This window comes from Streptomyces silvisoli (genome assembly GCF_029269905.1).
Classification (GTDB): domain Bacteria; phylum Actinomycetota; class Actinomycetes; order Streptomycetales; family Streptomycetaceae; genus Streptantibioticus_A; species Streptantibioticus_A silvisoli_A.
Map to the genome: position 1 here is coordinate 169,811 of NZ_JARJBC010000001.1, position 56,012 is coordinate 225,822.

At 70.3% G+C, this 56,012-nt stretch carries 53 protein-coding genes, 4 pseudogenes and 1 riboswitch (2 of these 58 running past the window's edge); of the genes and pseudogenes, 25 read left to right on the forward strand and 32 right to left on the reverse strand.

Annotated features, from left to right (window positions below):
• From P3G67_RS00765 to P3G67_RS00785, 5 genes are all read right to left on the reverse strand, one after another.
• Positions 1–106, reverse strand: partial view of a glycosyltransferase family 9 protein gene (locus P3G67_RS00765; RefSeq protein WP_276091676.1) — the beginning only. The gene continues 941 nt to the left of window position 1, outside the view; 106 of the gene's 1,047 nt are visible here — the first part of the coding sequence; the start codon lies at positions 104–106; its stop codon lies off the left edge, out of view.
• Complete coding sequence (locus P3G67_RS00770) at positions 103–633, reverse strand: D-glycero-alpha-D-manno-heptose-1,7-bisphosphate 7-phosphatase (RefSeq protein WP_391858154.1); 531 nt, start codon at positions 631–633, stop codon at positions 103–105. Before P3G67_RS00770 ends, P3G67_RS00765 begins: the two co-directional genes overlap by 4 nt.
• A 149-nt stretch (positions 634–782) precedes the next feature.
• Positions 783–1,868, reverse strand: a complete 1,086-nt coding sequence (locus P3G67_RS00775; protein WP_276091677.1) for a glycosyltransferase family 2 protein — start codon at positions 1,866–1,868, stop codon at positions 783–785.
• Positions 1,865–3,538 (reverse strand): carbamoyltransferase family protein, encoded by a 1,674-nt coding sequence (locus P3G67_RS00780; RefSeq protein ID WP_276091678.1) that lies wholly within the window; start codon positions 3,536–3,538, stop codon positions 1,865–1,867. Before P3G67_RS00780 ends, P3G67_RS00775 begins: the two co-directional genes overlap by 4 nt.
• 62 nt (positions 3,539–3,600) lie before the next feature.
• Positions 3,601–4,560: an NAD-dependent epimerase/dehydratase family protein gene (locus tag P3G67_RS00785; protein ID WP_276091679.1), complete on the reverse strand. Its 960-nt coding sequence runs from the start codon at positions 4,558–4,560 to the stop codon at positions 3,601–3,603.
• A gap of 337 nt (positions 4,561–4,897) precedes the next feature.
• On the opposite strand from P3G67_RS00785, the gene P3G67_RS00790 reads away from it, so the two are divergent.
• The 5 genes from P3G67_RS00790 (at position 4,898) to P3G67_RS00810 (ending at position 8,447) form a co-directional block, all read left to right on the forward strand.
• The gene (locus P3G67_RS00790; RefSeq protein WP_269856911.1) at positions 4,898–5,053 is read left to right on the forward strand and encodes a DUF6131 family protein; all 156 of its coding nucleotides are present in this window, start codon (positions 4,898–4,900) and stop codon (positions 5,051–5,053) included.
• 207 nt (positions 5,054–5,260) lie between these two features.
• Entirely contained in the window at positions 5,261–5,605 is a 345-nt protein-coding gene (locus tag P3G67_RS00795; protein ID WP_276091680.1) for a DUF3147 family protein, read from the forward strand.
• An 80-nt stretch (positions 5,606–5,685) separates the two neighbouring features.
• The gene (locus P3G67_RS00800; RefSeq protein WP_276091681.1) at positions 5,686–6,060 is read left to right on the forward strand and encodes a DUF3147 family protein; all 375 of its coding nucleotides are present in this window, start codon (positions 5,686–5,688) and stop codon (positions 6,058–6,060) included.
• A gap of 206 nt (positions 6,061–6,266) precedes the next feature.
• On the forward strand, positions 6,267–7,589 hold the full coding sequence (locus P3G67_RS00805; RefSeq protein WP_276091682.1) for a UDP-glucose dehydrogenase family protein: 1,323 nt from the start codon (positions 6,267–6,269) through the stop codon (positions 7,587–7,589).
• Positions 7,590–8,102: 513 nt separating this feature from the next.
• Complete coding sequence (locus P3G67_RS00810) at positions 8,103–8,447, forward strand: STAS domain-containing protein (protein WP_276092044.1); 345 nt, start codon at positions 8,103–8,105, stop codon at positions 8,445–8,447.
• A 344-nt stretch (positions 8,448–8,791) separates the two neighbouring features.
• On the opposite strand, the gene P3G67_RS00815 is transcribed toward P3G67_RS00810, so the two are convergent.
• Positions 8,792–9,679, reverse strand: coding sequence for an alpha/beta fold hydrolase (locus P3G67_RS00815; RefSeq protein WP_276091683.1), 888 nt, complete (start codon positions 9,677–9,679; stop codon positions 8,792–8,794).
• A 287-nt stretch (positions 9,680–9,966) separates the two neighbouring features.
• A pseudogene (locus P3G67_RS00820) lies at positions 9,967–10,233 on the reverse strand (hypothetical protein); the annotation flags it as partial.
• 4 nt (positions 10,234–10,237) lie between these two features.
• Between P3G67_RS00820 and P3G67_RS00825 the strand changes: the two are divergent.
• Positions 10,238–10,432 (forward strand): annotated as a pseudogene (locus P3G67_RS00825) (NrfD/PsrC family molybdoenzyme membrane anchor subunit); the annotation flags it as partial.
• A 190-nt stretch (positions 10,433–10,622) separates the two neighbouring features.
• On the opposite strand, the gene P3G67_RS00830 reads toward P3G67_RS00825, so the two are convergent.
• Entirely contained in the window at positions 10,623–12,080 is a 1,458-nt protein-coding gene (locus P3G67_RS00830; protein WP_276091684.1) for a multicopper oxidase family protein, read from the reverse strand.
• A gap of 480 nt (positions 12,081–12,560) precedes the next feature.
• Here P3G67_RS00830 and P3G67_RS00835 point away from each other — a divergent pair.
• Positions 12,561–12,839 (forward strand): annotated as a pseudogene (locus P3G67_RS00835) (FAD-dependent monooxygenase); the annotation flags it as partial.
• Positions 12,840–12,906: 67 nt separating this feature from the next.
• On the opposite strand, the gene P3G67_RS00840 reads toward P3G67_RS00835, so the two are convergent.
• The 6 genes from P3G67_RS00840 to P3G67_RS00865 form a co-directional block, all read right to left on the reverse strand.
• Positions 12,907–13,920, reverse strand: a complete 1,014-nt coding sequence (locus tag P3G67_RS00840; protein ID WP_276091685.1) for an SDR family oxidoreductase — start codon at positions 13,918–13,920, stop codon at positions 12,907–12,909.
• A gap of 46 nt (positions 13,921–13,966) precedes the next feature.
• A complete protein-coding gene (locus tag P3G67_RS00845) occupies positions 13,967–15,745 on the reverse strand; it encodes a glycoside hydrolase family 15 protein (protein ID WP_276091686.1) in 1,779 nt (592 codons plus the stop codon).
• A gap of 12 nt (positions 15,746–15,757) precedes the next feature.
• Positions 15,758–16,882: an enolase C-terminal domain-like protein gene (locus P3G67_RS00850; RefSeq protein ID WP_276091687.1), complete on the reverse strand. Its 1,125-nt coding sequence runs from the start codon at positions 16,880–16,882 to the stop codon at positions 15,758–15,760.
• Positions 16,879–18,696, reverse strand: coding sequence for a thiamine pyrophosphate-requiring protein (locus P3G67_RS00855; protein WP_276092045.1), 1,818 nt, complete (start codon positions 18,694–18,696; stop codon positions 16,879–16,881). The genes P3G67_RS00850 and P3G67_RS00855 overlap by 4 nt, the downstream gene beginning before the upstream one ends.
• Before the next feature lie 125 nt (positions 18,697–18,821).
• Positions 18,822–21,896: an FAD-binding and (Fe-S)-binding domain-containing protein gene (locus P3G67_RS00860; protein WP_276092046.1), complete on the reverse strand. Its 3,075-nt coding sequence runs from the start codon at positions 21,894–21,896 to the stop codon at positions 18,822–18,824.
• 528 nt (positions 21,897–22,424) lie between these two features.
• The gene (locus tag P3G67_RS00865) at positions 22,425–22,751 is read right to left on the reverse strand and encodes a plasmid stabilization protein (protein ID WP_276091688.1); all 327 of its coding nucleotides are present in this window, start codon (positions 22,749–22,751) and stop codon (positions 22,425–22,427) included.
• Positions 22,752–23,130: 379 nt separating this feature from the next.
• On the opposite strand from P3G67_RS00865, the gene P3G67_RS00870 reads away from it, so the two are divergent.
• From P3G67_RS00870 to P3G67_RS00880, 3 genes are all read left to right on the forward strand, one after another.
• The gene (locus P3G67_RS00870; RefSeq protein WP_276091689.1) at positions 23,131–23,691 is read left to right on the forward strand and encodes a cupin domain-containing protein; all 561 of its coding nucleotides are present in this window, start codon (positions 23,131–23,133) and stop codon (positions 23,689–23,691) included.
• A complete protein-coding gene (locus tag P3G67_RS00875) occupies positions 23,684–24,457 on the forward strand; it encodes an SDR family NAD(P)-dependent oxidoreductase (protein WP_276091690.1) in 774 nt (257 codons plus the stop codon). The genes P3G67_RS00870 and P3G67_RS00875 overlap by 8 nt, the downstream gene beginning before the upstream one ends.
• Before the next feature lie 171 nt (positions 24,458–24,628).
• A complete protein-coding gene (locus tag P3G67_RS00880; protein ID WP_276091691.1) occupies positions 24,629–25,000 on the forward strand; it encodes an SH3 domain-containing protein in 372 nt (123 codons plus the stop codon).
• A gap of 293 nt (positions 25,001–25,293) precedes the next feature.
• Here P3G67_RS00880 and P3G67_RS00885 read toward each other — a convergent pair whose 3' ends face one another.
• Complete coding sequence (locus tag P3G67_RS00885; RefSeq protein ID WP_276091692.1) at positions 25,294–26,397, reverse strand: sugar ABC transporter substrate-binding protein; 1,104 nt, start codon at positions 26,395–26,397, stop codon at positions 25,294–25,296.
• A 121-nt stretch (positions 26,398–26,518) separates the two neighbouring features.
• Positions 26,519–26,686: a hypothetical protein gene (locus P3G67_RS00890; protein ID WP_276091693.1), complete on the reverse strand. Its 168-nt coding sequence runs from the start codon at positions 26,684–26,686 to the stop codon at positions 26,519–26,521.
• A 208-nt stretch (positions 26,687–26,894) separates the two neighbouring features.
• On the opposite strand from P3G67_RS00890, the gene P3G67_RS00895 reads away from it, so the two are divergent.
• Positions 26,895–27,290: a hypothetical protein gene (locus P3G67_RS00895; RefSeq protein WP_276091694.1), complete on the forward strand. Its 396-nt coding sequence runs from the start codon at positions 26,895–26,897 to the stop codon at positions 27,288–27,290.
• Between the two features lie 34 nt (positions 27,291–27,324).
• Here P3G67_RS00895 and amaB read toward each other — a convergent pair whose 3' ends face one another.
• The 4 genes and pseudogenes from amaB to P3G67_RS00915 form a co-directional block, all read right to left on the reverse strand.
• Positions 27,325–28,869 carry an L-piperidine-6-carboxylate dehydrogenase gene (gene amaB / locus P3G67_RS00900; RefSeq protein WP_276091695.1) on the reverse strand — a complete coding sequence of 515 codons (1,545 nt, stop codon included), beginning with the start codon at positions 28,867–28,869 and terminating at the stop codon, positions 27,325–27,327.
• Between the two features lie 169 nt (positions 28,870–29,038).
• Positions 29,039–29,344: pseudogene (locus P3G67_RS35935) on the reverse strand (NAD(P)/FAD-dependent oxidoreductase); the annotation flags it as partial.
• A 69-nt stretch (positions 29,345–29,413) separates the two neighbouring features.
• The gene (locus P3G67_RS00910) at positions 29,414–31,297 is read right to left on the reverse strand and encodes a transketolase (protein ID WP_276091697.1); all 1,884 of its coding nucleotides are present in this window, start codon (positions 31,295–31,297) and stop codon (positions 29,414–29,416) included.
• Positions 31,298–31,355: 58 nt separating this feature from the next.
• Entirely contained in the window at positions 31,356–31,814 is a 459-nt protein-coding gene (locus tag P3G67_RS00915) for an aldehyde dehydrogenase family protein (protein WP_276091698.1), read from the reverse strand.
• Between the two features lie 53 nt (positions 31,815–31,867).
• Between P3G67_RS00915 and P3G67_RS00920 the strand changes: the two genes are divergently transcribed.
• Entirely contained in the window at positions 31,868–32,113 is a 246-nt protein-coding gene (locus P3G67_RS00920; protein ID WP_276091699.1) for a hypothetical protein, read from the forward strand.
• 275 nt (positions 32,114–32,388) lie between these two features.
• A complete protein-coding gene (locus P3G67_RS00925; protein ID WP_276091700.1) occupies positions 32,389–32,727 on the forward strand; it encodes a histone-like nucleoid-structuring protein Lsr2 in 339 nt (112 codons plus the stop codon).
• Positions 32,728–33,471: 744 nt separating this feature from the next.
• Here P3G67_RS00925 and P3G67_RS00930 read toward each other — a convergent pair.
• Positions 33,472–34,524: an alpha/beta hydrolase gene (locus P3G67_RS00930; RefSeq protein WP_276091701.1), complete on the reverse strand. Its 1,053-nt coding sequence runs from the start codon at positions 34,522–34,524 to the stop codon at positions 33,472–33,474.
• Positions 34,525–34,683: 159 nt separating this feature from the next.
• Between P3G67_RS00930 and P3G67_RS00935 the strand changes: the two genes are divergently transcribed.
• Entirely contained in the window at positions 34,684–35,049 is a 366-nt protein-coding gene (locus tag P3G67_RS00935) for an alpha-hydroxy-acid oxidizing protein (RefSeq protein WP_276091702.1), read from the forward strand.
• A 1-nt stretch (position 35,050) separates the two neighbouring features.
• Here the strand turns inward: P3G67_RS00935 and P3G67_RS00940 are convergent, their stop codons facing one another.
• Positions 35,051–35,416, reverse strand: a complete 366-nt coding sequence (locus P3G67_RS00940; protein WP_276091703.1) for an arsenate reductase family protein — start codon at positions 35,414–35,416, stop codon at positions 35,051–35,053.
• 86 nt (positions 35,417–35,502) lie between these two features.
• On the opposite strand from P3G67_RS00940, the gene P3G67_RS00945 reads away from it, so the two are divergent.
• A complete protein-coding gene (locus P3G67_RS00945; protein WP_269856881.1) occupies positions 35,503–35,814 on the forward strand; it encodes an ArsR/SmtB family transcription factor in 312 nt (103 codons plus the stop codon).
• On the forward strand, positions 35,811–36,227 hold the full coding sequence (locus P3G67_RS00950; RefSeq protein WP_276091704.1) for an SRPBCC family protein: 417 nt from the start codon (positions 35,811–35,813) through the stop codon (positions 36,225–36,227). Before P3G67_RS00945 ends, P3G67_RS00950 begins: the two co-directional genes overlap by 4 nt.
• On the opposite strand, the gene P3G67_RS00955 is transcribed toward P3G67_RS00950, so the two are convergent.
• The 3 genes from P3G67_RS00955 to P3G67_RS00965 form a co-directional block, all read right to left on the reverse strand.
• Positions 36,224–36,889, reverse strand: a complete 666-nt coding sequence (locus tag P3G67_RS00955) for a DNA polymerase beta superfamily protein (protein ID WP_276091705.1) — start codon at positions 36,887–36,889, stop codon at positions 36,224–36,226. The genes P3G67_RS00950 and P3G67_RS00955 overlap by 4 nt on opposite strands.
• 103 nt (positions 36,890–36,992) lie before the next feature.
• Positions 36,993–37,520, reverse strand: coding sequence for a cupin domain-containing protein (locus P3G67_RS00960; RefSeq protein ID WP_391858173.1), 528 nt, complete (start codon positions 37,518–37,520; stop codon positions 36,993–36,995).
• A 56-nt stretch (positions 37,521–37,576) separates the two neighbouring features.
• Entirely contained in the window at positions 37,577–38,788 is a 1,212-nt protein-coding gene (locus P3G67_RS00965; RefSeq protein WP_276091707.1) for a cytochrome P450, read from the reverse strand.
• 469 nt (positions 38,789–39,257) lie between these two features.
• Between P3G67_RS00965 and accD the strand changes: the two genes are divergently transcribed.
• The 3 genes from accD to P3G67_RS00980 all read left to right on the forward strand — a co-directional run bounded on the left by accD (position 39,258) and on the right by P3G67_RS00980 (position 43,005).
• A complete protein-coding gene (gene accD / locus P3G67_RS00970) occupies positions 39,258–40,958 on the forward strand; it encodes an acetyl-CoA carboxylase, carboxyltransferase subunit beta (RefSeq protein ID WP_276091708.1) in 1,701 nt (566 codons plus the stop codon).
• 19 nt (positions 40,959–40,977) lie between these two features.
• Entirely contained in the window at positions 40,978–41,544 is a 567-nt protein-coding gene (accB, locus tag P3G67_RS00975; RefSeq protein ID WP_276091709.1) for an acetyl-CoA carboxylase biotin carboxyl carrier protein, read from the forward strand.
• Positions 41,545–41,625: 81 nt separating this feature from the next.
• Positions 41,626–43,005: an acetyl-CoA carboxylase biotin carboxylase subunit gene (locus P3G67_RS00980; protein WP_269856874.1), complete on the forward strand. Its 1,380-nt coding sequence runs from the start codon at positions 41,626–41,628 to the stop codon at positions 43,003–43,005.
• 74 nt (positions 43,006–43,079) lie between these two features.
• Here the strand turns inward: P3G67_RS00980 and P3G67_RS00985 are convergent, their stop codons facing one another.
• Positions 43,080–43,505 carry a hypothetical protein gene (locus P3G67_RS00985; protein ID WP_276091710.1) on the reverse strand — a complete coding sequence of 142 codons (426 nt, stop codon included), beginning with the start codon at positions 43,503–43,505 and terminating at the stop codon, positions 43,080–43,082.
• 171 nt (positions 43,506–43,676) lie between these two features.
• Between P3G67_RS00985 and lpdA the strand changes: the two genes are divergently transcribed.
• Positions 43,677–45,077 (forward strand): dihydrolipoyl dehydrogenase, encoded by a 1,401-nt coding sequence (gene lpdA / locus P3G67_RS00990; protein WP_276091711.1) that lies wholly within the window; start codon positions 43,677–43,679, stop codon positions 45,075–45,077.
• 19 nt (positions 45,078–45,096) lie between these two features.
• Here the strand turns inward: lpdA and P3G67_RS00995 are convergent, their stop codons facing one another.
• Entirely contained in the window at positions 45,097–45,390 is a 294-nt protein-coding gene (locus P3G67_RS00995) for a dsRBD fold-containing protein (RefSeq protein WP_269856871.1), read from the reverse strand.
• A 189-nt stretch (positions 45,391–45,579) separates the two neighbouring features.
• Here P3G67_RS00995 and P3G67_RS01000 point away from each other — a divergent pair, with 189 nt between their 5' ends.
• Together P3G67_RS01000 and P3G67_RS01005 are read left to right on the forward strand one after the other, a co-directional pair.
• Positions 45,580–46,461: a hypothetical protein gene (locus P3G67_RS01000; protein WP_276091712.1), complete on the forward strand. Its 882-nt coding sequence runs from the start codon at positions 45,580–45,582 to the stop codon at positions 46,459–46,461.
• 38 nt (positions 46,462–46,499) lie between these two features.
• Complete coding sequence (locus P3G67_RS01005) at positions 46,500–47,042, forward strand: RNA 2'-phosphotransferase (RefSeq protein WP_276091713.1); 543 nt, start codon at positions 46,500–46,502, stop codon at positions 47,040–47,042.
• A gap of 36 nt (positions 47,043–47,078) precedes the next feature.
• Here P3G67_RS01005 and P3G67_RS01010 read toward each other — a convergent pair whose 3' ends face one another.
• From P3G67_RS01010 to cobN, 5 genes are all read right to left on the reverse strand, one after another.
• Entirely contained in the window at positions 47,079–48,032 is a 954-nt protein-coding gene (locus P3G67_RS01010) for an IS481 family transposase (RefSeq protein WP_276091714.1), read from the reverse strand.
• Positions 48,033–48,149: 117 nt separating this feature from the next.
• Complete coding sequence (locus P3G67_RS01015) at positions 48,150–48,758, reverse strand: sigma-70 family RNA polymerase sigma factor (RefSeq protein ID WP_276091715.1); 609 nt, start codon at positions 48,756–48,758, stop codon at positions 48,150–48,152.
• A 167-nt stretch (positions 48,759–48,925) separates the two neighbouring features.
• Positions 48,926–49,231, reverse strand: coding sequence for a hypothetical protein (locus P3G67_RS01020; protein WP_276091716.1), 306 nt, complete (start codon positions 49,229–49,231; stop codon positions 48,926–48,928).
• Between the two features lie 55 nt (positions 49,232–49,286).
• Complete coding sequence (locus P3G67_RS01025) at positions 49,287–50,096, reverse strand: ABC transporter substrate-binding protein (protein ID WP_276091717.1); 810 nt, start codon at positions 50,094–50,096, stop codon at positions 49,287–49,289.
• A gap of 120 nt (positions 50,097–50,216) precedes the next feature.
• Positions 50,217–53,831 carry a cobaltochelatase subunit CobN gene (cobN, locus tag P3G67_RS01030; protein ID WP_276091718.1) on the reverse strand — a complete coding sequence of 1,205 codons (3,615 nt, stop codon included), beginning with the start codon at positions 53,829–53,831 and terminating at the stop codon, positions 50,217–50,219.
• 32 nt (positions 53,832–53,863) lie between these two features.
• Positions 53,864–54,018: riboswitch (cobalamin riboswitch) on the reverse strand.
• 84 nt (positions 54,019–54,102) lie between these two features.
• Here cobN and cobG point away from each other — a divergent pair.
• The 3 genes in view from cobG to P3G67_RS01045 are tightly spaced (each overlapping or abutting the next) and all read left to right on the forward strand, a layout consistent with a single transcriptional unit that may run on beyond the window.
• Positions 54,103–55,377, forward strand: coding sequence for a precorrin-3B synthase (gene cobG, locus P3G67_RS01035; RefSeq protein ID WP_276091719.1), 1,275 nt, complete (start codon positions 54,103–54,105; stop codon positions 55,375–55,377).
• The gene (locus P3G67_RS01040; RefSeq protein WP_276091720.1) at positions 55,374–56,000 is read left to right on the forward strand and encodes a precorrin-8X methylmutase; all 627 of its coding nucleotides are present in this window, start codon (positions 55,374–55,376) and stop codon (positions 55,998–56,000) included. Before cobG ends, P3G67_RS01040 begins: the two co-directional genes overlap by 4 nt.
• On the forward strand, positions 55,997–56,012 hold the beginning of the coding sequence (locus tag P3G67_RS01045; RefSeq protein WP_276091721.1) for a precorrin-2 C(20)-methyltransferase. The gene runs 1,502 nt beyond the window's last position; the window shows 16 of its 1,518 coding nt (coding positions 1–16); its start codon is at positions 55,997–55,999; the stop codon falls past the right edge of the window. The genes P3G67_RS01040 and P3G67_RS01045 overlap by 4 nt, the downstream gene beginning before the upstream one ends.

Consider the following 56,012-nt stretch of genomic DNA (forward strand, 5'->3'; position numbering starts at 1 on the left):
CGCACAGCATCGTGACGCCGCTGGATCCGGCGGCCACCGCGCGCACGGCGGGACCGGCGAGGAGTACGTCGCCGAGGTTGTCCAGACGGAGCACCAGGGTCCTCATCGGCCGGCCTCCCGGCCAGACGGCGGACCGATCCCGAGCAGAGCGCGCACCGCCGCCAGCACCGTCGGCGCCGTCTGCGCCGCGGCACTCACCTCGCGCGGGTCGGTCTTCTCGTTCGGCACCAGGATGCCCCGCACCCCGGCGGCGCGAGCGGCGTCGACGTCGGCCCCGATGTCCCCGATCACGGCGGTCCGATCGAGCTCGACGCCCAGCCACGCCAGGGCGGTGTGGATGAGCCCCGGGGCGGGTTTGCGGCAGCCACAGCCGTCGTCCGGGCCGTGCGGGCAGACCACCCACAGGTCGAAGGGGCCGAGCAACTCCTCGACTCGTCGCCGCACCGCGTCGACGTCCGCCGGGGTGAGCAGCCCACGAGCGATGCCGGACTGGTTGCTCACGACCCCCAGGGCGATGCCGTGGCGGCGCAGCGCCGACAGCGCTTGGCGCGCGCCGGGCATCGGCCGTACCCGCTCGGGGGCGCCGTTGTAGGGCACGTCTTCGATGAGTGTGCCGTCCCGGTCGAAAAGCACCGCGCGTGGCCAAGCCGCGGGGACCGCGACGCGCGTGCCGGGGCGGGCTCGATGGATGAGGAGCAAGGGCTGATCGGCCTTCGGACCGGCTGGTGCCGGCCGCGGCGCCGTGCGCGGCCCACCGCCGACTTCCGCGAGACTTCGGGTGCCTACCGCCATCCCCGCACCCGCTCCCTGGCGACAGGCCGAACGCTTGGCCATGAAACGCCGCCGCCCGTAGGGGTCGGCTCGCCGGCCGAACACGCCTTCCAGGGCCTCACCTGGCGGTGGCGCCACCAGCCTCGCAACCAGTGACCGCAGGCAGCGGGCGGGATCAGCGCACTGGTGAGGAGCATGTCCGTCACCTCGCGCGCGTTTCGCGGGCCGCGCAGTATCCGGGTCAACGCCAACTCGGCGGTACCGGCGAGCCAGACCGCGGCGCACGCCCCCGCGGCCCGCGGGCGACGGGCGACCGCACAGGTGGCGGCGACGACCGCGGCGCCGGTGACGGCCAGGTGGACTGGCAGCCGACCGCGCCTGGCTCCCGCCCTGCGCCACCAGCCGCGGCCGTGCAGTCGCGTCATCAGGACATCGTCCGCGTTGCCCGCTTGGGCCCGCACCGAGACCCAGCGGTCGGTTCGGCGCACGGGGTGTTCCGTCTGCCGATCGCCGACGACCAGCGTCCATCCCGCGTCCTTCACCCGCAGGGCGAGGTCGGAGTCCTCCCGGAAGGCCCGTCGGAAGCGCTCGTCGAATCCGCCCACCGCCTCCAGGGCCTGACGGCGGTAGGCCATGTCGGCGGTGATCCACCGGGCGGTGGCCAACGAGGCGGTACAGCGTTCCCAGTCGGTGGGAGCACGGTGGGAAGGCAGCGGTACCCGGATATGCCCCTGGACGCCGCCGACCTCCGGTCCCGCCCGCGAGAGATCCCGGGCCAGTTCACGGGCCCAGTTGCCACTGGGCAGCGTGTCGTCGTCCAGGAAGACGATCCACGGCTCCGTCGTGGCGCTCCACCCCGCGTTGCGGGCGCCAGCCGGGCCGTTGCCGCAGCTCGCGACGATTTCCACTCGTTCGCACAGAGCTGTGGGAACAGTCACCGGCAGCGGATCGCAGTCGTCCAGCGGGCGGTCGTCCACGATGACCACTCGGCGCGGTAGCGGCCCGACGCTGTCGGCCAACGCGGCCAGGCAAACGTTCAGACTGGGCCGCCCGACCGTTGGGATGACCACTGCGTAGGGGAGTTCGGTCTCGCTCACGGCGGTACCTCCCTGGTGCTCCGGTCGCGGTCGAACAGCCGGGCCCGCCGGACCGCGAACGGCCCGATGGCCAACAGGTCGACCGGGCTCGAACCGAAGCACTCCAAAGCGTCGCGAGGGTCATCGACCATCGGGCGTCCGGCCGTGTTGAGGCTCGTGTTGACCACCACCGGCAGCCCCGTGCGACGTTCGAAGTGCGCCAACATCCTGGCGACCAGCGGTTCCCGCTCGGGGTCCACCGTCTGGATGCGCGCGGTGCCGTCCACGTGCACGACCGCCGGGATGCGTTCGCGCCACGGCTCGGCCACTTGGTGGACGAACAGCATGTACGGGCTGGGCAGGGGGCCGTCGAACATCTCGGCGGCTCGCTCGGCCAGGACCATGGGGGCCACCGGGCGGAACTGCTCCCGCCCCTTGACGTCGTTGAGCCGCTCCAGGTTCCCCGCATGCCCGGGATGGGCCAGCAGCGAGCGGTGCCCCAGGGCACGCGGCCCGAACTCGGCGCGGCCCTGGAACCAGGCGACGATGGCGTTGTCCGCCAAGGCGTCGGCAACCGCTGCGGCGATGTCGGTGGGCCGCTCATAGCAGACTCCGGCCCGCTTCAGCCACGCCTCCAGTTCGGCGTCCGACCAGCCCCGGCCGAGATCCGCCCCCGGCATGGGACGCGGCCGGTCGCCGCCGAGCGCCGCGATCCGCAGCGCCGAGCCCAGGGCGGTCCCGGCATCCCCCGCCGCGGGCTGGACCCACACCCTGTCGAACGGGCCTTCGCGTGCGATACGGGAGTTGGCGACGCAGTTGAGCGCCACGCCCCCAGCCATCGCCAGCAGCCGGTCGTGAGTGCGTCCGTGCAGCCACCGCACGAGGTCGAGGAGCACTTCCTCCAGCACCTTCTGGGCGGAGGCGGCGAGGTCGGCGTGCTGCTGGTTCCATGCCTCGTCACCGCGGCGCGGGTCGGCGAACTGTGCCCAGGGCACCCCGGCGGCGTGGAATCCGCCGTCGCCGGTGGCGTAAACGTGCCGGCGCAGTTCGGCCGCCATGCGTGGAGTGCCGTAGGAGGCGAGCGCCATCACCTTGTACTCGTCGCTGGAACGCAGGAATCCGAGGTGCTGGGTGAGTTCTTCGTAGACCAGTCCCAAGGAGTGCGGCAGGCGCTGGCCGGCCAGCGGTTCCAGGTGCCCTCGGGTACGGCGCGCGGCCAGGTGGGAGGTCGACTCTCCACGACCGTCCAGCACGAGCACGGAGCAGGGGTCGGCGTCACCGTCCGCGGCGTATGCGGCCGAGGCGGCGTGGGCTTCGTGGTGCGGCACGAAGGACACCTGCTGGGGGTCGAGACCGGGAAGTGCCTCGGCGAGGAACGCGGGTGCCTCGCGGGCGTAGGTCTGCCGTAGGTGGTCCCACGGGTCCTCCAGCCCCAACTCCTCGGCGCTGCGGGCCAGTAGGGGATCGTAGGAGTAGCCGACCAGATCGATGTCCTGCGGCCGAAGGCTCGCCTCCGACAGGCACCAGGCGATGGCACGCTCCGGCAGTTCCCACGCCGAGAAGGGCACCGGCCGCTTGCCGTGCTTGCGTCGGGAGAACCGCTCCTCTTCCGCCGCGGCGACCACCCGCCCGTCGATGACGAGTGCTGCCGCGGGGTCGTGGAAAAGGGCGTTGACGCCCAGGATGCGCATGGCGGCGCCTTTCGTTCCGCTGGTCCACTGCTACGGGCCGGAGGTGGCTGGTTGTTCGCGGGTCAGGTCTCCGGATGGTTCCGGAACCAGGCGATGGTGCGGGCCAGCCCCTCACGGGCGGGTGTGCGTGGTTCCCACTGGAGCTTGTCGCGCGCCAGGGAGATGTCCGGACAGCGGACTGACGGATCGTCAGTTGGGCGTTCCACGAACCGGATCTCCGATACCGAGTCGCACAACTCGGTGACCAGCCCCGCCAGTTCGAGCATGCTCAGCTCGTCGGCGTTGCCGATGTTGATCGGGCCCGACAACTCCGACGCCGCCACGGCCAGCACGCCTTCGACAGTGTCGTCGACGTAGGTGATGGACCGTGTCTGACTGCCGTCGCCGCTGACGGTCAGTGGCTCACCAGCCAGGGCCTGGCGGATGAAGGTCGGTACCGCACGGCCGTCCCGGGCCCGCATACGCGGTCCATAGGCGTTGAACAGCCGCACGATCGCGGTGTCCACGCCATGCACACCGGCCTCTGCCGTGGTGAGCGCCTCCGCGTACCGTTTCGCCTCGTCGTACACGCTCCGGGGGCCGACCGGGTTGACGTTGCCCCAGTAGCGTTCACTCTGCGGATGCTGTTGCGGATCGCCGTAGACCTCGGAGGTCGAGGCGAAGACGAAGCGCGCCTGGTGTTCCCTGGCGAGCGCCAGTGCGTGGGCGGTCCCGAGACTGCCGGCCTCCAGGGTGTGGAGGGGAAGCCTCAGGTAGTCGGCCGGAGACGCGGGCGAGGCGAAGTGGAGCACCAAGTCCACCGGATCCGGCACGGTGAACGGCTCGGTGACATCGGCTCGCAGCAGAGTGAAGCCATCATGTTCGGCCAAATGGGCGACGTTGGCGGGCGAGCCCGTGCAGAAGTCATCCACGCAGATCACCTGTGTACCTCGGTCGATGAGGGCCGTGCACAGGTGGGAGCCGACAAAACCCGCTCCTCCGGTCACCACCGCTGTGGTCCACCGTCGCCTGGGAGCCCGCATGGCTTCTCCTCTTGGTCGGTGAGCGGCCCGGCTCAGGCCGAAGCAATTCGCGTCGCCGTTACGGCGTCCGAGTACTCAGCCTGCGTGAGTCGTCACCGTTGCGCGACCCGAGTGACTTCTCCTCGTTGGCACCGCACGAGCCGGAGATGCGCGGACAGGGAGTTGCCGGGAGTCGAACGTGCAACCCCCAGAGGTGGTCGTGGAAACGCCCGTCAAGCGAGGCAACGACGCCACTGGTTGAGCTGCGGCCGATGGCGGCGGCGCGGCGCCGGTTGCCGCCGCGGGTGGGCGGGATCATCGTGGAACAAGGGGCCTGTCCGAGAGTTCGGAGGCTGCAGTGATCATCTTGGGCATTATCTGCCTCATCGTGGGCTTCCTGATCAAGATCGCCATTCTGTGGACGATCGGTATCATCCTCCTGGTGATCGGTGCGATCCTGTGGCTCCTGGGAGCGGCTGGACACGCCGTGGGCGGCCGACGGCACTATTGGTAGCCGGGACCACGAAACTGGTAGCCGGGACCACGAACGCCCTCGGCGTGCGGCGAAGAGAAGGCGGTCGGCCGCGCGCCCGGTCGACGCCACCACCTCGCCGAACGCCGAGCGTGGCAAACGTTTCCGGCCCGCTGGTGGCTTACGCTCATGGATCAGTAGCGTTTCCACCCGGAACCCCCGGCGGTCCAGGGCCGCTCTTGCGAGGCCATGAAATCTCTCTTCGAGATCTGCCTGAAGGCCGTGATCGGCGGCCTGTTCGTGGTCTGCTTCGCTCTCGTGGCAGAAGCCGTCCAGCCCAAGCGCCTGGCGGGAATCTTCGCCGCGGCGCCCTCGGTCGCGCTGGGGAGCCTGATCGTGACCGTTGCCTTCAAGGGGCACCACGACGCCGCACTCGCCGCACGGGCCATGGGAATCGGAGCGGTCGCCTTCACGGCGTACTGCCTGGTGAGCGTCCCGGCACTGGGCAGGCTGGGGGCCCTTCGGGGCTCCGCCACAGCGCTCGTCGCCTGGATCGCCGTGGCCACTGCCATCGCCCTGATCGTCGTGCCATGACGCCATCGGCGAACGGTGGGCCTCGTGATGAGGAGCACTCTTCCGGCCGGATCGAGTTCGACGTTCGCGCCGCTTGGCGCATGCCACGCAGGGACCTCCTCATCCGCTTCGCGTTCGGGTTCGGTGTTTCCGCCGTGGCCGCGGTCGTGTCGGCCGGGGTAGGGCCGTTCGAGGGAGGCATCCTGCTGGCTTTCCCCGCCATCTTGCTGGCCAGCGTCACGCTTGTGGCCAAGGAGGAGGGCCTGAGAATGGCACGTGATGACGCCCGTGGCGCCGCGCTGGGCACCCTCGGGTTGCTCGCGTTCGCCGTCTCGGCCGCGATCCTGCTGCCTCGTCACTCCGCTTGGCTCGCCCTCGGCGTCGCCACCGCGGCCTGGGCGGTTGTCTCACTGCTTGCCTACGGCGTGGCCCGAGCGGTGGGCCACGGCGGTGATGAACCCCCGCCCAAGCGGTAGCTGCCTGCGTACGCCGATCCTCATGCCGACCCGCTGCCGGCAAACAGCGGGGGAGACGCGGACGGTGGCTGACGCGGCGTTACGCCCGTGCGCATGACTTCTGACCGAGGGACCCTGGTGGAGCCAGGTCGTGGCGACCGACGGCGAGATACCTCGACTGGCCCCGGAGTCCCGGACGGGCGAGAAGAGAAGGGAGCGTTGGCCCCATGCGCGTATCCGTTATCGGCTGTGGCCATCTGGGCATCCCGCATGCCGCGGCGATGGCCGAGATCGGCCACGAAGTCATCGGCGTCGACCTGGACCGGGCGAAGGTCGACCGGCTGAACGCGGGCGAGTGCCCCATCTACGAAGAGGGCCTGCCCGAACTGCTCGCCGTCCACACGGCGTCCGGGCGGCTGAGGTTCAGCACCGACCTCACCGAGGCCGCTGCCTTCGCCGATGTCCATTTCCTCGCCGTGGGGACCCCGATCGACGCGGACGGACGCAGCTACGACACCGGCCAGGTCTTCGGAGCGGCGGGCGCCCTGGCCCCGCATCTGACCCGCCCGTGCGTGATCATCGGCAAGTCCACCGTCACCGTGGGCACCTCGCGCGAACTCGCCGCCCTCCTCGCCCGTCTCGCTCCGGTGGGGGAGAGCGTGGAGGTGGTGTGGAACCCGGAGTTCCTGCGGGAGGGGCACGCCGTCGAAGACAGCCTCCGCCCCGACCGGATCGTCGCCGGGCTGTGCTCCCAGCACGCCGAAGACGTGGTGCGCGAGGTGTACGCGCCGCTGCTGCGCGAGCACATCCCGCTGTACGTCACCGACCCGACCACCGCGGAACTGATCAAGGGCGCCGCCAACGCCTACCTCGGTATGAAGATCTCCTTCATCAACGGTGTCGCCGACATGTGCGCCGCCGCCGGAGCAGACGTCCTCCAGCTCACCGAAGCCATCGGCGTGGACCCCCGCATCGGCCGAGGCGGCCTCAACGCCGGGCCTGGCTACGGCGGAGGCTGTCTCCCCAAGGACGTTCGCGCCTTCACCGCAACCGCACGCGCCCTCGGCGCCTCGGAGGCGGCCACACTCCTGCGCGCCGCTGAAGAAGTCAACGAGTCGCGCCCGGCGGCCGTGCTCACTCTCATCGAACAGACACTGGGGCGGCGCGTGGAGGGCGTGAGGGCCACCGTGTGGGGAGCGTCCTTCAAAGCGGGCACCAACGACGTACGTGAATCACCCGCGCTCGCCATCGCGACGCTCATGCACCAGCGCGGCGCCAAGGTCACCGTCCACGACCCGTACGCCGTCCCCACCGCCCTCGCGCGGCAACCCGAACTGGACTACGCCGAAGGACTGGAACAGTCCGTCAAGGGAACGGAACTTGTGGTCCTGGCCACCGAGTGGCCCCACTTCCGCCACGCCGACCCCGTCGCCCTCGCCACCCTGGTCGCGGACCCTGTCCTGGTCGATCTCCGAAACCTGCTGAAGGCTGATACGTGGCGTGGTGCCGGATGGACCGTACGGCAACTCGGGCGGCCCCCGGCGCTATGACTGACGTGCCGTTTCCAGCTTGACAAGGCTCGACCGGACCATGGCAGCGAGCGTGCGGCGGCGAACTCCTGACGGCAGTGCTGGCCGTAGGCGCCCGCCCGTGATGTGTGAACTGACATGGAACGCGCATGCGTAGTCATGCGTAGTGAGGAGGGCGCCGGGTAGGCGGACTCGCAGGATCGGAGCATGCCCGCAGACACCGGACGACTGCGGTGCTGGTGAGGGCAGCGTGAGTCGCGGAGTTCGTGGAGACCGTCTACACGAGGTCCGGCAGGTCGGAGCACTGACGGCCAGCTGCCCGCATCCGAGGCCAGGGCCTGCGACAGTCCTGGTGGCGCGTGGTCACCCATGCCGGGTGGCCACGCGCCCCAATCGCGTTGCAGCGGCGCCCGGCGCGCTGACAGACCCCCTGTGGTCGTGACCGCAATGGCATCGCGGCGAGACGAGATGCCCCGCGCGCAATCCAGGTCTTTACTGGAAGAACCTGCGACCACCGGGGGCGCTGTGACCGACATGATCGACGTTTCGGTCCATGAGACCGGTCCGGACACGTGTGTGGTGACCGTGGCCGGTGAACTCGACATCGTCAGCGCCTCCGCGGTGCAGTCCGCACTGAACGCGGCCGTGGCCACCCATCACGACACCGTTCTCGACTTGGCCCGTCTGAGTTTTTGCGACTGCGGTGGGCTGAACGCCTTGATAACGGCCGCCCGAGCGGCCGAGGACCAGGGGGCTGACCTGCGCCTGCGCGGGGTACCGCATTGCCTGGTGCGGCTCCTGTGGCTGTTCGGCTCCTGCGATGATTTCGCCATCGAATCCTTTCACTCGCAAGGGATCCCGTCTCCGCGTACCTCGTAGAAGCCGTTCGTCTCGGGACGGGTGGGCGCGGCGGTGACGTTGGTTCGGCATATCGGCGAAGCCAACTCCAACTGCCCCTACCGAGGTCTGGTCGTTCATCGACCAGATCTGACCCGGCTCCACGCAGTGTTGGACGGGCGGCCAGCCAGCCCGTCCGACGCCGCGTTGGTGCGGGAACTCGGTCATGGACCCCAAGTGGCGTTCTGAGTACCGTCGTTGACGGTCCGCTGTCGAGCGCAGATCAGAGGAGCGGGGCGCCCCGGACGACGGCCAGGACGACGGTGCCCGCGCCCACGGTCAGCGAGGCGGCGGTGATGCCGGTGAGTGCGGTCTCGGCCCGGGCGTCATGGGTGGACCCGTTGCGGGCGAGCGTAGGCCCGGGTGGAAGCGGCTGCCGTGGCGGCTTGGAGGATGAGGTCGGTGACCGCTTCGGGGTGGGCGATCATGGCCACGTGGGAGGAGTCGATCTCCACGGTGTGTGAACCCGCGCGTTTCGCCTCGAAGCGTTCCTGGTTGGGGTTGATGGTCTTGTCCTGCTTCGCGACGAGGAACCACGACGGGATGTGCTTCCAGGCGGCTACCTTGGCCGTCTGCGAGAGAGCGGTCGTTGCCGCGGGCCGTTGGGTCACCGCCATGAGTTTCGTGGTGCTCTCCGGCAGGTCGGCGGCGAAGACCTGATGGAGCTTGTCGGGCTTGAGGTAGAGGTCGGTCCCGCTGGCGCCGCCGCCGGCCCGGTAGGGGACGGACTTCATGGCGGTGCCGAGTCCGTTGGGGAACCTGGCGGCCAGGGACATGCCGCTCTCACCCACGTCGGGCATCAGTGCCGATACGTACACCAGTGACTTCACCCGGGGGTTGCCTGCTGCGGCCGAGCTGTTCACGGCGCCGCCGTACGAGTGTCCCACCAGCACGATCGGGCCCTTGATGCTGTCCAGCACGGAGGCGATGTAGGTGGAGTCGCTGTACAGCCCGCGTAGCGGGTTGGCGGGGGCGATGACGGTGTAGCCACGGCGTTGGAGCCGTTCGATGACCCCGTTCCAACTGGAGGCGTCCGCGAACGCCCCGTGCACCAGCACGATGGTGGGTTTGGTCGCGGTCGTGGCCGTGGTCGTGCCGCCGTACGCGGTGGCAGGGGCTGCCACGGTGCTGCACAGCGCCACGGCACACCCGGCCGCGATGAGGTGTGAGCGACGTATTCGCCGCCATGAGGCGGGGACCGGAAATGCTGCCATGTCGTTCTCGCTTTCCGTGAGACCTACGGCATCTGAGTGTTCACCCGTCCGCACCCGTCGGGCGCGGCCACGCACTCCAACCGGGTCACAAAGGTGGGCCATGGGAGTGAATGCCGGAGTCAACGGGTGTGCGTTCCGATTCACCGCTCAGCGCCGTGCGCGGAGCACCGGCTCGACTGGCTTTCCGTCGTAGAAACCGTCCCACTGTGACGCGAACTGCCGTTGGCCTCGGGGACACGCCATCGGCCTTCGCCGTGGAAGACGTCGAAGGCGGACTTGTCGGGTGGTCAGGGGCATCGGCAGCGCTGGGCCAGACCGTCGATGACCAGGGACAGGCCGATGCCGAGCATCCAGGAGTCCTTCGCCAGCGGCAGCCCCTGCTGGGTCGGGCGCAGCGAGCCCGGCTCGCGCATGCCCGGGGTGCGCAGGTACAGGGTCACGGTGCCCAGGGAGAAGGCGGTCAGGGCCGCGCCGGCCAGTTCCGCCGGCACCACCGGGGTCAGCAGCGCGGCGCCGATCGCCAGTTCCGCGGCGGAGAGCAGCCGCACGAAGCGCTATGGCCGCCGCAGCCGCCCCGCGGCGGTTGCCGGTGGACTGGCCCTTCTCACGGGTTCCGCCCGCACCCGCTTCGGGGTCTTTCACGCAGGCGACGCATCCGCACGCGATCCGAAGTACACCGTCGTACCGCAGCGTGAACGGCTCCGGGAGCGGTCCTCGTCCGGTACGACCGGCAAGGGAGATGACACCGTGTGACCCAAGGTGCCGCTACGCCGACCAGGCCGCCCGCGCCCGCGAACGGGTCGGGCCTCCCTGCCAACTTGCCTTCCCGGCAGTGTGGTTGGTTTTCCCAGCCACCTGGCCGCTGACGCCGGTACGTCCTCGTCCGACGTCAAGTGGTGGGTGTCAGGTTCACCCGCCGGCGGCCCGGCGCAGCGAACCGGCGTCACGAGCGCGGCGATGTGGTCTCAGGAGTCCGTCGGCCTGGAACGATGTTGAGTACGGCCATCATGCCTTTGTCCTCGTGGTTGAGGAGATGGCAGTGCAGCACCGTCTTCCCGACGAAGTCGGTGAAGTGGACCCGGACGACCAGGCTGCCGCGGAACGGGACGTTGACCGTCTCGTACCAGGCGTGGCCGCTGGGCGGAGGTACGCCGTTGACGCTCATGACCTGGAAGTGGTTGGTGTGCATGTGGAAGGAGTGGTCTTCGTTGGTCTGGTTGAGTACGGTCCACTCCTCGACCGTGTTGAGCGTCGAGGTGAAGTCCACCCGGTTCGGGTCGAACAGCTTGCCATTGATGAAGAATTGGGTGCCCGCGGTGTTCTCGGTGTAGACAACGGTGTGCCGCGCGGCAACTTTGGCGTGGCTGAGGTCGTCGTTCGGCGCGAAGTCGGCGGGGATGCGGACCGGGGTTCTCGGCGCTCCTTGGGAGATCACCTTGGCAAGGTCCACCTGAGGGAACTGGTTGCCGGCCGGGCCGGAGTTGTAGGCGAGGGTGCGCAGCGGGACGCTGCCCGCCGGGCCGCCCTGCACGAGCACGTCGAAGCGGGAGGCAGCCGGGATGACGAGGCTGTCAGCGGCGTAGATCCGCTTGACGGGATAACCGTCCTGCGCGATCACGTAGAACTTCGATCCCGGCAGGTGCAGGTTGTAGTAGATGTTGGCGCCGATGTTTGACAGCCGCCACAGCTGGGTCTCCCCCGGATGAATGCTGATCACCGGATTCTGCTGGCCGTTGACCGTTCGGTTGGTCGCGGCTCCGATGGTCAGCCCCTCGGTCTTGATCGAGTCGCCCGCGATCTGGTCGTCCTTGAGCGCGATGACGTGCTCGGTGATGTGGCGCAGTGACTCCGGCAGGTACTTGCGCAGCCCGTCGACGATGATGACGCCCGACTCGCCTCCGGCCACCTGGGGGGCGGACCGCGGGTCCTCGTGCGAGTGGTACCAGTATGTGCCGGGCGTGGCGGACGGCGGGAGCAGGTACGAGTAGTGATAGGTCTGGCCCGGCCTGATGGTGATGAAGATGTTGTCCGCGGGGCTGCGGGGGGACACATGGAGGCCGTGCACGTGCAGGTTCGTGCCTTCCCCCGTCCGGTTCGTCATGGCCAGGTCGAGCCGGTCACCCGGCCTCAGACGGAGGGTCGGGGGCATGTAGCGGCCGTTGTAGGTGAGGGCGAACAGGAGACGGGCGCCTACCCGGACCTTCCGCCGCTCCACAAGGATCCGTGCCCGCAGAACGCCGTGGCGGCTGACCAGCTCTGGCGGGTCCTCCAGCGGTAGTCCGGTGTGGGTCGCGGTGGAGGGGTTCACCTTGCTGTGGAGGGCCGACCATGGCGGGGCGGTGGCCGAGACTCCTGCGATGCCACCGGCCATCAAGGCGGCGGGAAGGGCCAGTCCGGTCAAAAGCCGGCACAGTCTGCCTGATAGACGACGTATCACACCGGTCTCCCTATGGGTCGCTGTGCCGCCGGTGACGACTCGACGCTCTGCCGCTGGCACTAGCACAGCCGAACCCGGCCGACGCTCACATCACACCGCACACCCGCCGACCGCGCACCTGATGGACCTCCATTCCGGTGCTGTGCCGCCTCGCGCGTATCACTGTGACGGCGGGGCGGCCTGACTGGCATCGAACGGGCCCGACTGGAGCCACGCGTTCCAAAGGCGTCGGGTGGAAGGGGCGTTGGAGGAACCCGGGTATTCCGCGCTGACTCCGCGGGGTACACCGTCGACCTGCGCTTTTGGCGACGATGGGTCTCACGGGATACCGAACCGAGGGTGGGACTCGCGTTGCGGTCGCGGGCACTCGGCGCGGAGGTGTGCGCGCTGCTCGACTGCGCGGAGCGGCTGGCCGAAGTGCAACCTTGTTGAATGGGGGGTTTCATGATTGACGTCATCATGGTCGGCGGTGGACCGACCGGGCTGACGCTGGCTGGCGAGTCGCGGTTGCACGGTGTGCGCGCGCTCGTGCTGGAGAAGGAGGCGGAGCCGACCAGGCAGTCCCGCGCGCTCGGCCTGCACGTGCGCAGCGTCGAGGTGATGGACCAGCGCGGTCTGCTGGAGCGGCTCCTGGAGCTCGGCAAGCGGTTCGCGGTCGGCGGCTCCTTCGCAGGCATCGACAAGCCGCGGCCGGACCGGCTGGACACCGCGCATTCGCGCGGCTGCGAACTGGTCGGCGAGGCCAGCTCCAACTGACGGAAGTCAGGCCCCGGTTGGGCGGCTGGGGCTCTTACCGGTTCCGCGTCATGCGTCGCCGCACCAGGCCGACCGCGGCGGCTCCCGCCGCCACCGCCGTGGACACGAGTAGGGGATGCCGGGCCATGGCGGCTTGAGGTGAGCGGGCCGCGGAGCGGTCGTCGAAGACGCCGTGCGCGCCGAAGTCCCGGCCCTTGTGGTCGTCGACGGGGTGCCAGAGGTTGTTCGGCCGTTCAGCGGTTGTCTTGTCGTCGGTCTGCTGGGAGCGGAATCCGGTACGGGCCAGGTAGCGGTCCAGGAGCGCGGGTGCCACGTTGTTGGCGAGTGTCGTCGCGACTGTGGACGCCCCTACGTAGTACTGCTTGCGGCGTGGGTGGTGGGCGGCGTGGACGATGGCGCGGGCGGCCACCTCGGGCTGGTAGATCGGCGGGACCGGTTGCGGGTGGTTCGGTAGCCGGGACAGGACCCACGAGAACTGCGGGGTGTTGACGGCGGGCATCTGTACGACCGTGATGTGGACGTTGCTCCCGTTGTGGAGCAGTTCGGTGCGCACAGAGGAGGTGAAGCCGTTGACGGCGTGTTTGGCGCCGCAGTAGGCCGACTGCAGGGGGATGGACCGTGCGCCGAGCGCTGATCCGACCTGCACGATCACGCCGGTGTCCCTGGGCAGCATCCGCCGCAGCGCGGCCCGGGTGCCGTTCACACATCCGAGGTAGGTCACGTCGGTGACGCGCTGGTACTCGTCCGGTTCGATTTCGATGAACGGGGCGAAGACGGAGGTGAATGCCACGTTGATCCAGACATCGATGGGGCCGAGCGACTCCTCGACGGTGCGTGCGGCTTCCTCGACCTGCCGGTGGTCGGCCACGTCGGTCGGTACCACCAGCGCTCGTCCACCCCTGGCGCGCACTTCGTCGGCGGCTGCCTCCAGCCCGGCGCGCCCGCGGGCGAGCAGCGCCAGGTTCGCTCCACGGCGGGCGAACATCCGCGCCGTTGCCCGGCCGATTCCGGCGCTCGCACCAGTGATGACGATGACGGACTCGCTCATGGTGTGCCTTTCGGGAGGGTGTGGGTTCGTTGCGGCGGGCGTGGTGTCACGGCGGCTGCGCTGCCAGTCGGGCCGCGCTTTCGAGCATGAAGGCGTGGACGAAGGCCTGTGGCAGGTTGCCGCGTAGCTGGTGCTGGGCGATGTCGTATTCCTCGGAGTACAGCTGCGCCGGTCCGTGCGCGGCACGGTTGCGTTCGAACCAGGTGTGGGCGGCGATCTCGTTGCCTTGGCGGTGCTCTGCCAGTGCCATGACGAAGCCGCACAGGAGGAACGCGCCCTCGGCTTCCTCCAGCGGGCGATCGTCGTGTCGGAAGCGGTAGGCGTGGTGTCTGTCGGTCAGTTGCTGCCTATAAGCGTGCAGTGTGGTTCGGGTGCGGGGGTCGTCGGCAGGCAGGGCGCCGCGTAGCGGGGGCAGTAGCAGGGCTGCGTCGAGCCTGGAATCGTTGGGGGAGCGTTGCCAGTAGCCGTTCGGGTGTAGTGAGGCGGCGGCGGTGGCGGCGAAGATGGTCTCGGCCAGAGCACTCCAGCGCCGGGCCTGACGGGAGCGTGGGGCGACGGCGGCCATGCCGCGCAGTCCGGCGACGCAGATCAGGCGGCTGTGGGTCCATGCCTGGTCGTCCAGTTCCCAGATGCCCGCGTCGGGTTCGCGCCAGCGGGTCTCGATGGTGGCCGCGGCGAGTTCCGCGCCTTTCCAGCCGTCGTCGTCGAGTCTGCCGGCGCGGGCCGCGGCGGCGAGCAGCAGGAGGGCCTCGCCGAACGCGTCGAGTTGGAACTGGCGGTTGATGTGGTTCCCGATGCGGTCGAAGCCGCCGGGGTAGCCGGGGAGGTCGAGTGAGCGCTGGTCCGGAACGGGGCCGCCGTGTGTGGTGTAGGCGGGTTTCAGCTGGGGCCCGTGGGTGTGGAGTTGGGCGGTGACGAAGCGGACGGCGGCATCCAGCAAGGGGTGGGCGCCGGCGGCCGCGGCGGCCTGGCCCGCGTAGCACTGGTCGCGGATCCATACGTAACGGTAGTCGTAGTTGCGTCCCTGCTCCGCGCGCTCCGGGAGGCTGGTGGTGGCTGCCGCGACCATGCCGCCGGTGGCGCTGGTCATGCCGCGGAGGACGGCGTAGGCGTGGCTGGCGTCGTGCGGCGCGATGGTGGGGTTGAGCGGGGGGATGGTGTGCGCCCAGGACTGTTCGGTGGCGGTCCACGCGCGGGTGGCATCGACGGGGCGGCCTCGTGGGGGAGTAGTGCTTATCTCCAGTACGAGATCGTGTTGTTCCCCGGTCTCCAGCGCCAGGTCCAGGACGAGTTGACGGCCGGGTCCGGTGCTGTCCACGAGTCGCGCGTCCGCCCCACCGGACCACCGGATGTAGTGCTCGCCCGTCCGCGCGGTCCACACCCCTTCGGTGTTGTGTGGGTCGCTCAGCGGCTGTCGACCGTAGTCGGCGCACGGGCACAGGACCACTCGCACTGAGGCCGTCCCCTGGCGCGCCATGACACGGCGCAAGAGCACGAGGCGGTCGTTCTCGCCGGGAAAGGCGAGGGCTTCGCGGCACTCGATGATGCTGTCGTGTGTGATCCAGCGGCTGCGCCAGATCAGCGAACCTTCCTCGTAGTAGCCGCCGGAGACGAACGGACCGCGAGGCGTCACCGCGTAGACGCCGTCGCCCCCGATGAGCGTGGCGAAGACGGCGTCGCCGTCCCAGTGGGGCGCGCACAGCCAGCAGATCTCTCCGCGCGGGCCGACAAGCGCGCCGCGTTCGCCGTCCGCGAGCATGGCGTAGTCACGCAACTGTTGGGGCGGGAAGACGCTGTGTCCGGTGGGCGGCTGGAGCAGGCTCATGGTTCTCCGTACTCAACCGGTGCGGTAGGTCTCGGCCTGGTCCGCCAGGAGCGTCAGCCCGTGGCCGGGTGTGCCGTCGGCTCCGGGGCGGATGTGCCCGCCGTGGGGGTCGAGGGTTCCGCTGAAGAGAAGGTTCTCGATGCGGACGTGGTCGTGGAACCATTCCAGATGGCGCAGATTGGGCACGGCGCCCGCGGCATGGGCGTGGACGGCGGGTGCGCAGTGGCCGGAGATGTGCAGTCCGGCGGCCTCGGCCAGAGCCGCCACCCGCAGCCAGACGGTGATGCCCCCGCAGCGGGTGACGTCGGCCTGCAGACAGTCCACGGCACCGGCGCCGAGCATGTGCCCGAAGTACGGCAGGGCGTAGCCGTACTCGCCGGCGGTCACGTCCGCATGGACCGCGGCCCGGACCTGTGCGAGCCCTGCCAGGTCGTCGGAGGAGACCGGTTCCTCGAACCAGGTGACGCCTTGGTCGTCCAGGTACTGGGCGAGCCTGATCGCCTGCTTCGCGGAGTAGGCGCCGTTGGCGTCAACGTAGAGCTCCGCCGTGTCGCCGATGCTGGCGCGTGCCTGCGCGACGCGTTGCCGGTCACGGTCCTCCGCCGTGCCCCAGGATTCGCCAATCTTGATCTTGACCCGTTCGATGCCCTGCTCCTGCACCCACGACCGCAGCTGGCGGTCCTGCGTCTTCGCGTCGTAGGTGGTGAAGCCGCCGCTGCCGTAGATGGGCACCTGCGGGCGGTGCGCGCCGAGCAACCGCGCGAGAGGCAGGCCGAGCAGCCGGGCCTTGAGATCCCACAGGGCGATGTCGACGGCCGATATGGCTCCGGCGACCAGCCCTGGACGTCCGAGGTTACGCACCGCCTGGCTCATCGCCTCGTTGGCTGCCGGGACGTCCCAGGCGCACCGACCCGTCACGGCGGCCGCCAGATGGCCGGTGACGACCTGCCCGGTCGCCGGCGCGCCGTAGGTGTAGCCCAAGCCTGTGGTCTCCCCGCTGCGGACGTGGACGAGCACAAGGGTCGTCGCGTCCCAACTGAGTGTTCCGTCAGCTTCCGGGGCGTCGGTGGGGACGGTGTAGACGGCTGTCTCGACGGCGTCGATCGAAGGCTCCGCGCCGTCGGCGGTTGTCGTCATCGGTCTTCCTGTGCGCCCGGCCGGTCCCCGCGGTGCCGGTGGCCGGGCAGCATTTCCTGGACCTTGGCCTTCAGACCCTGCTTGACCATGTCGACGCGGTCGCTGTCGCCCTTGAGGATCGAGGCCGCGGCGGCCTCGATCTGGTCCAGGGAGGCGTGCGGCGGGATCGGCGGGACTGCCGGATCGGTGCGGAAGTCGATGACGAAGGGCCGGTCGGCACCCAGCGCCTTGTGCCAGGCTGCCTCCACCTCGCCGGGCTTCTCCACGCGCACGCCGCCGAGCCCGATGGAGCGGGCGAAGTCCGCGTAGGGCACGTCCGGGATGTGCTGCGACGGCTCGAACTGCGGCGCCCCCGACATGGCGCGCATCTCCCAGGTGACCTGGTTGAGGTCCTGGTTGTTGAGCACCGCGACGATCAGTCGCGGGTCCTGCCAGTCCCGCCAGTACTTCGCGGCGGTGACGAGTTCGGCCATTCCGTTCATCTGCATGGCACCGTCGCCGACGATCGCCAGCGTGGGCCGGTCGGGATGGGCGAACTTGGCACCGATGACATAGGGCACCCCGGGACCCATGGTGGCCAGGGTTCCGGACAGCGAGCCGCGCATCGTGCCGCGCATGCGCAGGTGGCGGGCGTACCAGTTGGCCGCGGAGCCGGAGTCGGCGGCCAGGATGACGTTCTCCGGAAGCAGTGCGTCGACGGCGTGCACGACGTATTCGGGGTTGATGGGATCGGCGTCGACCGCGGCACGCCGCTGCATGACCTCCCACCAGCGGGCGGTGTCCTTCTCGATCTTCTTACGCCATGCCCCGTGCTTCTTCCGCTTCAGTTGCGGCAACAGGCGGCGAAGGGTCTCGCGGGCGTCCCCGACCAGGTTGACTTCGAACGGGTAGCGCAGCCCGACCATGTGCGGGTCGATGTCGATCTGTACCGCGCGCGCCTGGTCGAGTTCCGGCAGGAACTGGGTGTAGGGGAAGTTGGAGCCCACGACGAGCAACGTGTCGCAGTCCCGCATCAGCTCGTAGGAGGGGCGGGTGCCGAGCAACCCGATGGCCCCGGTCACATAGGGAAGGTCATCGGGTAGCGCGTCCTTGCCCAGCAGTGCCTTGGCCACTCCGGCGCCGAGAAGGTCGGCCACCTCCTCGACCTCGGGCCGTGCTCCCCGCGCGCCCTGCCCGATCAGGATGGCGACCTTCTCCCCGGAGTTGAGCACCTCGGCCGCCCTGGCGATCTCGGTGTCCGTCGGGACCGGCGCGTACTCGGCGATACCGAGACTGGAGGGAACCATCTTGAAGGCGTGGGTGGGCGGCGAGTAGTCGAGCTCCTGCACGTCGGCGGGGAGGATGACGGCGGTCACGGTGCGCTGGGCCAGGGCGGTTCGCATCGCCCGGTCGATGACGTTGGGGAGCTGTTCGGGAACGGTCACCATCTCGCAGAACGCGGACGCGACGTCCTTGTACAGGCTCAGCAGGTCGACTTCCTGCTGGTAGGAGCCGCCCATGGCGCTGCGGTTGGTCTGCCCGACGATCGCCACGACGGGAACGTGGTCAAGCTTCGCGTCGTACAGGCCGTTGAGCAGGTGGATCGCGCCGGGCCCCGAGGTGGCCGCGCACACGCCGACCTTGCCGGAGAACTTGGCGTATCCGACGGCCTCGAACGCGGCCATCTCCTCGTGCCGTGCCTGCACGAACTGCGGATCGTTGTTGGCACGGCCCCAGGCGGCGAGCAGGCCGTTGATGCCGTCACCCGCGTAGGCGAAGACGTGTTCGACGTTCCATTCGCGCAGTCGCTGTAGGACGTAGTCGGAGACCTTGATCGACACGATGCTTCCTTCCTCTCATCTGACGGCACGTCAACTAATGTCGCCCGGGACACCACCGCGACGGTAACCGGGTGGAACCGGGGCGGTTGTCCGGCGCGGGGCTGGGTCGCCCGTCCGGTTCATCTGCGCCGCCGTTTGCACAGGGCGACGACTGCGGCGACGCACCCGCTGGCCGCCGCGAGCGCACCCGCGGTGAGCAGGCGGGCGTCGCGCAGCGAGTGCGTGGGCCGGTCGGCGAGCTTCTCCGGGTGGTCGGCGGGCGCGTTCTCCTGAAGGCCCAGAGCCAGGACCTCGGCCAGATGCATCGCATGCCGACCGGTGCCACCCTGCTCGATCTGGGTACGGCAACTGAACCCGTCCGCGACGATGAGGGCGCTCGGCGGGCTCTGTCGCACGGCAGGCAGGACACCTTGTTCGCCCACGGCCATCGACAGCTCGTGATGGCCCCGTTCGAACCCGAAGTTCCCGGCGAGCCCGCAGCATCCGGCGTCCAGGACATCGGCATCGATGGCGGCCCGGCGCATCAGTTCCCGATCGGCGTCGAACCCCGACACCGCGTGCTGGTGGCAGTGCGTCTGCACCGTGGCCGACCGGGCCAGGCTCGGCACCCGCCAGTTGTCGGGTGTGTCGTTGAGGAGCAACTCGGAGAAGGTGCGGAACTGCGCCGCCAGCCGCTGGACGTCCTGGTTCTCCGGCATCAACTCCGGGGCGTCGGCGCGGAAGACCGCAGTGCACGACGGCTCAAGACCGACCAAGGGCGTACCCGCCTCGATCCACGGCCGCAGCACGTCGAGGGTACGCCGCAACACCCGTTCGGCGGTGGCCAGTTGGCCGGTGGAGATCCACGTCAACCCACAGCAGACGGACCGCGCGGGCACCGCCACGCGGAATCCGGCGTCCTCAAGGACACGCACCGCCGCCTTCGCGACACCGGGATGGAAGTAGGTGCTGAACGTGTCCGGCCACAGCAGGACCGCGCGCGGATCCGCGGGGTCGGGGTCCGGGACATCACGTGAGCGCCACCACTGGATGAACGACTCCTGCGCGAACACCGGGGCCTGGCGTTGCACCGCCACACCGGCCAAGCCCTTTCCGAGACGGGCGAACCCGGGAGCGTGCAGGGCGGCGTTGACCAGGCGCGGTGACACCCGTGACAGCCGCGCCCACAGCGGCAGCCAGCCCATCGAGTAGTGCGCGGCGGGTCGAAGCCGTCCGGCGTAGTGGTGTGAGAGGAACTCGGCCTTGTAGGTGGCCATGTCGACCCCGGTCGGGCAGTCGGACTTGCAGCCCTTGCACGCCAGGCACAGGTCGAGGGCGTCACGGACTTCCTTGGAACGCCAGCCGTCGGTGACGGCGGAGTCGGCGTGTCCGCCGAGCATCTCGAACAGCAGCCGCGCCCGGCCACGGGTGGAGTGCTCCTCCTCACCGGTGGCGCGGTAGGAGGGGCACATCACGCCACCGGTGTGGGTGCGGCAGTTGCCGATGCCGACGCAGCGCATCACGGCTCGGGTGAAGGAGCCTTGGTCGTCGGGGTAGCCGAAGTGCGTCGCGTGGCTGTCCGGCCGCCACCGAGGACCGAGCCGGAGGTTTTCGTCGACGCGGTAGGGTGCCACGACCTTGCCGGGGTTCATCCGGTTGTCCGGGTCGAAAAGGGCCTTCATCTCGCCGAACGCGGCGACCAGACGGTCACCGAACATCCGCGTGAGCAGTTCACCCCGCGCCTGCCCGTCACCGTGCTCGCCGGAGAGCGACCCGCCGTAGGACACCACCAGATCCGCGGCCCGCAGCAGAAACTCCCGGAACCTCGCGACGCCCTCGGCGCTTTTCAGACCGAAGGGGATGCGGGTGTGCACACAGCCCTGACCGAAGTGACCGTAGAGAGAGGGGTGGTCGTAGTCGAACTCCGTGAACAACTCCTTCAGGCTCCGCAGGTAGTCCCCGAGCCGACTGGGAGGGACGGCGGAGTCCTCCCAGCCCTCCCACGTTTCGCGATCGTCTGGTGGCCGCGCCGTGACGCCGAGTCCCGCCTCGCGGGCCTTGAGCATTCGCTGTTCGCGCTGCGGGTCGTCGGAGAACGCCACCGTTTTGTCGTCCTCACTGCGCCCCAGGGCCCGCAGCAGATCCCGCCCGGCTTCGTCGACGGACTCCTGGCTGTCGCCAGTGAACTGGAGCAGCAGCCAGCTGTCCCCTTCGGGGAAGCCGTCGAGTGAGTCGAGGAAGGCGTGCTCCTCGCGCATCAGCTGCGCCATCCGCCCGTCCAGGGCCTCCAACTGGGTGGGCTGGCAGTGTTCGAGCAGGTGGGGCACGTCGTCCGCGGCGGCGCAGATGTCGGGGTAGCCCAGCACCAAGATGGCATCGAACGAGGGGACCGGGACCAGTTCCAGTTCCGCCCGCAAGACGGTGACCAGGGTGCCCTCGCTGCCCACGAGGGCCTGGGCGACGTTGAAGCCCTTCTCCGGAAGCAGTGAGTCGAGGTTGTACCCGGAGACCCGCCGCGGGATGTTCGGAAAGCCCCTCCGGATGTCCCCCAGATAGCGGTCGACGATGCCCCGCAGTCCTCGGTACACCTCTGCCCGGCGCCCGCCGGCGGCGAGGATCCGCTCGAATTCGGCATCCGGGGTCGCCCCCACCCAGAACCTGGCCCCGTCATACGTGAGGACCTCCAGCCGCCGCACATTGTCCACGGTCTTCCCGTACGCCTGGGCGGACGCCCCACAGGAGTTGTTGCCGATCATTCCGCCCAGCGAACAGTGACTGTGGGTCGATGGCTTGGGGCCGAACTGCAGGGCGTGTTCGGCCAGTTGGCGGTTGAGCTCGTCGAGCACGATGCCCGGCTCGACCACACATGTGCGCCGCTCGGCGTCGACCGAGACCAGGCGGTTGCAGTACTTCGTCCAGTCGATGACCACAGCTGTGTTGGTGCACTGGCCCCCCAGGCTGGTGCCGCCACCCCGGGAAAGCACCGGGGCGCCGAACCGCGCGCACACCGCGACCGCCTCCGCTCCCGCCTCGACAGTACGAGGGACCACAACCCCGATCGGAACCTGCCGGTAGTTGGACCCGTCGGTGGCGTACGCGCCGCGGCTGCCCGCGTCGAAACGCACCTCACCGTCGACGCGACGGCGCAGCGCCCGCTCAAGGGCGGCCACGTCGAGAACCGCCGGATCCGACGTCGAAGGCTTGCCATCGGCCATGCGCCGGCCACCACCGGACGCGTCGTCATGGGCCCTGACCATGAACACCCTCCCTCCCACTGAGGATCCCGGCGTCGCGCTCCACCGTCAGCGCGCGTACCCGGTTCATCGCCTCGCACTCACCGGGGTGACCTGCATTCCCTTAGTCAGTGCGGCCGCCGTCGCCCTGCCGTCGCGGACGCGAAAGTGAACATGCCACCGGGGCGGACTGCCAGGGCCCGCGGTGGCACCGCGGACGTGTCCGCGTCCGAAGCTCCGGAGCGGCCGGAGCACCGGCTTGCCCCGGGACAGTGCCCGGCCGCCCGGAAACGAAGCAACGCGCCGTGACGGTGCGCGGCCGAGCCGCGCGTCCAACGCGGAGGATGATGGGCCCGATGGCCACAGCGGCTTCGCGCCCACGCGACTCCGCGTCGAGGCCGCCGGGGCGGGATGGTCCAGCCCGAGGCCGCCGCACAGACGTCCTGAGGACCCGCTGATCGTGGGTCACCAGGGGCGCGGGGCAACGGCAGGCAGCCCTGCGGCGGCACCTCAGCGACCGAGGGCTTGGCGCAGCTCCTGCTTGGTCATCGTCGAGCGGCCCTCGATGTGCTTCTTCTTCGCCTCTTCGTAGAGCTGGTCCTTCGTCGGCCCCTGCGCTCCGGTGTGGGAACGCTCGCCACCGCGCTGGTAGGCCGATTTCGGGTCCCGGGTGGACGTACTGCTGGCAGACTTCGCCTCTCCTGAGCGCGCCCGCTCCTTGTTGACGGTGCGCGCGGCGATCTCCTTCGCACGGTCTTCCGAGGTGCCGCGCTTCTCGGCGCTCTCCTTGATGTGCTCGTACTGCCGCTCCCGTTTGCGGCTGGATCCTGCTGGCATCGTGTTCCTCCTCGTCAGGCTCAATGCTGTCCGCACCAACTCAGCGCGTACCCGCGACCCGGCTGACCTCGACAGGGTCACCGAGTCCCTCCATCCACTTCACCCCCTCCGGCCAGCGCGCGCGACCCGGACGGAGTAGGCGGGGCGGTCTTCTTCGCGCTGCGGACCTTGTGGCGGAGGATCTCCAGGATGGGCAGCGGCGGCAGCCACTGCTTGGTGTGATCGGGGCGCTCGGCTGGGTGGCGGCATGAGCTGGGGCACTGGACGGCCGGCCGACGACGGTGTCGCGGGACCACCCGCGCAGCGAACCGCTATGGTCTGGGCAACGCTGCCGACTTTCGCGCGATCGACCGTAGGAACACGCATGAGGGGTGGGCGGATGCGACCTGAGGACCTCACGGCGCGGGAACTGGCCTCGCACTACGGGCTTGAACCGCTGCCCCTGGAGGGCGGGCTGTTCCGGCGTACCTGGGTCGGGCCGCGGGTGCCCGGCGGTCGTGCGGCGGGATCGGCCATCGTCGTGCTGCTCTCCGCCGAGGACGACCAGTTCTCCGCGCTGCACCGACTGCCCGCTGACGAGGTCTGGCACTTCTACCTTGGCGACCCGGTCGAACTGCTGCTTCTCGAACCGAACGGGTCCGCCCTGACGATGGTGCTCGGGCACGATGTGCTCGGCGGGCAGCAGGTGCAGTTCACCGTGCCCGGCGGTACGTGGATGGGCGGCAAGGTGGCCGAGGGCGGCTGTTGGGCGCTGCTCGGTTGCACCATGGCTCCGGGATTCGTGCCCGCCGACTACGAGGGCGCGGACGCCGACCAGCTCTGCGCGCGCTACCCGCAGGCAGCCGAGCGGATCACAGGCCTGTGCCGCCCCGGCGTCCCGACCCGCTACGAGGACGCCGTCGGCCCGGATCCGGAACCTGGGACGAGTGAACGTGGGTGACCCGACCCTGCCCGACCTGACGGGGCACACCGTGCTGGTCACCGGTGCCAGTGGCACCGTGGGCGGCGGAATCGCCTGGCGGTTCGCCCTCGCCGGTGCCGCCGTCGTAGTCCACTACCGTTCCCGGCCCGATCGCGCGGAGGAACTCGTCGAGCGGGTCCGGGGCTGTGGAGCAAGGGCGTTGGCCCTGCGCGCCGACCTCACCGACGAGACGGAGTGCAGGCGCCTCGTGCGGGAATCGGCCTCGTGGACCGGACGGCTGACCGCACTGGTGAACAACGCGGGAGTTCAGCCCGTACAGCCCCTGGAGGACATGAGCGTCGCGGACTGGCGGCAGGTGGTCGACCCCAACATGGTGAGCGCCTTCGCCTGTACGCAGGCCGCGGTGGAGGCGATGCGTACGACGGGCGGCGGATCGATCACCCATATCGCCTCCATCGAGGGCAGCCGGCCCGCTCGGGGGCACGCGCACTACTGCGCGTCCAAGGCGGCCCTCATCATGCACGCGCGCAGTGCCGCTCTCGAACACGGACATCTGGGCATCCGGGTCAACACCGTCTCGCCCGGCCTGATCGACCGGCCGGGGCTGGAGGCCGACTGGCCGGACGGAGCGCGCCGCTGGGACCGGGCCGCACCCCTGCGGTGCCGGGGCCAGGCCGAAGACGTCGGAAACGCCTGTGTCTTCCTGGCGTCCCCGATGGCCAAGTGGCTTACCGGCCACGACCTGGTGGTGGACGGCGGGATGTCCTGCGCTCCCACGTGGTAACCGCTGGGCCCTGCACTGCTCTGGTTGTGGCTGAAAACGACTGCCCTGCCTGACGGTGCGCAACCATCCTGCCGAGTCGCGTGTCATACAGGACGCCAAAGGTCGTTACGGCCTGATCCGGGAAGACTTCTCATTCAGCGAAGTAGGGGGAGAAACATGTACACGTTTGGCATGCGCCGTGTTGCCCTGGTGGGGACGAGCACCGCGCTGGCGGGCGCGGTGGCGCTGTGCGGCGCCTCAGCGGCCGTGGCCGCGGCGCCGACCGCGGTCGCGCATCCGGCACCGGCACCGGCCGCCGCCAAGGCCGCGGAACCCACGGGAAAGGTGGTCTCCAGGATCAACCTGTCGATCCGCGAACAGCCCACCACCAGCTCGAAGTCCCTCGGCTCCGTCCGCCCGGGAACGGTGATCGCGCTGCACTGCAAGAAGGACGGCCAGAACGTCGACGGCAACCACCTGTGGTACATGCTGGGTGACGGCAAGCGCGGCTATGTGAGCGCGCGTTACGTCAAGAACCTGGCCGTGGTGCCCTACTGCAAGTAACGCTCCATTCTCGACAACACGACACGTCTGGGGGCGAGTTCGTGTTGCCGGGGCCTCCCGCGGTGGGCCGACCACCCGTCGCGGGAGGCACGTGCGCCCGATCCGCTACGTGGTGCGGCGGCGCCGCATGCGGCGGGCGTGACGAACGGACCAGGCTGCCAGCACCGCACACGGCCGGCAGCGCGGATTTCGGCAAGGCCGCGTTGAGACCGGCTGTCCCCTGGGTTGAGGAGATGCCGCACGACTGGGCCTCCGGGTCGTTCCCGGAGGCCCGGCGCGCTGGACGGCAGAGGCTACTTCAGACCGATCCTGGCGCAGTCCGCCGCGTATTGCGTGGTGCAGATCTGGTCCACGGTGTAGAGGCCATCGGCGATGACCGTCTGTCTTATGTTCTTGCTGTCCATGATCGTGGTGGCCACCAGCTTCGCCGGAATACCCTTGTTCGTGGCACTGCTGACCGTGCTGTCCGCGACTTCGAGCGGCTGGCCGGTGGCCAGTTCGATCGCCATCTGTGCCGCGGTGTCGGCCTCCACGGCGTACGGCTTGTAGATGGTGAACGACTGCAGTCCTGCCACGATCCTCTGCGTGGCGTCCAGTTGGGCGTCCTGGCCGCTGATCGGAGGCAGCGTGCTGAGATGGTCGGCCAGCAGGGTGTTGACGATCCCGGTGGCCATGCCGTCGTTGGCCGAGTAGACGGCGGCGATGTTGCTCTTGCCCAGGCGGTTGATCGCGTTGTCGATCTCCTTGCTCGCCTCGTCGGCCTGCCAGCCCGGGGTGTCGTACTCGGCCGCGATCCTGACCTTGCCGCGCAGCACGCTGAGCGCGCCGGCCTTGTACTGCGCCGCGTTCGGGTCGGCGCTGTCACCGTTGATCATGACGACCGGAGTGCTCGGGGCGACCCGGCCACCGAGGGCGTCCAGCAGGCCCTGTGCCTGCTCCTTGCCGACCTGGGTGTTGTCGAACGACACGTACCCGTCCACCGCTCCCTGCGCCAGGCGGTCATAGGAGACGATCTTGATGCCCGCCGCGTGTGCCTTTTCGATCGAGGGCTGAATCGCCTGGTAGTCGACCGGGTCGACGATGATGACCTTGTCGCCGTCGCTGATCAACGTATTGAGCTGCGCTTCCTGGGTGTTGGCGTTCTGCCCGGCGTTCTCGTAGTCGAGTTGGCACTTCGGGCAGAGTGCCTTGAGCCTTGTCTGAATCTGCGGGCGGTCGACCGCCTCGTAGCGGGTGGTCTGGTTCTCCGGGAGGGCCAGACCAATCCGAAAGCCCTGGTTCACGTCCGCTGCGGTGGATTTGCCGGTGTCGACCGACTTCTTGCCGCACGCCGCCATGCTGAGCGTTATGGACACTGCCGCGGTCGCCACGACGGCGCGACGCAGAGTGGTGTTCACGAGGGGTACCTCCCTGACAGGGCCGCGAGGGTACGGCCGAGGTGGAGGTGAGTAGAACTCCGGAAATTGGGTCCCGTCAAGAACTTGATTCTTACGAGACGGCAACGTAGTGATTTGTTATCTAGCCGAACGCAAGAGCCTTCGGCTGGTTTGTCTGGCAGTTGCCGCTGGCATGGTCAGCGGGCAACCCGCAGCCGGTCGGGCGCGGCATGGAAACGGTCAACTCGGCGAAATCCTGCGGGGTATGGGCGTCCGCTGGATTCCGCCCGGAATAGCGATACCGGCGCATGCCGCCCCTCCTTGGCCGCTCACGAGACGGGGGACGGTACCACGCCAACCTGGAGGGAGCGAGCGGGGTCCGGGGGCCGTGTGGCGCGCACAGATGAACAACGTTGTCGTCCGTCAGGCGCGCCCGCGCACAGCCCAGGAGGCCGCCGATTGATCCTAATTTAGGGAATCGGGCACATCTGCCCGGTGTGATCCGGGACGATGATGCCATGAGCGATCAGGACTTCTTGGCGCGCACCGAGCGGTTCGCGCGCCATCTCGCCGAACTCGGGCTTCGTTTGGACAAAGAGTCGTTCGCGCTGCTGCTACGCATCCTGCATGGCGTGAATCAAGCTTTGGTGCATCATTCACGGAGTGTCGACATTCCCTTCGGTCCGGGCGATCGGAAGTTGTTCACCAACGAGTTGGGCCGGGAATTGGAAACCTTGATGGACCTGCTGGGGTCACACGGCATGCGCATGGTCGTCGACGTGGCCGATTCGGCTGGTGCCGGCCCTGACGGCGGCTTCGAGGAGCCGTCGAGCGGGCTGCTGGCGCCAGCCGAACGCGACCGGGACCGGCGCGAGGTCGAGGCCATTGTGCGGGCCAGCGGAATGCAACTCTGAAATGTGCCGCCTCAATTGACGCCGCCGCAGGCCGTCAGAGGAAGTCGACACCCTGCGCCAAAGGCAGTTCGGCCGAGTAGTTGACGGTGTGCGTGGCCCGCCGCATATACACTCGCCAGGCGTCGGACCCGGATTCCCGGCCGCCACCGGTGGCCTTCTCCCCGCCGAACGCCCCGCCGATCTCGGCGCCGGAGGTGCCGATGTTGACGTTGGCGATACCGCAGTCGGAGCCGTCGGCGGCCAGGAAGCGCTCAGCCTCCCGCTGGTCGCTGGTGAAGATGCTGGAGGACAGGCCCTGCGGAACGTCGTTGTGCAAGGCGATGGCCTCCTCGAAGGTGCGGTAGGTGAGCACGTACAGGATCGGCGCGAACGTCTCCGTCCGTACGATCGCGGTCTGCGCGGGCATCCGGACCACGGCCGGTGCGACATATCGGGCCTGTGGAGCCTGGTCCCGCAGCAGCGGTTCGCCGCCGGTCAGCAGCTTTCCGCCGTCGGCCTGGGCGCGGTCGAGCGCTTTGGCCATCGCCTCGTGGGCGCGTGCGTTGATCAGCGGGCCCACCAGGGTCGCGGCGGCGAACGGGTCGCCGACCGGCAGCCGGTGATAGGCGCGCACGATCCGGTCCACCAGCCGGTCGGCGATGTCCTCGTGCACGATGAGCCGACGCAATGTGGTGCACCGCTGGCCCGCCGTCCCCGCGGCGGAGAACACGATGCCGCGCACGGCCAGGTCGAGATCGGCCGAGGGCGCCACCACCGCCCCGTTGTTGCCGCCGAGTTCGAGTAGGCACCGCCCGAACCGCGCGGCGACCCGCGGCGCGACCTCACGCCCCATGCGCACCGAGCCCGTAGCGCTGACCAACGCCACCCTCGCGTCGTCCACCAGTTGTTCCCCCGTGGCCCGGTCGCCCAGGACGAGCTGGTGCACACCGGACGGCGCACCGGTATCCGCCGCCGCGCGGGCCAGCAGCGCGTCGCAGGCCACCGCGGTCAGTGGGGTCAGCTCGGACGGCTTCCACACCACGGTGTCGCCGCACACCAGGGCCACCGCGGTGTTCCACGCCCACACCGCCACCGGGAAGTTGAACGCGGACACCACCGCGACCACCCCCAGCGGATGCCAGTACTCGGCGAGCCGGTGACCCGGCCGCTCCGACGGCATGGTGCGTCCGTAGAGCTGACGCGACAGGCCGACCGCGAGGTCGCAGATGTCGATCATCTCCTGTACCTCGCCCAGCGCTTCGGAGCGGATCTTCCCCGCCTCCAGGGTGACCAGATCGGCCAGGTCCTCCCTGTACTCGGTCAGTAGCTCACCGAGCCGTTTGACCAGCCGCCCGCGCTGCGGCGCCGGAGTGGTGCGCCAGCCGGTGAACGTGGCGTGCGCGGCGCTGACCGCCGCCTCGACCTGCTCGGCACCGGCACACGGCAGGAAGAACATCCTGCCGCCGGTGATCGGGGTACGGCAGACCAGATCACCGCTGTCGCCTCCGATGGGCGGCTGCGCGCCGCAGCGGTTCAACCGCTGTGCGGCCAGCACGCGCAGGGAGTCGGTGTCGGGCAGCGTCGGGTGCGGGTCGGTCACGGTACGCCTCCTCGGTGGAGTCATCCTGCGGGCGCGACGTCGACGGCGCCCGCAGCGCCGCCGCCGCGCGGAACAGCGGCAGCCAGCCGAGAGTGAAGGACCGGTCGAAGCCCGGTGGTTGCCGAGGGTCCGACATGCCCAACAGCAGGCCCCCGGCACCGTCGTTGTGGAAGTACAGCGTGGGTCCGTCCAACCCCACGTCCACCCCCGGGCGTTGGGGGAAGTCACGGAACGCCGCGAGACTGCGCTGGCCCAGTCGGATGTTGAGCGGATCGGAGAACTGCGCCCGAACTCCCCCGATCGGCTTGCCCGATGAGCCGCCGGCGGGCCGGTCGCGGTCGAGCACCAGCACCTCGCGCACCCCCGCCTCGGCCAGGTGGAAGGCGACGCTCGCCCCGATCACCCCGGCCCCGATGACCACCACCAGGGCGTCGGGCGGCAGTGAACCGGCGGCGGATTCCGTACCGTTCGTCATGGCCCCTCCAGTCTCCGCGCCGAGGCGACGCGACAGCGGACGTGCGGTGCGAAATCCGCCGGGCACGGCTCAGCGGCTGAGCAGCCTCCTGGCGGCGGCGGTGATGTGGCTGCGGGAGATGCCGGCGGCGTCGAGCAACTCCGCTGACGTACCCGAGGCGGGCAGGTCGCGTACCGCCAGGTGCGCGAAGCGGGGTACCGCGGAGCGCTCGGCGAGCGCACTCAGTACGGCCTCTCCGAGGCCGCCTTCCGGACGGTGGTCCTCGGCGATCACCAGGGCTCCGGTCTCCTCGGCGGCACTGACCAGTGTGTCGGCGTCGATGGGCTTGACCGAGTACAAGTCGATCACCCGGGCGTGGACGCCGTCCGACGCGAGCGTGTCCGCGGCGGCCAGGCACTCGTGCAGGGTCACCCCCGCGCCGACCAGCGTGATCTGGTCCTCGGCGGTGGACCGCAGTGTCTTGGACCCGCCCACGGGGAACCGCTCGGTCGCCGGGTACAGCACCGGGTAGGCACCGCGGGTGCTGCGCAGGTACGAGATCCCCTCCAGGTCGGCCATGGCGGCTGTCAGGGCGGTGGCGGCGGTGGCGTCGCTGGGGTAGAGCACCGTCGAGCCGTGCACGGCCCGCATCATCCCCAGGTCCTCAAGGCCCATCTGCGAGGGGCCGTCGGCGCCGATCTCCACCCCGCAGTGCGAACCGCACAGTGCCAGCCGGGCCCGGGAGACCGCCGCCATCCGGATGAAGTCATGCGCGCGGGTCAGGAACGCGGCGAACGTGGCCGCGTACGGCCGCCAACCGCGCACCGAGAGACCGACCGCGGTGGCTACCATCTGCTGCTCGGCGATGTAGGACTGGAAGTAGCGGCCCGGATAGACAGCGGCGAAGTCCTCGGAGTGCGTGGAGTTGCCGACCTCCGCGTCCAGCGCGACCACATCCGGACGCGCGCCCAGCGCGGTCAGCGCCTTGCCGTACGCGGACCTGGTGGCCACCTTGTCGCCCGGCTCGAACTCCGGCAGCCGCACCTCCTGGGGCGTCGGGCGCGGCGGCGGCTGGTACGGCCGCGGCCCGGGACCGCGCACCTTCAGATGGCGTACGCCGCCGAGTTCGGCGATCGCACGCTCGGCCATCTCCGGGGGCAGCGGCTTGCCGTGCCACCCCTCGGCGTCCGCCACCTCGCTGAAACCCTGGCCCTTGATGGTCCTGGCCAGGATGACGGTGGGGCGCTCCGTGTGGGTCGCGTACTCGAACGCCTTGTCGATCGCCGCCACATCGTGACCCTCGACGGTCAGCGCGGTGCAGCCGAATGCCTCCACCCGGTTGGCGTACGCCTCCAGGTCCCAGCCGAGTTCGGTGGGGCCGCGCTGGCCGAGCCGGTTGATGTCCACGATGGCGGTGAGGTTGTCGAGGCCGTAGCGGCCCGCCTTGTCCAGCGCCTCCCAGATCGACCCCTCGGTCATCTCGCTGTCTCCGCACAGCGCCCACACCCTGAACGGCGCGTGCTCCAGCTTGCGGCCCGACAGGGCCACGCCGACACCGTAGGGCAGCCCCTGGCCGAGCGAGCCGGTGGCGACGTCGACCCAGGGCAGGACCGGGGTCGGATGCCCCTCAAGGCGCGATCCCGCCCTGCGGTAGCGGGTCAGCAGCTCCTCCTCGCTGACCACGCCCGCCGCCGTGAACATCGCGTACAGCAGCGGCGAGGCATGCCCCTTGGAGAAGATCAGATGGTCGTTGCCGGGGTCGTCCGGCCGTTGCCAGTCGTAGTGCAGGTGGCGGGCGAGCAGCACCGCCATCAGGTCGGCGGCCGACATGCTGGAAGTCGGATGCCCGGAACCGGCGGAGGTGCTGGCGCGCACCGAGTCGACCCGCAGTTGCTGGGCGAGTTCGAAGACATCCTTCAGGTCGGAGTTGGGTCCGACCGTCCCGTTGGATCCGTTGGGGGAAGCGGCATTCATGGACGTTCCTCGGGGTCGTGGAGCTGTGCACGGGATCGGTGTGAGGCCGTGCACGATCTCATCGTGCGTACCGACGGCAGCCGCACATTGCTCCGTAAGGGGGCGTGGCCGCCGCAGTCTCACCCCGCCGTCCCGGCCTGGCGCATGACGCGTTTATCCGGGTGTACCCCTCCAATCCGTAGCTTGACAGCACCTTGCCGTAGCCGGAGTGCTTGAAACCACCGTGCGGCATATCGGAGGGGAACGTGAAGTGAGTGTTGACCCGGACGCGGCCTGGGGCCAGGCGGTGGGGGAGCCGCACGGCACGCGCGTGGTCGGCGGTCCACATCGCTGAGGCCAGGCCCAGCACCACCGCGTTGGCGGCGCGCACCGCGTCTTCCTCGCTGAGGAAGCGCTGCACGGCGATGACCCACTCTGGTTCGAACAGTTCGGTCAGCGCGGTGGTGGTGACCACCACGGCGGGCGCGAATTCGGTGCGCGGATCCAGGAGTTCACGTGGTTTGAGCCTCGGATCCACGCCTCCGCGGCGGCCCTAAGGCGGGCGGTGGCGAATTAACCGACCACGAAATCATGGCGGTTCGACAAGGCCAGGAGTACGAGATCGCCGGATCCGACCCCCAGGCGCCGCAGCCCGCGTGCGAATGCGTCGCCGCGTTGGAGAGAAGCGAGCCCGGCTGGTGGCGGCGCGGACGACGGGGGGCGCAGATCGCGGAAAGGCTGCGCGCGGGGCGACGGGGGAGCTGGATCCTGGTGGCGGCGAACATGCGGGACTTCTACCGCCCGTCGTGCGGCCCCGGGTTGGGCGCTGGCCGGTGACACCGGATTCCACAAGGAGCCGATCGTCGGAGACCCCTCGGCCGCCGAGCGCTTTCTGGGCGTGCTGGGGGCCAGCCACCGCCTACAGGAATTCCCGGCGCCCGGCGAGCGGTCCGGCGACGGAGCCCAACCGCGCTGGTGAATTCATGCGTAGCGCCCCGGAGTTACGGGCATCCTATGAATGATGTCGGGAGGTTTGCAGAAGCCTGGGAGCAGCTGATCGTGTCTCCTGTAGCATCCGTCATCCATCAGTCGTACCGAGCTGGAGAAAACTCGTGGCACAAAAGGTTCAGGTCCTTCTCGTCGACGACCTCGACGGCGGCGAGGCGGACGAGACGGTGACGTTCGCGCTGGACGGGAAGTCCTACGAGATCGACCTCACGGCGGCCAACGCCGAGAAACTCCGCAACTCCCTTGCCGAGTTTGTGCAGTCGGGTCGCAGGACCGGTGGGCGAGGCGCTTCCGGACGCGGGAAGGCGCGCACGATGGTGGGCGGCAGCCAGGACACCGCCAAGATTCGTGCATGGGCCAAGGAGAACGGCTACAACGTCAACGAGCGCGGCCGGGTACCGGCCGATATCCGCGAGGCCTACGAGTCGGCCGCGGGCGCATAACCGGAGTGCCAGGGTTTCCCGGGCTCCCGGACCGGCGGAGTCGTGAACAGGCCACCGCTTCGTCGGCCGGTCCGGTACGGCTACGAGTGTCGGGCGCGGCGCCGCTGACCATCGCGGCGGCCGTGCCCGTTCTCGCTCCCAGGCGCACAGTGCCTCACTTCCTCACGGCACAGTGCGAGTGATGCTCATCTGATTTTCCCGTGAAGTGTCTGTGGGTTCACTGGATTTCGGGTGGCCGATGGCTCATGATGACCGCCAACTGGCCCTTTGGCGAAAGCGCGTTCTACTCCGCGCCGAGTGCGCCGCCGCATGTCATTTGAGGCGGGATCGGCGGCCTCGCGCCGCGCACTGAATGTGAAATGCTCACCACCGCTGGAGACTTCTCGCCACTTCCGTCGAACGGTGGCGCACAGTTGCCCGGGACCCGCGGGCTGCGCCCCGCCGAGGGCGGGCGTGGCCCGCGTTCCTCCGCTGCCGCCCACCGGAAATGGGGATTCCGGTTGCCGACGAGAGCGCGTGCACGTCCCGCGAGCATCATGGGATCCACTTCACCGGGCAGCCCACGCCCTGCTTCGGCGTCCTGCGCGCACTGTTGACCGGAGCAGCATCGCGAATGTCGTCCAGGGGAGACCCATGGGCGGGAAAACGCGCGCACACCGACCTGGGTGCCTGACGGAGACCCTGCTGAACCGGGGTGCCCCCGGTTCAGCAGGGGGTCCGGGGTGCCCCCGGAATGGAACAACCTCAGCCCTGCTGCTCGCCAGTGAGCGACAGCTTCTGGTCCAGCCAGCGAATCGCGGCCGCGTAACCGCTGCCGTTCTGGGCGTCGACGTGAGTCGGCGCCTTGGCGCTCTGCTGGAACTGGGTGCTGGTCCCGTCGCCCGGCACCAGCAGGGAGACCGGCGGGGCGGGCATGTGCCCCAGCCGCCACATCAGGTCGTTCTCGTTCCTGACCTCGGTGTTGCCCGCGTACAGGTTGCCGGACTTGCCGGTCTGCGGGGTGTAGTCGGCGGACAGGCTGGCGCCCGCGCCGTAGCGGGTGGGGTTGGTCAGCGGGAGCTTCAGCGCGCAGTAGCCGCCGGTGGCGTCGCCGAGGGTGCCCCAGGAGCCGGGGGAGCCGCTGGTGCGGTACTGGTCGGCGACCGCCAGCGGCAGGTCCTGGTTGAAGAAGGCCAGCCCCTGCGGGCCGCTGGGCACGTTGGTGCAGTCCACGCCGCGGCCGGGCAGCGCGGTGGGCCGCACCATCACGTAGATGGTCGGCTTGATCTTGCTGCCGACTATGTCGGCGGCGACGGTGCGCGGCAGCGCACCGCTGGGCTGTGAGCTGAGGGCGACAACCACCGGGAAGCGGTCGTTCTGGTGGGCCTTCTGGAAGTACTGCGGCGGCAGGTAGACGAAGCCGTCGGAGGTCACCCCGGAGGACGGGCCGTGGAAGGTGACCTTCTGCACCTCACCGGCCTGCGCCTTGCCGCCCGGCAGACCCGCGTTGACCGTGCCCTTGACGGTGAGGGCGACCGGGCGGGCGCTGGCGGTCCCGGCGGTGAGCACCTGCTTGCCGGTGGACGCGCCGAACAGGTCGGTCCAGGACGAGTAGAAGCCCATGCTCTTGTTCACACCGACCAAGATCACGCCCAGTATCACGATCTGCGTCGCCGCGATCAGCCCGAGGCGGCCGAGCCACTGCAGCGGGCCCTTCTTCGCGGCGCGCGGCCACAGCCACAGCGCCAGCGCGACCACCGCCACGGCGGTGATCACCAGCACTGTGAGGAACAAGCTGGACGTGAGTCCCACGGTCATCGCTCTCTCTTGAATGAAACCTTCCGAAGAGAGGATAGGAATTCGGGCCTTTCGGGTTCCTCCGCGGGGTGACGAGTTTCCTGGTGGTTGGCGCTCAGCCACTGGTCGCGCCGCAGTGGTCACAATTCCCACCTGCGATGAACTCACCGGAGGTGCGCGTTGCCCAGCCGCCGACTGCCGACCTGGTCCGCGCTGCGTCCGCTGCTGCGACCGCGGCCCCTTCCGCTGGATCCCACCGGGCGCCGTCTGTCCCGGGCGCACACCATCGCCGACCTGCGTGCCGCGGCCCGCCGCCGTACGCCCCGGGCGGTCTTCGACTTCGCCGACGGCGCGGCCGAGCGGGAGATCAGCCTGCGGCGCACCAGGCGGTCCTTCGACCGGGTGGAGTTCCATCCCGGGGTGCTGCGCGAGGCACCACGTCCCTCGGCACTGGCCGACCCCTATCTGTCCTGGCTGGCCCCGGCCCGCCGCAACGGCGACGACTTCGGCTGGGCCGCCGCCGCGGGGCCGCACCGCACGGGCTGACCTACCCGCGGCGCGCCAGCGCGTCGCGCACCGCCTCGTCGCTGCGCGCCACCGACGCGGTGCCGTCGTCCGCCGTGATGATGGGGCGCTGGATCAGCCGGGGATGGGCGGCCAGCGCCTCGATCCAGCGGTCCCGATCGGCGGGCTGGCGGGGCCAGTCCTTCAGGCCCAGCTCCTTGGCGTCCGGCTCCTGGGCGCGGGTGATGTCCCAGGGCTCCAGGCCCAGCCTGCCCAGTACCTCCCGCAGCTCCTGGGCGGTCGGCGGCTCCTCCAGATAGCGGCGCACGGTGTAGTCGGCCCCCTCCTCGTCCAGCAGCTTCACCGCGGAGCGGCACTTGGAGCAGGCGGGGTTGATCCAGATTTCCATGCACACACCCTAGACGCCTGGCCCCGGCGGTCCGACGCGTCGGAAATCTTTGATGCGTCGGGATTCTCCGACGTATGGTTGCGGCCGTGCCAACAGACGTCTTCAGCGCACTGTCCAATCCGGTGCGCCGCAAGCTGCTCGAATCACTGCGCGAGGGACCGCGCGCGGTCAACGACCTGGCCGGCCAGTTCGCGCTGAGCCGACCCGCGGTGTCCGAGCACCTCCAGGTGCTGCGCCATGCCCACCTCGTACGGGAGGAACCGAGGGGCCGCCAGCGGTACTACCACCTCGTGGCCGAGCCCCTCGCGGAGGTGCACGACTGGCTGCACCCCTTTGAGCACTACTGGCGCGAACGCATGCGCTCGCTGCGCGACCTACTCGACGAGGAGAACCCATGACGGACCCCGCTGTCATCCACTGCGACCAGTTCCTGGCCCATCCGCCCGCGGTCGTGTGGCGGGCACTGACCGATCCGCAATGGCACGCCCGCTGGTGGGCGGCGGGCGACGTCAAGCCCGTCGTGGGCCACCGCTTCACCCTGGACATGGGGAACTGGGGGGTGCAGCCGTGCGAGGTGATCGCGGTCGAGCCCGAGCGGCTGCTCCGCTACAGCTTCGCCGAGGGCTCGCTGGACACCACGATCACCTGGCGGCTGCAACCCGAGGGCGACGGCACCCGCCTCTTCCTCGAACACGCCGGGTTCGACCTCAACTCCCCGATGGGCAAGCAGGCGTTCAACGGAATGGGCCACGGCTGGCCCGGCGTGCTGCGCGGCATCGGCCCGGCGTTGGACGGCCTGACCGGCGCCTAACGCCGTGGGTAGAGCGCGGCGCGGACCTTGTGCAGCCACGCTTCGGCGGCGGGCTCGTCCGGGGCGGCGGGCAGCGCGCCGGGGCGGGCGAAGTGGTCCTCGGCGCGGGACAGCAGCGGCACGGCGTGCTCCGGTTCGGCGGCGATGCGCTCACCCAGGGCGCGGACCCGGCCGGGATCGGCGAGCCTGATGGTCAGCGCTCCCGTGCGGTGCAGCTGCGTGCCCTGTTCCAGCAGCCGCACGAGGTGGCGGGCGTGCTTCTCCGAGCGCCGGCGGTTGTCCGCGTCCTTCCGGGCCCGCAGCTTTCTGAACTGCTGGGCGGCGTAACCGAGATAGGAGTCGCGCACCGCCTTCGCCGACAGGAACGCCGTGCGCAGACCGACGAGTTCGTCTCCGAGCGAGGTCCGCACCTCGTACAGTTCGTCCGGCAGCCAGACCAACTCGGTCACCGTCGGATTGCCACTCAGAGCGAGGCGGCAGTACTTCGCGGCCTCGTGCAACGTCCGGTCGGGCTCGGTGGTGACATGGGACTCCACCGGGCGGCGCAGACCGTGGAACGCCTCGGTGGGCGCCGCGAAGACACCGAGCTGGTCGATGTCGGAGCCCTCGTGGGCAAGGCCGTACGCGGTGGAACCGACGGTGCCGGACAACAGGACGTGCATGGTGCTCCGTTGAGGGTCGATGACGGGCAGGAGGAGTAAGACGGCCCGGGCGCCTGAACGGTTGCGCCGCGGGTCGCACTTCCTGCCCCACCCTCTCCGATGCTCAACCGTGCCGGGTCCGCAGCGGCGTCAGCTGGTGGATGTCGTAGGTGGCGCGCAGTTCGGCGATGGCCGCCATGTCCGGTGGACCGTCGCACGCCAGGATCTCCAGCAGTTCCTCGAAGTAGCGTTCGTGCGCGGGCGGCGGCGAGGCCTGGAACAGCATCCGGGCCTCCTTGTCCGTCGGATTGGCGAACGCGTGCGGGCACCCCGGCGGCACATGGGCCACCGTCCCCGGGGTGGCCCGCACCGGCCGCATGCCGGATGCGGACTCCCAGGTACGCCAGCTGTCCCGGGTGCGCACCTTGGGCTCGAAGGCCAGCAGGTCAAGCTCGCCCTCGACCACGTAGAACAACTCCTCGCTTTTGGCGTGCACATGGGCACCCACGTCGAACCCCGGGGGAATGACGACCTCGAACAGCGAGCCAGCCATGCTGCGTTCACCGGTGACCTTGAAGGTGACCTCCTGCGCGGTCGTCACCAGCGTCCGGCCCTCGCCCGGCGGCACCACCAACCCCTCCAACGCGTTCATTGTGAGCGTGCTCATCGTGTCCTCACCTCACTTCAGCGGGTCGCGGGACGGAAACCTCACCAGGTCACCGGAAGCTCCTGTGGGCCGCGGATCAGCTCACCGCGCCGCCACCGGAGCTCTTCCGGGGGGACCGCGAGCCGCAGACCGGGGAAGCGGTCCAGCAGCGCGCGGAGCATCACCTCGGACTCCATCCGGGCCAGCGACGCCCCCACGCAGTAGTGCGGGCCGTTGCCGAAAGCCAGGTGCGGATTGAAGTCGCGGTCGAAGTCGAGCGTGTGCGGGTCGGTGAACCGATCCGGGTCCCGGTTGGCCGCCAGGTACGAGGCGTACACCGGCTCACCGCGGCGGATCGTCACCCTGCCGTGTTGGATGTCCTCGGTCGCCACCCGGGCCATGCCCACCGCGTTGCGGTGCGGGATGAAGCGCAGCAGTTCCTCGATGGCCTGCGGCAGCAACTCCGGCTCACTGCGCAGCCGGGCGTGCTGCTCCGGATGGGTGAGCAGCAGGTAGACCATGTTGGCGCTGTTGAACCGCACCGAGTTCATCCCGCTGATCTGCATCAGCACGGCGAAGGCGACCAGTTCCCCGCGGCTCAGCTCGCCCTCGCGCTCGGCCTTCGCCATATGGCTGAGCAGGTCGTCCCTGGGGGACTCACGCCGCTCGGTGGCCAGGGCGTCGAAGTACTCGCCGATCTCCTTCTTGGCCCGCTCACTGATGTCCCGCCCGATGCCCGCGGAGATCACCTCGCGGGTCCAGTCGGCCATCTTCGGCCAGTCCTCCTCGGGCACGCCCATCAGCTCGCTCATTCCGGCGAGCGAGAAGGGCGTGTTCAGGTGCTCCATCAGATCGGCGGGCGGCCCGGAGCGCTCCATCCCGTCCAGCAGTCGGTTCGCGATCTCCTCGGCGCGCGGACGCAGTTGGGCGATGCGCCGGGTGGTGAACACCTTCGACACCGTCTTGCGCAGCCTGGTGTGCTGCGGTGGATCGGCGAATCCCACCGCGTCGTCCAGTGGGATGAAGTGCGGGGCCAACCGGGTGACGTCCCGTCCGACCAGGGCCTGCCTGCTCAGCCGGGGATCGCAGGTGGCGAACTTGACGTCCTCGTACTTCGCCGCCAGCCAGGCCTCGCCCTCGCCGTGCGGCAGCCGGACCCGGTCCAGCGTGTCCTGCGCCAGCGCCTGCTCCATGAACGGGTCGAAGTCGAGGCCCGGCACGTCCTCCACGTTCCAGAAGCGTGCTGCGGGCGGGTCCGTCGGCTGGCTGCTCATGGGATGCCTCCGGGCTGGCGGCGCGGACTGGTGTGCTGGTGCGCCTGGTCGCGGGGGTGCTTCGCGGCGTCCGCGATGGACACCCGAAGGGCGTGTCAGGAAGGGGGCGGACGGATGTGTCGACACGGTGCGGCCCTGGCCGGGCCAGGGAAAACGCCGCCCCTGGCACCGTTTCAGGCGCGGTATCTCCCGTCACACTACGTCAGGTTGCCGGGTGCCGCATGCGCACAACCGTGCGACGTGCTCCGGTGGGACACGCCCGGGGTACTCCGGTTGCCGCACACCGGGGCCCGACGCATCATGATCGATGACAACGATATCCAGGACAGCGGTCGTGGTGGGCCGAGCCCCCCGTACCGGGAGTGGCACGGCGCACGCTCGCTCGCCAAGCCGATCGGCGACATCCCAGGTCGCCGATCGCGTCCGCCGGCCCGCGGATCGACCGCGGGCCGCAACCCCGGAGATCGCGATGCTCCCTACCGAACCGAAAGCCACCACCACCCAACAACCCCCGGCCCCCACGGGAGTTGACTGGACGAGCTGCGGCCAGTGCCGAACCATCCTGTACGGCCGCCGCTTCGCCCGTTCGGCCAACACCTGCCCGGACTGCGGCTGGCACGCGCCGCTGACCGCCGCCGAGCGCCTGGAGTGGCTGCTGGGCCGGGAAGACGCTCGCTGCGTACGGCCGGGGCGTACCACGGACGACCCGCTGGGCTTCACCGACTCAAAGCCCTACGCGCAGCGCCTGGAACAGGCCAGGGAACAGATCGGCATCCCCTCGGCCGTACTCGTCGGGCAGGGCCGGATCGACGGCTGCCCGGTAGTGGTGGCGGCGATGGACTTCCGGTTCATGGGCGGCAGCATGGGCAGCGCCGAGGGCGAGGCGATCACCGCGGCGGCCGAACACGCACTGGAACACCGGATTCCGCTGGTTCTGGTCACCGCCTCCGGCGGGGCGCGGATGCAGGAGGGCGTGTACTCCCTGCTCCAGATGGCCAAGACCGCGCAGGCACTCGCCGCCCTGGACGAGGCCGGGATCCTGACCGTCAGCCTGATCACCGACCCCACCTACGGCGGTGTCGCGGCCTCCTTCGCCACGCTCACCGACATCGTGATCGCCGAACCGGGCGCCAGGCTCGGCTTCGCCGGCCCACGGGTGATCGAGCAGACCATCCGCCAGAAGCTGCCGGACGGCTTTCAGACCGCGGAGTTCCTGCTCGCCCACGGCCTTGTCGACGCCGTGGTGCCCCGCTCACGGCAGCGCGAGGTGCTGGCCACCCTGCTGCGTTCGTACAGTGGTCGTGGCGGCGAGTTCCCGGCGGTGGACGGCGAGCCGCTGATCGTCACCGATCCCGCGCGACTGACCCGGCGCGAGGCATGGGACGTCGTTCAGATGGCCCGGAACATCGATCGGCCCACCACCCGGGACTACCTCAGCCACATCCTGGACGGCGACGGCTTCTTCGAACTGCACGGCGACCGGCTGAGCGGCGACTCCCGGGCGATCGTCTGCGGCCTCGGCACCCTCGACGGCCGACCCGTCGCCATCGTCGGCAACCAGAAGGGCCACAGCACGAAGGAGTTGGCCGACCACTCCTTCGGCATGGCCACACCGGACGGCTACCGCAAGGCCGCCCGGGTGATGCGGCTCGCCGCCAAACTCGGGCTTCCGGTGCTGGCGCTGATCGACACCCCGGGCGCCCATCCCGGCATCGAGGCCGAGGAGAACGGCCAGGCGGTGGCGATCGCCGAGAACCTGCGGCTGATGGCCTCGCTGCCGGTGCCGCTGGTCGCGGTGGTCACCGGCGAGGGCGGCAGCGGCGGAGCGCTCGCCCTCTCGGTCGCCGACCGGGTGCTGATCTGCGAGAACGCCCTCTACTCGGTGATCAGCCCGGAAGGCTGCGCGGCGATCCTGTGGCACGACCGCGGAGCCGCCCCGGCCGCCGCGGAGGCGCTGCGCCTCGACGCCCGGTCACTGATGGAACACCAGCTCGTGGACGGAGTGGTACCGGAGCCGGAAGGCGGCGCCCACACCGACCACGCACAGGCCGCCGACCTACTGCGGCGGGCCGTCTCACACTGCCTGGACGAACTGTCGGGCAAGGGCGGCGAACAACTCATCCGGGACCGCAGGCAGCGGTTCCGGGGCATCGGAGCCCCAGCCGGATGATCTCTGAGGAAGGATGGTCATGACAGATTCCGTGCCACGGCTCGAAGCACGCCACAGCGGCCACGACGGGTTGGGCAAGGCTGGCTACGGCCCGGAGGGGCTGGCCAGGAACGGCCCCGCCCATTCGGTCGAGCGGCTGGCGGAGACCGCGTCCCGGCTGGCCACGATGGTGCAAGCCCCCTTGAGGCGGGTCCGTATCCAGTACGGCGAGGCGCTGGTGGAGCTGGAGTGGCCGCAGGACCGCCCCGCGCCCAGCGAGGCCCTCGCGGCGCCCGCCCGCCCAACGGCCGCGGCGGAGGAACCGGCCGCGTCCGGCGAAACCGGTGGCGATCAGCACCACCACGTCACCGCGCCGATGGTCGGCAACTTCTACCACGCCCCGGAACCCGGTGCACCGCCCTTCGTCAGCGTCGGTGACCTGGTGGAACAGGGGCAGGACATCGGCATCGTGGAGGCCATGAAGCTGATGAACCCCGTCCAGGCCGAACGCTCCGGCCGGGTGGTCGCCGTGCTGGTCGACGACGGCCATCCGGTGGAGTACGGCCAGCCCCTGATCGCGCTGGAACCGGTCGACGAGTCCGAGTGACGCCCGCCGCACCGACGTGACGGACGCGGCTACCAAGCACACGGCACGACAAGGCGGCCCGCCGCCTGCGGAGGGAGCACCATGTTCAGGACCGTATTGATCGCCAACCGTGGTGAGATAGCCGTGCGGGTGGTGCGTGCCTGCCGGGAGTTGGGCATCCGCAGCGTGGTGGTGCACTCCACCGCGGACCGCGAGTCCGAGGCGCTGCGGCTGGCCGACGACGCCGTACAGATCGGCCCGGCCCCGGCGCGCCGAAGCTACCTCAACCCGGCGGCGGTGATGTCCGCCGCCCTGCGGGTGGGCGCCGACGCGATCCACCCCGGGTACGGGTTCCTCTCCGAGGACCCGGACTTCGCGGAGATCTGCACGGCGTACGGGGTGACCTTCATCGGGCCGCCGGCCGGGCTTATGCGGCAGTTGGGGGACAAGGCGGAGGCGCGCCGCATGATGGCGCGCGCCGGGCTGCCGACCCTGCCCGGCAGCGACGGCGCGGTGCTGGACGAGGCCACCGCCCAACGGGTCGCGGAGGACATCGGGTTCCCGCTGATCATCAAGGCGGTGGCCGGGGGCGGCGGCCGTGGCATGACCGTCGTCCATGACCCCGACGACCTGGTCCCCGCGTACCGCAAGACGCATGCTGACGCGGTGGCGCTGTTCGGCGACGGACGGGTCTATCTGGAGCGGTACATAGCGACCGCACGCCATGTCGAGGTGCAGGTCATCGCCGACGGCCGGAGCAACGCGATCCATCTGGGCGAGCGCGACTGCTCGGTGCAACGGCGCCACCAGAAGCTGCTGGAGGAGACCCCGGCACCCAACCTGCCCGCCGAACTCACCGAGCGGATGAACGAGATGGCGGTGCAGGGTGTACGCGCACTCGGCTACACCGGCGCCGGGACCTTCGAGTTCCTGGTGGACGACGACGGCCGCTTCACCTTCATGGAGATCAACTGCCGTATACAGGTGGAGCATCCGGTCACCGAGCAGGTCACCGGCATCGATCTGGTGCAGGAGCAGATCAAGGTGGCCGCGGGGCTTCCGCTCTCGCTCACCCAGCAGGACGTGAGCCGCAACGGCGCCGCCATCGAGTGCCGGGTCAACACCGAGGATCCGGAGCGCGACTTCGCGCCCACCGCCGGTACGTTGACCGACTACCGCCCGCCCGGTGGTCCGTTCACCAGGGTGGACTCGCATGCCTTCACCGGCTGGCGGGTGCCCGCCGACTACGACTCGCTGCTGGCGAAGGTCGTCGTCTGGGCCCCGGACCGGGAACGGGCGCTGGTGCGGATGGACCGGGCGCTCGGCGAGATGGTGGTCGACGGCCCAGGGGTGTGCACCACCTCCGAGTTCCTGCGCAAGGTGCTGGCGGACAGCAGCTTCCGGGAGGGCAGCCACACGACCTCGATCGTGTCCCAGATGGCTGCCGCCGAGCGAGGCCGCTCCGCTCTGGAGTGCGGCTAGGAGCCTTTCCCTCCTTCCGGGGGTGGCCCCCGGAAGGCCCGCCGCCGAGCGAGGGGCGCAGGCTCTGAGTACGGCTAGGGAGAACTCCGGGAGCTGGACCCCGGGCGTCTGCGGTGCTGGAGGGCGTCCACGGCGGTGACGCCGAGCGCGCCCAGCAGGCTGACGTTGGTCAAGAACGCGTTGCGGTGGGCGGCGCGGCGGCCCTCGTCGTCCTCGGTCCAGAACGGGTGGACGGCCGCCGTGGCACCGGTCAGGCAGATACCGAGGACGACGGTGGCCGCCACCGGGGCCGCTCCGGTGGCCAACGCCACCGCCCCCGCGAGCATCGCCGACGCGGTCGCGTTGGTGGCCATCCGCCCACGTGGCACCCCCAGACGCTCCACGGCCTGCGGTAGGTGCCCGGGGTTGCGCAGCGCGCTGATCCCGCCCACGAGGAAGCTGCTGGCGAGCAGTGAGCGGCTGGTCCAACGGCAGGCGACGGCGACACGGTGACGCGTCACGTGATCCTCCCAACACGTGCTGTGTACTCGATACCCGTTCAGCATCACCACCCGGCGGCCGTGCGTCGCGCTGGACTACGCCAACAGACCGACGCCCGACGGCGCGTGATCGTCCGCACAACGTCGTGTGGCGGTGTCTGCGCGGGCGGCGCCCGGCCTATCGTGGCGTGCATGAGTGGACACTTCGACGTCGTCGTACTGGGTGCCGGTCCCGGCGGATACACCGCGGCGGTTCGCTGCGCCCAGCTCGGGCTCACCGTGGCAGTGGTGGAGGAGCGCTACTGGGGCGGGGTCTGCCTCAACGTGGGGTGCATCCCCTCGAAGGCGCTGCTGCGCAATGCCGAGTTGGCCCACCTCTTCACCCAGGAGGCCAAGACCTTCGGCATCCGGGTGGACGGCAAGGTCAGCTTCGACTACGGCGAGGCGTACGCCCGTAGCCGACGGGTGGCGGACGGACGGGTCAAGGGCGTCCACTACCTGATGAAGAAGAACGACATCACCGAGTACACCGGCACCGGTACGTTCACCGACGCCAACACACTGAGCGTCAGAACCGCGGACGGCGCCGCCCACACCGTCGGTTTCGACCACTGCATCATCGCCTCAGGCGCGACCACCAAGCTGCTGCCCGGCACCTCGCTGAGCGAGCGCGTGGTGACGTACGAGGAGCAGATCCTCAGCGCCGAACTGCCGCGCAGCATCGTCATCGCGGGCGCTGGTGCCATCGGCGTGGAGTTCGCCTACGTACTGCACAACTACGGGGTGCAGGTGACACTGGTGGAGTTCCTGGACCGGGTCGTGCCGCTGGAGGACGAGGAGGTCTCGGCCGAACTCGCCCGCCGCTACCGCAAGTTGGGCATCAACGTGCTCACCTCGACCCGGGTCGAGTCGATCGACGACTCGGGGGAGCGGGTGCTGGTGCACGTCTCCACCGGCGGCCAGCGCCAGGTGCTGGAGACCGACAAGGTGCTGCAGGCGATCGGGTTCCAGCCGCGGGTCACCGGCTACGGCCTGGAGAACACCGGTGTGCGGCTGACCGAGCGCGGCGCCATCGACGTGGACGGCCGCTGCCGCACCAGCGTGCCGCACATCTTCGCCATCGGCGATGTCACCGCCAACCTGATGCTGGCGCACGCCGCCGAGGCGATGGGCATCGTCGCCGCGGAGACCATCGCGGACGCGGAGACGATGGAACTCGACTACGTGATGATTCCGCGCGCCACCTACTGCCAGCCGCAGATCGCCAGCTTCGGCTGGACCGAGGCGCAGGCCCGGGAGCGCGGCTTCGACGTCCAGGTGCAGAAGTTCCCCTTCACCGCGAACGGCAAGGCCCACGGCCTGGGCGACCCCGCCGGATTCGTCAAGATCCTCAGCGACGCACGCCACGGCGAACTGCTCGGCGCCCATCTGATCGGCCCCGAAGTCACCGAGCTGCTCCCCGAGTTGACCCTGGCCCAGCAGTGGGATCTGACCGTCCACGAGGTGGCCCGCAATGTGCACGCCCACCCGACCCTGGGCGAGGCCGTGAAGGAGGCGGTGCACGGGCTGGCCGGTCACATGATCAACATGTAGCGGGCGCCCGGGAGCCGGATCACTGCCACAGCCTGGCCGGGGCGGGTTCGGTCTCCCGGGGCTCCATGTCCTCGTTCTCGTCTATCTCCTGCGCCGCCTCGCGCAGCAGCTTGCGGGACAGGTCGGCGAGTGCCCGCCCCGCCGCCAGTTCGTCGCCGATCTCGTGTACCTGCGGGTCCCGTGGGTTCTTGCGGGCCTCACCGTCGCCGGTGAACTGGGCGGTCGTGGTGTCCAGGGTCGCCCTGGCCCTGGTGGTGTCGCCCTCTTCGACGACGTACACGTGGGTGCTCCACTCCGTCTCGTGGCGTGTCATGGCTCCGGCCTCCTGGCCCCCCTCGTGGTGTCGCTGGTGTCAGAGAAATCCCTTCGATACCGATCATTCCCCTCGGCGTGCCCGCGCGGAAGTGGACGATACGGGTGGACTGCGCGATGCTCGCACTAGGTGCGACAGTCGTCACTGTGGGCAGTGGTCGGGTATCGCCCGGGAACGAGAGGCGCGCTGATGAGGACCGAAGCAGGCACTCCGGGCCGGGCCGACGTGGGGTTGCCGGTCCAGCTGGTCGTCGGTCTGGTGCTGGTGGCCGGGTGCTGGGCGCTGTTCTGGACGGTGGTCAACGCCTGGACCGAGATCTTCTTCTTCGGCCTGTGGCTGGGCTACGCCCTCACCGTCGACGGCGTGGTCAGACTGCGCACCGGTACCTCGATCCTGACCCGGAGCACCGCACAGTTCTGCTTGCTGTTCGGCTACTCGGTGCCGTTCTGGTGGATGCACGAGTGGTTCAACACCGCCCTGCACAACTGGTACTACGTCGAGCCCATCCCGCACAGCGAGCCGGTGCGCGTCCTGCTGTACTCGCTCTGCTTCGGCACCGCGCTGCCCGCCCTGTTCGAGTCCGCCGAACTGCTGCGCTCCACGCGGTTGGTGGACCGCCCCGGCCGCTGGCGGCCGCTGAGGCGCACTCCCGCACTGCTCTACGGTGTCAGCGCGTTCGGCGTGCTGCTGCTCACCGCGGTGCTGGTCTTCCCCCGGCAGTTGTTCTTCCTGATCTGGCTGTGCCCGCTGCTCGTCCTGGACCCGGTCAACACCCGGCTGGGCTTTCCCAGCCTGTGGGGCCAACTCGCCCGAGGCCGCTGGCAGCCGCTGCTGGCGCTGGCCCTCGGCGGCCTGATGTGCGGGTTCCTCTGGGAGATGTGGAACTACTGGACGGTGGGGGCGCACTGGGTCTACCGGCTCCCGGCGTTCCTGTCCCACGTCCATCTGTTCCGGATGCCGCTGCCCGGCTACCTCGGCTACGTGCCGTTCGCCTGGTCCGCCTACGCCTACTACCAGACCCTCCGCGGCCTGCTGACGCCCGCCTCGGTCGATCCCCTCGGCCTGGAGTGACGCACGGTGTCGGGGCCCGGGGATATCGTCGGAACACGATGGACGACAGACGAACCGTACGCATCTCGAAGTACCTGGCGAAGCACCTACGGCACCAACCGGAACGGATCGGGATCACGCTCGACCCGAACGGCTGGGTGGGCATCGACCCGCTGATCACCGCGGCCGCCGCCCATGGATTCCCGTTCACTCGCCAGGAGTTGGAGCACGTCGTGGCCTCCAACGACAAGCGGCGCTACGCCATCGACGGCGACCGGATCCGGGCCAACCAGGGCCACACCGTCGAGGTCGACCTCGCACTGCCGGTCGTGCAGCCGCCCGCGTACCTCTACCACGGCACGGTCGGCCGGTACGTCGCCGCGATCCGGGCCGAGGGGCTGCTGCCGATGGGCCGCCACGCGGTGCACCTGTCCGCGGACCGTGAGACGGCGACCCGGGTCGGCGCCCGGCGCGGCAAGCCGGTGGTGCTGTCGGTCGACGCGGGCGCGATGCACCGCGCCGGATTCGAGTTCCGGCGCAGCGCCAACGGGGTGTGGCTGGTCGACCACGTTCCGGCGGAGTTCCTCCGCATCCCGGGGTAGGGCGTGCCCCCGCCGCGACGGTGGGCACGCCCCGCGCTAGGTGTATTGCCCTGAGAGGTTAGGAACGCGGCTGGCGGGTGGCTGGCCCTTGAGCGCGGTGTGTCCGCGGTGGTGATTGTAGGTGTGCAGCCATTCGGGGAAGGCGTTGCGTCGTTCCTGTTCCGAACGGTAGGAGCGGGCGTAGGCCCACTCATCGAGCAGAGTGCGGTTGAAGCGTTCGACCTTGCCGTTCGTCTGCGGGCGGTAGGCGCGGGTTCGCTTGTGCGTGATCCCGGCTGCTGCCAGGGCATCGCGCCACAGACGGGACTTGTAGCAGGAGCCGTTGTCGGTCAGGACGCGCTCGACGGTGATCCCGCAGGAGGCGAGGTACGCCTGGGCGCGGCTCCAGAAGCCGACGGCGGTCTCCTTCTTCTCGTCGGCGAGGATCTCGCTGTAGGCCAGGCGGGAGTGGTCGTCGACGGCGGTGTGCAGGTAGCTGTAGCCGACGCCGGAACGCTTCTTGCGGCCCGCTTGGCGGCCGAGGACTTTGTGGCCGCCGCCGTCGGGGACGTTGCCGAGCTTCTTGATGTCGACGTGGACCAGCTCGCCGGGCTTGTCGCGTTCGTAGCGGCGTATGACGCGGCCGGTGGCCCGGTCCAGGTGCGTCAGGCGGGCCAGGCCGTAGCGGGTCAGCACCCGGTGCACGGTGGAGGGCACCAGCCGCAGCAGGTGCGCGATCCGGGCCGGTCCCCACCGGCGCAGGACGCGGACCTTGATGATCCGGCGTTCGGTGCGGGTCGGGGTGCGGCGTGGACTGGCGTGCGGGCGGCTGGAGCGGTCGGCCATGCCCGCCTCCCCGAACGCCCGGTAGCGGTCGGCCCACCGCTGGGCCGTGCTGACGGAGACCTGGAAACGTTCCGCGGCCCGCCGTAGGGGCCAGTTGTCCTCCACGACGCAGCGGGCCAGACGCAGGCGGCCGGTCTCGGTCAGTGGTGCGTTACGGTGCGGCATGAGGGCCTTTCTGGTCGTCGGTGCAGATGTGGCAATCCACACCGAGCCAGAAGGCCCTCACTCATTGCAAGATCACAGGCCAGTGATCGCTGTCACCAACCTCCGTGGACAGAACAGCTAGGCCGCGGTGACCGCGCCGTGCTCGGCGGCCGTGAGCCAGGCGGCCAGATCCTGGCGGGCACGGGCCACCCGCGACCGCACCGTGCCCACCGGGCAGCCGACCACCGCCGCCGCGTCCGCGTACGGCAGGCCGACCAGCTGGGTGAGCACGAACGCCTCCCGGCGGACCGCGTCGAGGGCGTCCAGCAGTTCGTTCAGCGCGACCCCCTCATCGAATCCCGGCAGGCAACACGGCTGCGCCCGTTCCGCCGCGGCCCGCCAGTCCGCGGCGTCGACGGTACGGGGGCGGGCGGCGGCCGAACGGTAGCGGTCGATGACCACCCGCCGGGCGATCGACAGCAGCCAGGTGCGGGCACACGACCGCCCGGCGAACCTCGGCAGGCTGGTCAACGCCCGTAGATAGGTCTCCTGGGTCAGATCGTCCGCGCCGTGCACATCGCCGCTGAGGTGGGCGACGAACCGCCAGACGTCGCGATGGGTGACCCGTACGAAGCGCTCCACCGCTTCGAGGTCGCCACCCCGCGCGGCCAGCGCCCATCCGGTCACCTGTTCTTCGTCCGTGGCGGTCCGCGCTCGGCGGGCCGGTTCGACCTGGGCAGGAATCATCGCAAAGTGTCCTTCGGTGACGACGGGGCCGGACCAGGCGATGGCGCGTCCCCGTTGGAACACGGCACTCCTGGCACGCCGTTACCGAGGGGCGCGCACGAGGACCGCGGGGGCAAGAGCCGACGCACACGCCACGTCGCCGTCAGGGCGCGTGGGCACGCCGGTACTCACAACAGGCGGGCCGCCCACTGCCGTTCGACCGAACCGCCCGTGTCCGTGGACGCCTGTGCCAGGCTGAACAGCGAGTGCAGCCCGAGCTGTGCCACCACCGCGGCACCGGTGACCACCAGCGCTCCGCACTCCCGGGCGGCCAGACACCAGGCCGCCGCACCGGTTCCGCAGAAGGCGGCCAGGAGCGCCCACCAGGGCACGGTGTCCGAGGACATCAGCGCGTGACCCAGGGCCGTGGTGACCACGCAGACGGCCGCGAACATCGCGGCGCGGACGGCGCGTGCCACAGGCCCGGTGGTCATGTCCGACATCGTGCCATCCCGGCCCCGCGCCTCGGCAGGGTGGGAGCGCATCCTGTCAGGAGCCCGCGAACGCCTTCGCCATCTGGTCCGCCGCGTTGCGGTAGACGGCGGTCAAGTCCAGTTCCTGCCCCGGGTAGTTGACGATGTCCAACTGCCTGGCGCCGGAGCCGGGCAGCACCGTTCCGGTGGACATGTTCTCGTTGTCCAGCACGAACTGCGGCTTCCTGGCGGACAACTGGGCGAGCTGGGCGGGGGTGACCTGGTTGGGGCCGTAGCTGCCCACCAGGCGCGCCCCGGCGAGCTTCGCCGCCCAGGTGGTGTACGTCTGGGTGACGACCACCGGGGGCTTGCCGCCCGGCCAGGCCGCCTTCACCTGCTGGGCCCACGACTTCCAGTGCGCGTTGAAGTCGGTGTTCCACCTCTGCGCGTCCCGCTGGGTGCCGAACAGCCCGCCCAGCTTGGTGACATCGGCCGAGGTCGTGGCGGGATCGTTGTCCAGGTTGAGTTCGACCAGCTTCGCCTTGGAGCCTGCGGCGTCCTTGATCCGCGCCGCGAACGGCTCGAACGAGGCGTACAGCACGTAGTCGGCCCCGGCGACCGCCGCCAGGTCGGACGGCTTGAGGTCGTAGTCCGGCGCGTGGCGGATCGACGCGGGCACGATGTACTTGATGTCGCTGGCCCCGGCCGCCCTGGCCAGCGCCGCCTCCCAGGTGGTGGTGGCCACCACGGTGGGACCGCCCTTCGACGGCGCGGCCGTACCGGAGGACGACGACGTGGCGGTACCCGAACCACCGCAGCCGGTCAGTGCGAGCAGCCCCGCGCTCAACGCGGCGAGGGATCGGACGAGGGCGCGGGCAGCGGACATGCGGTGGTTCTCCGTTCAGGCCATGGACAGGCGAGCGTCCGGCCGGTCACCGCCGAGGTGACCGGCCGCGCTCCACTGCCCAGTAGTCGGCCCGAAGCGGCACCGGGTTCCCGGGGGAACTCAGCTCTCGCCACCCTCCAGGTCGCCCTCGGTCTCCAGGAACGCCTGCCGCAGCGCCTCCAGCACCGCCGGATCGGGCTTGGCCCACATGCCGCGGCTCTCGGCCTCCAGCAGCCGCTCCGCCATGCCGTGCAGCGCCCAGGGGTTGGCCTCCTGGAGGAACGCCCGGTTCTCCGGGTCGAGCACATAGGTCTGGGCGAGCTTGTCGTACATCCAGTCGGCGACCACGCCGGTGGTGGCGTCGTAGCCGAACAGGTAGTCCACGGTGGCGGCCAGTTCGAAGGCCCCCTTGTAGCCGTGGCGGCGCATCGCCTCGATCCACCGGGGGTTGACCACCCGGGCCCGGAACACCCGGGAGGTCTCCTCCAGCAGTGACCGGGTGCGCACCGTCTCCGGCCGGGTGCTGTCCCCGATGTACGCCTCGGGGGCCTTGCCGGTCAGCGCCCGTACGGTGGCGACCATGCCGCCGTGGTACTGGAAGTAGTCGTCGGAGTCGGCGATGTCGTGCTCGCGGGTGTCGGTGTTCTTGGCGGCCACCGCGATACGGCGGTAGGCGGTCTCCATCTCCTCACGGGCCGCCCGGCCGTCCAGACCGCGGCCGTAGGCGTAGCCGCCCCAGGCGGTGTAGACCTCGGCGAGGTCGGCGTCGGTGCGCCAGTCGCGGCTGTCGATGAGCTGGAGCAGCCCGGCGCCGTAAGTGCCCGGCCGCGAGCCGAAGATACGGACCGTGGCCCGGCGTTCGTCACCGTGCGCCGCGAGGTCGGCACGGGCGTGCGCCCGCAGGAAGTTGGCCTCGTCGGGCTCGTCCAGCCCGGCGACCAGCCGTACCGCGTCGTCCAGCAGCGCCACCACATGCGGGAACGCGTCACGGAAGAACCCGCTGATGCGCAGCGTCACATCGATGCGCGGACGCCCCAACTGCTCCCGCGGCACCGCCTCGACACCGGTGACCCGACGCGAGGCGTCGTCCCACACCGGCCGCACCCCGAGCAGCGCCAGTGCCTCGGCGACGTCGTCGCCCGCGGTGCGCATCGCGCTGGTGCCCCACAGCGACAGGCCGACTGAGCGCGGCCAGTCGCCGTTGTCCGTGCGGTAGCGCTCCAACAGCGATTCGGCGAGCGCCTGTCCGGTCTCCCAGGCGAGGCGGCTGGGCACCGCCTTGGGATCGACGGAGTAGAAGTTGCGGCCGGTCGGCAGCACGTTGACCAGTCCGCGCAGCGGGGAGCCGGACGGACCCGCGGGCACGAAGCCGCCGTTCAGCGCGTGCACGGCCGCCTCGATCTCGTCGCCGGTACGGGCCAGCCGGGGTACCACCTGGCGGGCTGCGAAGTCCAGCACCCGGCGCACGTCCTCGGGCAGCCCGGCGCACACCTCGGACACCGCCTCCGGAACCCAGTCGGCGTCCTCCATGGCCTGCACCAGCGCACGGGCGCGGGCCTCGGCGTCGTCGGCACCGGCCCGCGTGGCCGCCGACTCGTCCAGGCCCAGCGCCTCGCGCAGACCGGGCAGCGCGGTGGTGCCGCCCCAGATCTGCCGGGCGCGCAGAATGGCCAGCACCAGGTTGACCCGCTCGGCACCGGTCGGACCCTGGCCGAGTACGTGCAGTCCGTCGCGGATCTGGGCGTCCTTGATCTCGCACAGCCAGCCGTCGACGTGCAGCAGGAAGTCGTCGAACTCGGCGTCGTGCGGCCGGTCTTCGAGCCCCAGGTCATGGTCGAGCTTGGCGGCCTGGATCAGCGTCCAGATCTGCGCGCGGATGGCCGGGAGCTTGGCCGGGTCCATCGAGGCGATGGAGGCGTGCTCGTCGAGGAGCTGTTCCAGCCGGGCGATGTCCCCGTAGGAGTCGGCGCGGGCCATCGGCGGCACCAGGTGGTCCACCAGCGTGGCGTGCACCCGGCGCTTGGCCTGGGTGCCCTCACCGGGGTCGTTGACCAGGAACGGGTAGACCAGCGGCAGGTCGCCGAGCGCCGCGTCCGGCGCGCACGCGGCGGACAGCCCGGCGTTCTTGCCCGGCAGCCACTCCAGGTTGCCGTGCTTGCCGAGGTGGACCATCGCGTCGGCGCCGAAGCCGCCGTCCTCGCGGGCGGCGGAGATCCAGCGGTAGGCCGCCAGGTAGTGGTGCGACGGCGGCAGATCGGGGTCGTGGTAGATCGCGATCGGGTTCTCGCCGAAGCCGCGCGGCGGCTGGATGAGCACGAGCAGGTTGCCCGCGCGCAGCGCGGCCAGCACGATCTCGCCCTGCGGGTCGCGGCTGGTGTCCACGAACAGCGCACCGGGCGGCGGACCCCAGTGCTCCTCCACCCGCTCGCGCAGTTCGGCGGGCAGACGTCCGTACCAGCGGCGGTAGTCGGCGGCCGGGATGCGGATCGGGTTGCGGGCCAACTGCTCGTCGGTGAGCCACTCCTGGTCGTGGCCGCCCGCCTCGATCAGCGCCCGGATCAGGTCGTCGCCGACACCGGAGGCCAGTCCGGGCAGCGCGTCGGGACCGTCCTGCGGGCCGAGGTCCCAGCCCTCCTCGCGCAGCCGCCGCAGCAGGGCGACAGCGCTGGCCGGGGTGTCGAGGCCGACCGCGTTGCCGATCCGCGAGTGCTTGGTGGGGTACGCGGACAGCACCAGCGCCAGCCGCTTGTCGGCGGCCGGCACGTGCCGCAGCCGGGCGTGCCGCACGGCGATCCCCGCGACCCGCGCGGCGCGCTCCGCATCGGCCACGTAGACCGGCAGGCCGTCGGCGTCGATCTCCTTGAACGAGAACGGCACGGTGATCAGCCGCCCGTCGAACTCCGGTACCGCGACCTGGGTCGCCGCGTCCAGCGGGGACAGGCCCTCGTCGTTGTCCTCCCAGGCGGTGCGCGACCCGGTCAGGCACAGCGCCTGGAGGATCGGCACGTCCAACGCGGCCAGCGCGCCCGCGTCCCACGCCTCCTCGTCGCCCCCGGCGGAGGCGTCCGCCGGGCGGGTGCCGCCCGCGGCGAGCACGGTGGTGACGATGGCGTCCGCCGTGCCGAGCGCCTCCAACAGCCCCGGTTCCGGGGCACGCAGCGAGGCGACGTACAACGGCATCGCCCGGCCGCCCGCGTCCTCGATCGCCGAGCACAGCGCCGACACGAATCCGGTGTTGCCGCTCATGTGGTGCGCCCGGTAGTACAGCACCGCGACCACCGGAGCGTCCGCTCCGGCGCGCTCCTCGCGCTCCAACGGCCCCCAGGCGGGCGCCGGTTGGGGCGCGGCGAAACCATGACCGGTCAGCAGTACGGTGTCGGACAGGAAGCGGGCGAGCTGGGCGAGGTTCCCCGGGCCACCGTGCGCCAGGTAGGCGTGCGCCTCGGTGGCGATGCCTATCGGCACCGTGGAGGAGGCCATCAGCTGGGCGTCCGGGGTCTGTTCACCGGTGAGCACCACCACCGGGCGCGGCCCGGACAGCAGCAGGTCGAGCCCGTCCTGCCAGGCGCGGATCCCACCGAGCAGCCGCACCACCACCAGGTCGGCGCCCTCCAGCAGCGCGGGTAGTTCGTCCAGGTCGAGCCGCGCCGGGTTGGCCCAGCGGTACGGCACCGGACCGTCCGCCGCGCGGGCGCTGAGCAGGTCGGTGTCGGACGTCGACAACAGCAGGATCACGTCGGCATGCCTTCCTCGGGGTCCGCGCCCCGGGCTGGTGTAGGACGGCGGGGAGTTCCTGGCTTCCGCGGCACGCGACGCTGTTGCGTCATCGCGACACGGTGACAGTGGCGGGACCGCACCGGATTCGCACCGGTTTCCTCCCAGTTGCCGTCACGGGCAAGGACGCGCCGTGCTGGAACGTCCGCGAGCATAGTAAGGCTTGCGACAGCCGCCCATGTCCTACATGCTGAGACCCGCCGCCGCCCTGCCAACGACCCTCGGAGCCGCCGTGACCAGCCCCTTCGGCGCGCCCCCGGTCGGCCGCGGGCGCGACGACGCCTGCCCCGGCGCGCTCCGCCTGCACCCGGCGGACGACGGTGCGCTGGCCCGCGTACGGCTGCCGGGCGGGCTGTTGACCGCCGCTCAGGCCGAGGCGCTGGCCCGGCTGTCCGAGGAACTGGGTGACGGACATCTCGATCTGACCTCGCGGGGCAACGTCCAACTGCGCGGCCTGCGTTCGGACGTGGGCGGCGAACTGGCCGACCGGCTGGGCGCGGCGGGCCTGCTGCCGTCGATCCGGCACGAGCGGGTGCGCAACATCGTCGCCTCACCGCTGGCGGGGGTGGACGGCCGTGGACACGCCGACGTGCAGGCGTGGACGCGGGAGTTGGACCGCCTGCTGTGCGTGAGCGACGCCGCGACCGGGTTGTCGGGCCGGTTCCTTTTCGCCCTTGATGACGGCCGGGGCGATGTGGCGGCGCTCGGCGGCGATGTGACGTTGATCGCGCTGCCGGGCCGCCGGGCGGTGCTCCACGTGGGGCCGGTCGCACCCGGCGGCGGGATCGCGATGCCCGCCGAGGACGGTCCGCGCCAGGCGCTGCGGGCGGCCGAGGAGTTCCTGGCAGTGCTGCGCGACGGCGGCCAACACGCCTGGCGGGTAAGGGAGGTGGACCCGGACGGCAGCCTCATCCGGGCTCGGCTCGGTGCGTCCACCCCGGCCGAGACGGTCGACTTCGGCCCCCCGCCCGGGTTCGGGGCCGTACACGACAGCGACGGCAGGGTGGCCGGTCTGTCGTTGGGGCTGCGGTTCGGCCGGGCGTCCGCGCCGCAGTGGCGGCTGCTGGCCGAGGCGGCTGCGCGCGGCAGCGGTGAGCTGCGGCTGACGCCCTGGCGCGGCGTGGTGCTGCCCGGCGCGTCGGCGGCCGAGGTGCCAGCCCTGGCCGAGGCGGGGCTCATCACCGACTCCGGCTCGCCCTGGCACGGCGCCAGCGCCTGCACCGGCCTGCCCGGCTGCGCCAAGTCGCTGGCCGACGTGCGCCGTGACGCGGCGGAGGCCCTGGCGGCCCAACGGCCGCTGACGGCAAAGCTGTTGCCCGTGCACTGGTCCGGATGCGCACGGCGCTGCGGGCACCCAGGGGGCGACCGTTGGGTCGACGTACTGGCCACCGCGGACGGATACCAGGTCAGCGTGGCCGGAACCGATCGGGCAGACTTGCCCGGCAGCCAGCAGATGTCGGCCGCCGTGGCGGCGGCCCGCAGCACACCCCAGACGAGGACCACGTGATCGAGTACGAGAAGGACGGCCCGGCGATCTACCGCCAGTCCTTTGCCACCATCCGCGCCGAGGCGGATCTGAGCGGTCTGCCCGACGACGTGGCCCAGGTCGCGGTCCGCATGATCCACGCCTGCGGCATGGTCGACCTGGTACGTGATCTCGGCTACAGCCAGAACGTTGTACGCGATGCCCGCGCCGCGCTGCGGTCGGGCGCCCCGATCCTGTGCGACGTGGCGATGGTGGCCAGCGGGGTGACCCGCAAGCGGCTGCCCGCCGACAACGAGGTGGTGTGCACCCTGTCCGACCCCTCGGTGCCCGGTCTGGCCGCCGAGTTGGGCACCACACGCTCGGCCGCCGCCATGGAACTGTGGCGGGACCGGCTGGACGGCGCGGTGGTGGCGGTGGGCAACGCGCCCACGTCGCTGTTCCGGCTGCTGGAGATGGTCGAGGCGGGCTGCCCGCGCCCGGCCGCCGTGATCGGCGTTCCGGTCGGCTTCGTCGGCGCCGCCGAGTCCAAGCAGGCACTGGCCGAACACCCGTCGGGCCTTGAGCACTTGGTGGTACGCGGACGGCGCGGCGGCAGTGCGATCGCCGCCGCCGCGATCAACGCGATAGCGAGCGAGGAAGAGTGAACACGCAAGCCG

Coding starts and splice junctions, on each gene's coding strand:
- P3G67_RS00910 (WP_276091697.1), bottom strand. CDS start 31,297: ATGAATGCCGCTTCCCCCAACGGATCCAACGGGACGGTCGGACCCAAC.
- P3G67_RS01015 (WP_276091715.1), bottom strand. CDS start 48,758: ATGATTCCTGCCCAGGTCGAACCGGCCCGCCGAGCGCGGACCGCCACG.
- P3G67_RS01000 (WP_276091712.1), top strand. CDS start 45,580: ATGAGGACCGAAGCAGGCACTCCGGGCCGGGCCGACGTGGGGTTGCCG.
- P3G67_RS00880 (WP_276091691.1), top strand. CDS start 24,629: ATGCGCCGTGTTGCCCTGGTGGGGACGAGCACCGCGCTGGCGGGCGCG.
- P3G67_RS00870 (WP_276091689.1), top strand. CDS start 23,131: ATGCGACCTGAGGACCTCACGGCGCGGGAACTGGCCTCGCACTACGGG.
- P3G67_RS00805 (WP_276091682.1), top strand. CDS start 6,267: ATGCGCGTATCCGTTATCGGCTGTGGCCATCTGGGCATCCCGCATGCC.
- P3G67_RS00895 (WP_276091694.1), top strand. CDS start 26,895: ATGAGCGATCAGGACTTCTTGGCGCGCACCGAGCGGTTCGCGCGCCAT.
- P3G67_RS00955 (WP_276091705.1), bottom strand. CDS start 36,889: ATGCACGTCCTGTTGTCCGGCACCGTCGGTTCCACCGCGTACGGCCTT.
- P3G67_RS00785 (WP_276091679.1), bottom strand. CDS start 4,560: ATGCGGGCTCCCAGGCGACGGTGGACCACAGCGGTGGTGACCGGAGGA.
- P3G67_RS00980 (WP_269856874.1), top strand. CDS start 41,626: ATGTTCAGGACCGTATTGATCGCCAACCGTGGTGAGATAGCCGTGCGG.
- P3G67_RS00950 (WP_276091704.1), top strand. CDS start 35,811: ATGACGGACCCCGCTGTCATCCACTGCGACCAGTTCCTGGCCCATCCG.
- P3G67_RS00780 (WP_276091678.1), bottom strand. CDS start 3,538: ATGCGCATCCTGGGCGTCAACGCCCTTTTCCACGACCCCGCGGCAGCA.
- P3G67_RS00795 (WP_276091680.1), top strand. CDS start 5,261: ATGAAATCTCTCTTCGAGATCTGCCTGAAGGCCGTGATCGGCGGCCTG.
- P3G67_RS00965 (WP_276091707.1), bottom strand. CDS start 38,788: ATGAGCAGCCAGCCGACGGACCCGCCCGCAGCACGCTTCTGGAACGTG.
- P3G67_RS00815 (WP_276091683.1), bottom strand. CDS start 9,679: ATGGCAGCATTTCCGGTCCCCGCCTCATGGCGGCGAATACGTCGCTCA.
- accB (WP_276091709.1), top strand. CDS start 40,978: ATGACAGATTCCGTGCCACGGCTCGAAGCACGCCACAGCGGCCACGAC.
- P3G67_RS01005 (WP_276091713.1), top strand. CDS start 46,500: ATGGACGACAGACGAACCGTACGCATCTCGAAGTACCTGGCGAAGCAC.
- P3G67_RS00810 (WP_276092044.1), top strand. CDS start 8,103: ATGATCGACGTTTCGGTCCATGAGACCGGTCCGGACACGTGTGTGGTG.
- P3G67_RS00840 (WP_276091685.1), bottom strand. CDS start 13,920: ATGAGCGAGTCCGTCATCGTCATCACTGGTGCGAGCGCCGGAATCGGC.
- P3G67_RS00865 (WP_276091688.1), bottom strand. CDS start 22,751: ATGCCAGCAGGATCCAGCCGCAAACGGGAGCGGCAGTACGAGCACATC.
- P3G67_RS00920 (WP_276091699.1), top strand. CDS start 31,868: ATGGCGGTTCGACAAGGCCAGGAGTACGAGATCGCCGGATCCGACCCC.
- P3G67_RS00890 (WP_276091693.1), bottom strand. CDS start 26,686: ATGCGCCGGTATCGCTATTCCGGGCGGAATCCAGCGGACGCCCATACC.
- P3G67_RS00960 (WP_391858173.1), bottom strand. CDS start 37,520: ATGAACGCGTTGGAGGGGTTGGTGGTGCCGCCGGGCGAGGGCCGGACG.
- P3G67_RS00845 (WP_276091686.1), bottom strand. CDS start 15,745: ATGAGCCTGCTCCAGCCGCCCACCGGACACAGCGTCTTCCCGCCCCAA.
- P3G67_RS00995 (WP_269856871.1), bottom strand. CDS start 45,390: ATGACACGCCACGAGACGGAGTGGAGCACCCACGTGTACGTCGTCGAA.
- P3G67_RS00800 (WP_276091681.1), top strand. CDS start 5,686: ATGCCACGCAGGGACCTCCTCATCCGCTTCGCGTTCGGGTTCGGTGTT.
- P3G67_RS00940 (WP_276091703.1), bottom strand. CDS start 35,416: ATGGAAATCTGGATCAACCCCGCCTGCTCCAAGTGCCGCTCCGCGGTG.
- P3G67_RS01010 (WP_276091714.1), bottom strand. CDS start 48,032: ATGCCGCACCGTAACGCACCACTGACCGAGACCGGCCGCCTGCGTCTG.
- P3G67_RS01025 (WP_276091717.1), bottom strand. CDS start 50,096: ATGTCCGCTGCCCGCGCCCTCGTCCGATCCCTCGCCGCGTTGAGCGCG.
- accD (WP_276091708.1), top strand. CDS start 39,258: ATGCTCCCTACCGAACCGAAAGCCACCACCACCCAACAACCCCCGGCC.
- P3G67_RS00860 (WP_276092046.1), bottom strand. CDS start 21,896: ATGGCCGATGGCAAGCCTTCGACGTCGGATCCGGCGGTTCTCGACGTG.
- P3G67_RS01020 (WP_276091716.1), bottom strand. CDS start 49,231: ATGACCACCGGGCCTGTGGCACGCGCCGTCCGCGCCGCGATGTTCGCG.
- lpdA (WP_276091711.1), top strand. CDS start 43,677: ATGAGTGGACACTTCGACGTCGTCGTACTGGGTGCCGGTCCCGGCGGA.
- P3G67_RS00930 (WP_276091701.1), bottom strand. CDS start 34,524: ATGACCGTGGGACTCACGTCCAGCTTGTTCCTCACAGTGCTGGTGATC.
- P3G67_RS00850 (WP_276091687.1), bottom strand. CDS start 16,882: ATGACGACAACCGCCGACGGCGCGGAGCCTTCGATCGACGCCGTCGAG.